Here is a 57,671-nt window from a genome sequence, read left to right on the forward strand (position 1 = left end):
CGCGCTGCTCGGGGCGGCGGTCACGAGCCCCTGGAGGCCGCCATTCCGGCCGTGATCATTCCGAGGACGAGCCAGCCGAACCAGAGCCAGCCGTTGCTGCCGAGGGCCACCGAGTACGCGGCGACGACCACGAGAGTGGCGAAGGTCACCACCGCCATTGCCTTGACGGATCCGGTCATGCCCCATGGTGGCGCGGAACGGGCGCCCGCGCTAGCGGCCACGCGCCTGCAGTGAGGCGAGGTAGGCGTTGTACGCCTCCAGCTCCTTGTCCCCGTCCCGGTCCGCGGCCCGGTCGGCGCGCTTCGCGGCCCGCTGCTCCGAGTGGTACCACTGGTAGACCAGCGCGATCAGCACCAGCACCGAGGGGATCTCGCTGAAGGCCCAGGCGATGCCGCCCGCCCACTGCTGGTCCTCCAGGGCGTCGATGCCCAGCGAGGCCGGCGGGGAGGCGTACGTGCCGATCATCGGCTCGCTCGCCATCATCAGCGCGATGCCGAAGAAGGCGTGGAAGGGCATGCCCGCGAACAGCTCCAGCATCCGCATCACGTAGCCCGGCCGGTGCGGGCCCGGATCCACGCCCATGATCGGCCAGAAGAACACCAGGCCGACGGCGAGGAAGTGCACCATCATCGCGATGTGCCCGGTCTTCGACCCCATCAGGAAGTCGAACAGCGGGGTGAAGTACAGCGCGTAGAGGCTGGCGATGAACATCGGGATGGTGAACACCGGATGGGTGATCACCTTCATGTAGCGGCTGTGCAGCAGCATCAGCAGCAGCTCGCGCGGGCCCTTGCGGCCGCGGCCGGCGGGCGGCAGGGCGCGCAGCGCCAGCGTCATCGGGGCGCCGAGCAGCAGCAGGATCGGCGCCACCATGCTGATCACCATGTGCTGGACCATGTGCACGCTGAACATGACCATGCCGTAGTCGTTCAGCTTGGTGCACATCACCAGGGCCAGGCTCAGCACACCGAGCACGAACGCCGTCGTGCGGCCCGGCGGCCAGGCGTCGCCGCGGCCGCGCAGCCGCAGCACCCCCCACCCGTAGAGGGCGAGGCCGGCCAGGCACCCGAAGAGGAAGAAGGCGTCGAAGGAGAACTCCAGGCCCCGGCCGAGGGTGAAGGGCGGCAGGTCCATGTGCATGTCCATGCCGTGACCGCTGTGATCCATACCTTCACTCCCTTGACCGTGGTGCCCCACCACAGTAATGGGGCCCCCGGACGCCGATGCGTCCGGGGGCCCCATCGGGGTCATCGGGTTACCTTCGGGACATCAGAGGACGTTCTGGGCCTCGGCGAAGCGCTCGTCCGGCACCGTCTTCAGGGTCGAGGTGGCCTCCGCGAGCGGCACCATCACGATGTCGGTGCCGCGCAGCGCGGTCAGCATGCCGAACTCGCCCCGGTGTGCCGCCTCCACCGCGTGCCAGCCGAAGCGGGTGGCGAGCACCCGGTCGTAGGCCGTGGGGGTGCCGCCGCGCTGGACGTGACCGAGGATGACCGGGCGGGCCTCCTTGCCGAGCCGGGCCTCCAGCTCCACGGCCAGCAGGTTGCCGATGCCGGCGAACCGCTCGTGGCCGTAGACGTCCTTGCGGCCCTCCTCGAACTGCATCGTGCCCGGGAGGGGCTTGGCGCCCTCGGCGACGACCACGATCGCGAACCGCTTGCCGGCCGAGAAGCGCTCTCCGACGATGCGGGTCAGCTCCTCGATGTCGAAGGGGCGTTCCGGCACCACGATGGCGTGGGCGCCGGCGGCCGTGCCGGACTCCAGGGCGATCCAGCCGGCGTGCCGGCCCATCACCTCGACGACCATGACGCGCTGGTGCGACTCGGCGGTGGTCTTGAGCCGGTCCAGGGCCTCGGTGGCCACCCCGACGGCGGTGTCGAAGCCGAAGGTCCGGTCGGTGGAGGCGATGTCGTTGTCGATGGTCTTGGGCACGCCCACGATCGGCAGGCCCGCCTCGGACAGCAGGTTGGCGGCCTTGAGGGTGCCCTCGCCGCCGATCGGGATGATGGCGTCCAGACCGAGGTCGGCCACGTGGCCGCGGGCCCGCTCCACGCCGTCCCGCAGGTGGGCCGGCTGGACCCGGGAGGAGCCGAGGATGGTGCCGCCGCGGGCCAGGATGCCCGCCACGTCCTCCAGGTCCAGCTTCCGGTAGTCGCCTTCCAGGAGGCCCTTCCAGCCGTCCTGGAAGCCGATGACCTCGTCGCCGTGGTCCACGACGGCGCGGTGTACGACGGAGCGGATGACGGCGTTCAGGCCGGGGCAGTCGCCACCGGAAGTGAGCACACCTATGCGCATGGCACGAAAAACCTTTGCAACGTGGGCCGGCGACCGGACCACGTCGTCCGGTTGGAACTACCCGTCACCCTACAAGCGGATCGGCAGTGGACTGAACCATCCTCCAAGGCCGCGTTCAATTCTTGGATGAAAAGACCGCAGGGCGGCCGCCGGAGGATCGTCGGAAGCGGGCCGAAAGACGGCGGCCCGGATTCCACGAGGGGAATCCGGGCCGAGCGGCCGGGGTGCCCGGGGCGGGCCGACCGGTCGTTACGCGGGCTGGGTGGCGGCCGCGATGCGCTCCGAGCGCAGTGCCTCGTACCACCGGTCGTCGACCTGCGGCAGCGCGTTCACGTCCAGGGCCAGCTTCAGCAGCAGGTCCGCGATCTGCGGGTTCCGGGCCATCACGGGCCCGTGCATGTACGTACCGAACACGGTGTCGTTGTACGCGCCCTCGGTGCCGTCGCCGGTCCCGTTGCCGCGGCCGATCCGGGTGCGCGCGAACGGCTTCGCCGTCGGACCGAGGTGGGTGACGCCCTGGTGGTTCTCGAAACCGGTCAGCTGGGGCAGGTTCAGCCGCGGGTCGATGTCCGCGAGCACGTCGCCGACGCACCGCTCGCCCTCGCCGCGCACGGTGACCACGTCCAGCAGGCCGAGGCCCGGCTGGCGCTCGCCCATGTCGTTCACGAACTCGTTGCCGAGGATCTGGTACCCGGCGCAGACCGAGAACACGATCGCCCCGTTCGACACGGCGCGCTCCAGGCCGCCGTCGCGCAGCAGCCGCTCGGCGGCCAGCCGCTGCGGCCGGTCCTCGCCGCCGCCGATCAGGTAGATGTCCCCGGAGGTGGGGATCGGCTGGTCGCTGCGGACGTCCAGGCGCTGGACGTCCAGGCCGCGCTGCCGGGCCCGGCGCTCCACCACCAGGGCGTTGCCCTGGTCTCCGTACGTGCTCAGCAGGTCCGGGTAGACCCACACCAGACGCAGGCTGTTGTCGCTCATGCTGTTGTCGTCCCTTTGGCTGGGTACTAGTTGCCGACGCGGCGGCGGACGTCCTGGAAGGCGGTGTAGTTGGCGATCAGCTCGATCTGTCCGGGCGGAGCCAGCTGCACGGCCTCGTCGAGGGTCTCGCAGACCCGGAAGTCCAGGCCGGCGACCTCCAGGCGGACCGCCAGGTCCAGCTTGCGGTCACCGATCACGAAGATCGGGTGTCCGGCCAGCCGCGGATAGTCCACGTCCCACAGCCAGGAGGTGTCGGTGCCGTCGGCGCCCCGTGCGTTCACCGAGAGGATCACCGGCGTCGGCGGCGGATCGATCAGGGAAAACGTTTCGAGCCAGCCCGCGGGGTTCTTCGCGAGCAGCAGCCGCAGCTGGCGGTTCTGGAAGGTCACCACGTCGTACCGGCCGGCCACCGCCTGCACCTGGTACATCCGCTCCAGCGCGACCTGCGGCGGGACGCCGAAGACGGCGGCCACGGCCGCCGAGGTCGCGGCGTTCGCCTTGTTGGCGCGGCCCGGCAGCTGCAGGTGGATCGGCCACGCGCTGCCGTGCGGGTCGAGCACGTGGTCGCCGGAGAGCGCCCAGCTCGGGGTGGGGCGGCGGAACCCGCACTCACCGCAGAACCAGTCGTCGCCGGGGCGCTGCATCACGCCGCCGCAGGAGGGGCACGACCAGGCGTCGTCCTTCCACTCCTGACCGGCCGCGACCCACACCACGTTCTGCGAGGACGAGGCGGCCCACACGATCAGCGGGTCGTCGCAGTTCGCGACGATGACCGCCTTGGAGCCGGAGAGGCCCTCCCGCCACTTCTCGGCGAGCATCCGGGTCTCGGCGGCGCGGTCCAGCTGGTCGCGCGAGAGGTTCAGCAGCGCGATCGCCTTCGGCGTCACGTCGCGGGCCACACCCGCCAGGTACTTCTCGTCGACCTCGATGACGCCGTACTTGGCGTCACTGCCGCCCGCGAGGGCGGAGGTGATGCCCGCCGGCATGTTCGCGCCCAGCGCGTTGGAGACCACCGGACCGCTGGCGCGGAGGGCCTCCGCGATCAGCCGGGTCGTGGTCGTCTTGCCGTTCGTCGCCGAGACGAGGACGACATCGAGGTGCTGCGCCAGCGCGCTGAGCAGATCGGGGTCGAGCTTGAGTGCGACCCTGCCCCCGATCACTGATCCGCTGCCACGCCCCGCGGCCCGCGACACCGCCGCCGCGGCCTTCCCCGCCGTCACGGCCAGCTTGGCGCGCGGCGAAAGCGGCTCTGTGTTGCCTGCCATCGTCCCTTGTCCTCCTTGCGTCGGTCCGGCCCCAGCCTATCCAGAACCGGCAGGGCCCCTGACCTCGGCGCCCTCATGACGCCCCGGATCTCCTCATATGGTCGTCCCGCGTACCCTTACGGCCATGCGACAACGCCCGATTCCCGGCACTTCCGGTCTGGTCCGCACCATGAGCCTGCTCGGCGATCCGGTGCTCCATTCGGCCTGCGCCGAAGTCACCGAGTTCGGTCCGGAGCTCGACCGGCTCATCGAGGACATGTTCGCGACGATGTACGCGGCGGAGGGCGTGGGGCTGGCGGCGAACCAGATCGGAGTCGCGCAGCGGGTGTTCGTCTACGACTGCCCCGACGACGAGGACGAGCGGCACCTCGGGCACATCGTCAACCCCCGGCTGGTCGAGGTCGACGGGGTGGAGGTGCTCGGGCCCGAGGGGTGCCTTTCCCTGCCGGGGCTGGAGGCGGGGACGGCGCGGTCCGACCGGGCGGTCGTGGAGGGCGTGGACTCGGCGGGGGCCCCGGTGAGGGTCGAGGGGACCGGGTTCTTCGCGCGGTGCCTGCAGCACGAGTGTGACCACCTGGACGGGGTGGTGTACCGGGAGCGGGTCGAGGGGGTTCGGCGGCGGCGCCTTGACCGTGCGATCCGCAAGGCGGGCTGGTCGGCTTAGCGTCGCCCTGCGGCCGGGCCCGCCTGCCGTTGCCACGGCCGTGGGGCCACGGCTGCCGGATTCCGCCGGCCGTGTGAGCAGTCGCGCCGGACCCGTCCGGCGGCCGTGTGGGCAGTCGTGCCGCAGGGCGATGGGGGTCCCCCCTGCTCGAGCGAAGTCGAGAGCTTGGGGGAGGGTGGGCACACGGCACCCCGGTCCCGCGAGGGCTCGCGCAGCCTCCCCACGCCCCGGTCCGGCTACCGGACCGGGCCCGTCCGGGCGCAGCTCCGCTCCAGGGGGGCGCCGGGTCCGGCGGAGCCACTGCCCTGGCCGGACAGCGCTGCGGGCGGAGCCGCGCCATGGCTTCGCTGGGGCCGGAGCGTAGCCCGCTGGGCGCCGTTCCGGTGTGCCCACCCTCCCCCAAGCTCTCGACTTCGCTCGAGCAGGGGGACCCCCATCGCCCTGCGGAACGCCTGCCCACACCTCCGCGGGACCGCCACCCCACCGGCGCGGGAGGGCAACGCCCACGGCGTAGCCGCCCGAAGCTCGGCGGAGGCCGCCAAGACCTCGGCGGAGGTGCCGTCCAGGCATTGGCGGGGCGCCTGCCCGTGGCGGCGTCGACCCAGGCGGGGGGTGCGTCAGAAGCCGGGGCCGTCGGCGAGGTTGCCGGCTGTGGCCAGGCGGCCCCAGAGGAGGTCGGTCAGGCCGGTGACGAGGGCGGCGCGGGAGCAGGGGCGCTCGCCGAGCCACCAGTCGCCGGCGGCGTGCATCATGCCGACGATGCCGTGGCCCCAGACGCGGGCCAGTTCGTCGCCGTCCGGGCCGAGGTCCACGCGTTCCGCGATCACCTTGGCCAGTTCCTCGCCGAGCCGGCGCAGCAGCGGGAGCGAGTGCTGGGCGACCTCGAAGCCGCGGTCGCCCGTGTGCGAGTCCTCGGCCGGGTGCATCAGGAAGCGGTAGACCTGTGGCCGGGCCTCGATCGCGGCCAGGTAGGTGTCCAGCGTGGCCTCGACCCGGCGGCGCCGCTCGGCCGGGGCGTCCAGGGCCGCCCGCAGGGAGTCCAGCAGGGCGTCCGTGTGGCGTACCGCGAGTGCCTGGTAGAGCCCCGCCTTGTCGCCGAAGTGGCGGTAGAGGATCGGCTTCGTGATGCCCGCCTCCGCCGCGATCGCGTTCATGGACGCCTTGGGGCCGTCCCGCAGCACGACCCGGTCGGCGGCCTCGAGCAGTTCCCGGCGCCGCCGTTCGGCCGTGCCCGGGTCCCGGCCGGCCTGCTGCGTGGTCTCCATGACGTTCTCTCTCCCCGCCCGTGCGATGTGCGTGACGCACACGCAACGTAACACCCCGCCCCGGCCCGCGATCGAATCGGAGGTGGCGGAACCGGATGCGAGGTGCCTGGACCGGATTTGTTGACATTTGCTACTCGCCGGTAACAGACTGGGCCCCGCTGCGGGTTACCGCAGGTAACGCACGTGGTGCACGAGCATAGCTGGAGGGGACATGGCGGAGTTCACCATGGAACTCAACGAGGACCAGAAGCAGGTCCGGGACTGGATCCACGGCTTCGCCGCCGATGTCATCCGGCCCGCGGCCGCCGAGTGGGACGAGCGTGAGGAGACTCCGTGGCCCGTCATCCAGGAGGCCGCCAAGGTCGGGATCTACTCGCTCGACTTCTACGCGCAGCAGTTCTTCGACCCGACCGGCCTCGGCATCCCGATGGCCATGGAGGAGCTGTTCTGGGGTGACGCGGGCATCGCCCTGTCCATCGTGGGCACCGGCCTCGCCGCGATCGGCGTCGTCGCCAACGGCACCGAGGAGCAGATCGGGACCTGGATCCCGCAGATGTACGGCACCCCCGAGGACGTGAAGGTCGCCGCCTTCTGCTCCTCCGAGCCGGACGCGGGCTCCGACGTCGGCTCGATGCGCACCCGCGCCGTCTACGACGAGGCCAAGGACGAGTGGGTGCTCAACGGCACCAAGACCTGGGCCACCAACGGCGGCATCGCCAACGTGCACATCGTCGTCGCCGTGGTGGACCCGGACCTCGGGACCAAGGGCCACGCCTCCTTCATCATCCCGCCGGCCACCCCCGGGCTGTCCCAGGGCCAGAAGTTCCACAAGCACGGCATCCGCGCCTCGCACACCGCCGAGGTGGTCCTGGAGGACGTGCGGATCCCCGGCTCCTGCCTGCTCGGCGGCAAGGAGAAGCTGGACGAGCGGCTGGCGCGGGCCCGCGAGAAGGCCAGGGCGGGCGGCGGCGAGAGGGTGAAGAACGCGGCCATGGCCACCTTCGAGGCCTCCCGCCCTGCGGTCGGCGCCATGGCGGTCGGCACCGCCCGCGCCGCGTACGAGGTCGCCCTCGACTACGCCAAGACCCGCACCCAGTTCGGCCGGCCGATCATCGACAACCAGGGCGTGGCCTTCCAGCTCGCCGACATGCGCACGCAGATCGACGCGGCGCGGCTGCTGGTGTGGCGGGCGTCCTGGATGGCGGTCGCGGGCAAGCCGTTCACCTCGGCGGAGGGCTCGATGTCCAAGCTCTTCGCGAGCGAGGTGGCCAAGAAGGTCACCGCCCAGGCCATACAGATCCTCGGCGGCAACGGCTACACCCGCGAGTACCCGGTGGAGCGCATGCACCGCGACGCGGCTATTTATACGATTTTTGAGGGGACAAGCGAGATCCAGCGGCTGGTGATCGCGCGGACCCTCTCCGGGATGCCGATCCGGTAGCCGTTCGGTGTGGCCGGCGCCCCGCCGCGTGCGGGGCGCCGCGTCGTCCGTCACGAGTCTGTCGCGGGGCGTCACGGTCCCGTCACGGGCGGCCCGGACCGGAGGGGCGGCGATCAGCATGGGGTGATGCGTACACATCAGAAGCGTGTCGTCGCCCTCGCGTGTGCCGCCGTCGCGGCCTTCGCATTGTCCGCCTGCGGCAGTGACGGCGAGGACTCGAAGCCGGGTGCCGCGGCTCCGAGTGCCTCACCGTCGGCGTCCGGCGGTCCGTCCGGCAGCCCGTCCGGCGGCCCCGGATCGACCGGGCCGAGTGCGCCGCTCTCCCCCCTGCCCGAGAGTGCCGAGCCCTCCGCCCGGTACCGGAAGCCCGTGGGGGACAAGCGGGTCGTCTACCTGGCCGGGCTGAAGACCGTCCACCTGTCCCTCGTCGCCGACGAGGAGAAGGCCATGGAGAACGGCGTCCAGCAGTGCTACGCCTTCACCCTGCCCGGCATCGACGCCAAGGCCGAGACGGAGAAGCGGTTCAGCACCCCGGAGCATCAGGTCACCGATTTCGACGCGATCATGATCGAAGCGAACCTGAAGAGCACCATCTGCCCCTACTGACCCCGTCCGCCGGTCCCGGCCGCCCCGGCTGCCCCGCCGGGGTCCGCGAGGAGCCGGTCGACGGCCCGGCCGAAGAGGGCGCGGCCCGCCGCCGCGACCGCCGGGTCCAGGAACCGTGGCAGGCCGAAAAGGCGCAGGTCCTCGCGCCAGTGGACCTCGCTGCCGCCCGCCGGGGCGGGGTGGATCTCGATCTCCGCCCAGCCGCGGACCAGGCGGCCGCGCTTCTCCAGCCGGACCACTCCCGGGGCCCGTCCGGCAGGTGGACGCCAGACGGTGACCTCCATCACGTCATTCACCACCAATCGGCCCAATCCGGTCATCGCGGCAAAGCGGGTGCCGATCCGGGTCGGGGGTGGGGTGAGGAGCGCCGTACGCGTCAACGGGACCTGGGCGCCGTGCTGTTCCCAGTCCGTGAGGCGCGTCCACGCCTCCCGCGGGGGCAGCGAACTGCCGCGAACAATCCGGATACCGGGCATGAACGCATCGTAATCGGGCATACGCTGAGTGAACTGGGCCTCGAATACGGGTTCCGTCCCACGGTGGTGATCGGTAATACTCCTCGCCACCGTGGATGGCGGAAGCGACCGGGTGACCACCGGACCCCCGCCCCACTCAGCGAGGAGGTGCGCCATGTGCTCCCACCAGCCCCCCTGCCCGCCCGCCGAGAGCGCCGATCGGGAAGCCGCCCGTGTCCTGGTGTCCCATCCGGAACAGGGCTGGAGCCTGCTCTGCAACGGTGCCGTGATCTTCGAGGACACCGGCGAGCTGCTCCCGGACGGCCGTACGGTCGCCCCCCACCGTCCAGTCCCGGTTCCGGCCTGAACGGGGGCCATCATGCGCCAGCAGCTGATCCGCAAGCCCGTGCCGAAGCCGGCCCCGAGGGATCTGGACCTGCGTACCCCGTCGGGCAGACCCCTCCCGTACTGAACGGGAGACCCGGCAGCGGTACCGAGCAGGACCGAGAGCAGGACCGAGAGCAGTACCGGGCGCAGCGCCCACCGGACGGATCTCAGCCGGTGGGCGCCTGTGCACCGCCCTGGAAGGCCCTCTCGTAGGCCTCGTCGCCGATCGACGCGCGCGCCTGGCGCTCGCCCTCGTCCCGGAGGGCGGCCAGTGAGGGGGATCCCATCTGCGGACGGCCGACCGTCCGCCACCACGCGTGGCTGTTGCCCAGCAGCCGGGCCGCCAGCTCTCCGTCGCCCAGCCCGGCCACGGCCGCCGCCAGCAGGTCCAGGCCCAGCGCGATGCCGAACCGGTCGCCCAGCAGCCGCTTCCCCGAGAGCATCGCCCGGACGTGCCGGGCCGCCTCCCCGTGCTGCCCCAGGCCCAGTGCCGCCACCGCCAGGATGTAGTCCGCGTACGCGCGCATCCAGCGCTCACCGAGCCGTACGCAGGACTCCCGCAGGCCCGTGGCCTCCGCGACGGCCTCCTTGAACCGTCCCATGTCGCAGAGCGCGTACGAGGTCACCACCCGGCACAGCAGCCCACCCGCGCCGTCGGACCGTCCGCCGCGGGCGGCGCGGGCCTCCGGCCCGGCGATCTCCAGGGCCCGGACCGCGTCCCCGGGCATCAGCAGCGAGGCGGACAGCAGGTACGCCGCCCGCAGCTCGCGTTCAGGGTCCGCCACCCGGGCCGCGGCCGCCGTGCAGCGCTCGCCGTACTCCCGGGCCCTGGCCATGTCTCCCCGCAGCAGACACACCGCCCCGGCGGCCCAGAGCCCCTGGGCGTACGCCGTCCCGCGCGGCGGGGCCGTGCGCAGGGCCCGCTCCAGGAACCCCTGGCCCTCGTGCACGTGTCCGCAGGAGAACCAGAAGAACCAGAGGGCGCCGGCCATCTCCAGGGCGGCCACCGGGTCGGTGCCGAGCAGGTGCTCCAGGGAGGCCCGCAGCTGCATGTGGTCGGCGGTCATCCGGCGGTACCAGTCCACCTGGCCGGACCCGAGCCAGCCCCGGTCCGCCGCCTGGGCGAGCTGCGCGTACCAGTGGGCGTGCCGGTCCGCGACCGTCCGGGTCTCGCCCAGCTCGGCGAGCCAGTCCTGGCCGTACTCGCGGATGGTGTCGAGCAGCCGGTAGCGGGCCCCCACGCCCGCCACCTCGGTGCGCAGCACCACCGACTTGGCGGTCAGTGCCGTGAGCACAGCCTCCACCCGGGCCGCGGGTAGCGGGCCGCCGGAGCAGACCGCCCGGGCGGCCGCCAGGTCGAAGCCGCCGGCGAACACCGACAGCCGGGCCCACAGCAGGCGTTCGAGCGGTTCGCACAGCTCGTGGCTCCAGCCGATGGCGGTGCGCAGCGTCTGGTGCCGGGGCAGCAGCGGGGAGCCGGTGTCGGCCAGCAGCTCGAACCGGGCGCCCAGGCGCAGCGCGATCTGCTCGACGCTCCACAACCGCAGCCGGGCACCGGCCAGTTCGAGGGCCAGCGGAATGCCGTCCAGGCGGCGGCAGACCTCGGCGGCGATGGCGGTGCGGCCGGGGTCGGCGAAGGCGTCGGCGGCCCGCGGGGTCGCGGCGAGGGCGCGTTCCCGGAACAGGGCCAGGGCGTCGCTGTCCGGTCCGTCGGTGGGCAGCGGGCGGACCTCGACCAGGGTCTCGCTTGGGCAGCGCAGCGGCTCGCGCGTGGTGGTCAGGACGGTCAGTCCGGGCGCGGTCTGCAGGAGTTCGCCGACCAGGTGGCGTGCGGCGGGGACCAAGTGCTCGCAGGTGTCGAGCACGACGAGGAGCTCCTTGTCCGCCATCCAGGCGCAGAGTTCCTCGTCGGGGGAGCGGCTGGAGTGGACCGCGAGCCCGAGCGCGTGGGCGACGGTGGAGGTGAGCAGCTCCGGGTCGCGCAGCGGGGAGAGCTCCACCCACCAGGTGCCGTCGCGGCGGGTGGGTGTCCGGGCGGCGGCCAGGGTACGGACGGCGCGCAGCGCGAGGCGCGATTTGCCCACCCCGCCGACTCCGGTGAGGGTGATGAGCCGTTGCTCGCGCAACAGGGAGTCGAGCAGCCCGAGTTCGTGCTCACGACCGACGAAGGACGCCGTTTCCGGCGGCAGGTTTCCCGGCACGTTGGCAGAGTCTGGCTCAAAGACGCTGCCCTGCGGGCCCTGCTGACCGTTGTTGACCGGGTACTCACCGTGCGCAGACGCATTGTGCGCGATCTTCACCCGAGTGGCGGCCTCTTCCTGTCGCTATCGGCGGACCAGCTCGACCCGCCGCTCCGCGGAGAAGGAGCCCCAGGTGCCGTCGGGGAGCCGGGCGCGGATCTTCAGGCGCCAGACCGTGCCGGCCGGTTCGGCCACGGTGAGCCGGTGCCCGGCCCGCCCCGGGGGCACCGCGCCGGGAGCGAACTGGATCACCGTGGTCGGCCGTCCGTCCACGTACAGCTCGTACTCGCGGACCTCGTGCCCGGTGTCGGGCGGGATCCACCCGAGGTCCACGGCACCCGGCGACGCGGTGGCGGTGAAGTCGCCGGGGACGGTGGGCGGACCCTCGCCGTCGGCGGGAGCGGTGGTGATCTCGACCGGCGGGCCGTCCGGGGAGGAGTTGTCGGCGCCGTCCCGGGCCCGGACGGTGAAGGTGTAGGCGGTGTCCGGCCGCAGCCCGGTCAGCCGGGTGCCGGTCTCCGTCCCGGCCGAGGTGTGGATCCGTACGCCGCCCTGGTAGACGTCGTAGGCCGTGACGCCGGTGTCGTCCGTGCCCTCCGACCAGGACAGCCGGGCGGCACGGGGGCCGTCCGGGCTGCCGGCGGCCCGCGCGGGGGCGGTCGGGGCCCGTTTGTCGTCGGCCCGCGCGGCGGGGGTGGTCACCTCGGCGGTGACGGCGGCCGGGGAGAGGTTCCCGGCCGCGTCCCGGGCCCGGACGGTGAAGGCGTAGCGGGTCTGCGGCGCCAGGCCGGTGATGTCGGTCATGTGCCGGTCACCCGGCAGCTCGCGGACCGGCGCGCCGCCCTGGAGCACCTGGTAGCCGGTGACCCCGTCCTGCTCGTCGGCCGCCTCCCACATCACGTGCACCGACCCGGCGCCGGCCGCCTGCGCCGTCAGTCCGTCGGGGGCCGGCGGGGGCTCGGTGTCGGCCCGGGTGCAGGCCGCGGCCCCGACGGCGGCCGCGGCGAGCAGGACCGCAGTGGCGGCGGGCAGCGCGCAGCGTCCTCGCGCGGGGCGTCCTCGCACGGGGCCTCCTCACCCTTGCACCAACAGGTCTGGACCTTTATGGCACGGGTGGAGGGTGCTCGACAAGCCTCGGGCATCGGGCCCGACCCCTTGTCCTGACCTGCCACGATTCGTCGCCCGCCGAGTTCGCCCCGGCGAGTTCGCCCGGCGAGTTCGCCCGCCGAGTTCGCCCGCCGGGCGCGGCGGACCTCAGGGTCTGAGGCTCCCGACCACCTCGGCGGTCGTGGAGAGCGTGCTGTGCAGGGTCGAGGCCATGCCGCTGCCCGCCAGGCAGAAGCCGAGGAACACGCAGACCAGGGCGTGGGAGAACTTCAGGCCGCCGCTGCGCAGGAAGATCCAGGCGAGGACGAGGAGCAGGACGACCACGGAGAGGGAAATCACCATCGCAACCTCCTAGTGCGGCGCCATCGTGGCGCAGCGGGAGGGCCGGACGGGGGCATGACGTGTCCGCCGTCCGGGTGTTGACCGTCCGTGACGGGGCCCCGGCCCTTGACGATCTCGCGCCGTCCGTCCGGTCGCGCCCCGCGGTGTAGGACCGCGCCCCCGTGAAATGCGGGCCGCACCCCCCGGTTCCTGATCGTCCATTGCGGATTCGTGAATCATGCTCACCCTCCATGGACTCCTCCGGTCCTGAGACCTAGCGTCGGGCGGCGGCGCGATGTCAGACGCAGTGTCAACAAAGAAGCGGAGGAAGACCGGATGTTCCGAAGAGCGCTGAACTGCGCTGCGGTCCCGGCCCTGGCCGCGCTCGCGGTCCTGAACGGGTCCCTGCCGGCGCAGGCCGAGGAGATACCCCTGGCGCCGGGCCACCGCCTGGTCAGCCACTACGACGGGAGTCCCGCGACCGCCGCCCCGCTGCCCGGCGAGGCCCCGCCGCAGCATCCGTACCTCGCGCCCAACGGCCGCAGCGGCATGCACTCCGACGCGGCCGGCAGCGCCACCGCACCGTGGTCCGGTCCGCTCGGCCGGAACCCGGAGGTGACCAGTGAGAGGATCGCCGCCCTCGGCGGCGAGTGCGCCACGGCCACCTTCGACTCGGGCGGCCGCCTGGTCACCGTGTGCGGCACGTTCTCCGGGTTCAAGGTCAAGCTCCTGGATCCGCGCACCCTCGACACGCTCGCGGAACACCAGCTCCCGCAGCGCTCCTCGACGGTCGAGGCGATCACCTCGCTCGACTTCTCGAAGATCTTCAAGGACACCTCGGGGGGCGCCTACTTCTACCTGGACGACCGGGACCGGGCCGTGCTGGCCGACTCCCGCCAGCACATCCTGCGGCTCGCCCACGAGCAGAGGCCGGACGGCAGCTGGCAGTTCACCGTCGAGAACGACTGGGACCTCACCGGCGTCGTCCCACACGACTGCGTCAGCTGGACCAACCTGTGGCCCAGCGGCAGCTGCGATCCCGTCACCTCCGTGATGCCGGACTGGGACGGCCGCATCTGGTGGGTCACCCGCCAGGGCCGGGTCGGCACGGTGGACCCGGCGACCGGGGCGATCCGCCACGTCCGGCTGCAGGGCGAGGAGATCCAGAACTCCTTTTCGGTGGCCGAGGACGGTGTCTCCATCGTCTCCGACCACGCCCTCTACAGCTTCCGCGCCGCTTCCGACGGCACCCCGCAGGTGCAGTGGCGGCAGACCTACGACCGCGGAACGGGAACCAAGCCCGGCTCCGTGAACCAGGGTTCGGGCACCACCCCGGACCTCTTCGGCAACGGCTACGTCGCCATCACCGACAACGCCGACGACCGTATGAACGTGCTCGTGTTCCGGCGCGGCACCGACGTGCCCGAGGACCGGCGGCTGGTCTGCAAGGTGCCGGTCTTCGGCTCCGGCGCCTCCACCACCGACAACTCCCTGATCAGCTGGGGCAACAGCCTCGTCGTCGAGAACAACTACGGCTACGAGAACCCGACCAGCCTGCTGCTCGGCAAGAGCGTCGTCGGCGGGGTGTCCCGCATCGACGTCCGCCCCGACGGCAGCGGTTGCGACACGGTCTGGGAGAGCGCGATCCGCTCGCCCTCGACGGTGCCGAAGCTCTCCACCGGCAACGGACTGCTCTACTTCTACGAGAAGGAGCCCAACCGCTGGGGCTTCGACGCCTGGTACCTCACCGCGGTGGACTTCCGCACCGGTGAGCGCCGCTGGCGGCAGCTGACCGGCACCGGCCCGCTGTACGACAACAACTGGGCGCCGATCACCCTCGGCCCGGACGGCACCGCTTACATCGGCGTGTTCAACGGGATCGTCGCGGTCCGCGACCGCTCCGACGGCTGATCCCCCAAGGCGGGTCCCGGATCCGGCCCCGGACCGTGCGCCCCGCCGTCGGCGGGGCATGGTCCGGCCGGCCCCGGGTAGGCGGAACGGCAGATCCGTCACGGCTGCCGCCGGCACGGCCGGAGCAGGACGGCACGGCCAGGGAGGACGGCATGTCCACCGATGCCATCGTGATGATGAGGGACGACCACAAGCGGATCCGGAAGCTGATCCGCGACTACCGTTCGGTCGACGCGGCCGCCGCCGGAGACCCCGACCAGACCGGTACCAAGGCCGGCATCGTGGACGAGTTCCTGCACGAGCTGACCGTGCACACCTACGTCGAGGACGAGGCGGCGTACCCGCGGATGCGCCATCTGGTGCCCGAGGCGGAGAGCACGGTGCTGGACTGCCGGGAGGAGCACCACCTGGCCGCCGTGGTGGCCGGCGAACTCGCGGGCATGCGGCCCGGCGAGGAGGGGTTCGACGCGAAGACGCGGGTGCTCATGAGCCTCGTCGAGCGGCACATGGACGTCGAGGAACAGGACCTGTTCCCGAAGGTCCGCGCGTCGGCGGGCCGCAAGGAACTGCAGTCGATCGGCGTCTGGATGGGCGAGACGCGGGAACGGGCACCGCAGCGGCCGCACCGGCCGGTGCTGCGGAAGCTCACGGACGCGCTGTCCGCCTGACCGTGTGACGGCCCGGTCGACACCGGGTGCCGGACCCCGTGCGACGGGGTCCGGCACCACGGCGGAAGCTACTTGGCCGTCCGCTTCATCCGCTCGTTCGTCCGCTCGGCGGATTCCTGGACCTTGCCCGTCATGCGCTCGGCGCGGCCCTCCATCTCCATGCGCTGGTCGTCGGTCATGTCACCGACGGTCTCCTTCATCTTGCCCTTGATCTGCTTGCCCTTCGCCTTGGCCTTGCTCATGACGGATCCTTCCGAGAGGTGTGGGGCTTTTGCCCGGATTTACTCTCTGTCCCGTTCCGCCGGGCCGCAACCGGTGGGGCCCGTGCATCCCCGGCCCGGCACGGGGTACCCGCACGGCATGGACGACACGCCGGCGCCGGCCGGGCGCCCCCTCCCGTACTGGCTGGCCACCACCGACCGGCCGCCGCGGCCTCGCCTGGAGGAGGACCTCGACACCGACGTGGTGGTCGTCGGGGGCGGCATCGCCGGCCTCGCCACCGCCTGGGAGCTGGCCCTCGCGGGCCGCGAGACCGTACTCCTCGAAGCCGACCGGATCCTTTCCGGCACCACCGGGCACACCACCGGCAAACTCACCGCGCTGCACGGCCTGTGCTACGGCCGACTGGCCCGCACGGTGGGTACGGAGGCGGCCGGCCTGTACGCGGCCGCCCAGCAGGAATCCCTGGAACGCGCCGTCGCGCTCGCCGCCGAGCTCGGCGTGGACGCCGACTTCGAACGGCTCCCCGCCTACACCTACGTGGCCGACCCGGCCCGGGCCGGGGAGATCCGGGACGAGGTGGCCGCCGCCCGGGCCGCCGGACTCGACGCCCACTTCGTCACCGAGACCGGCCTGCCCTTCCCGGTCGCCGCGGCCGTGCGGCTGCCGGACCAGCTCCAGTTCCACCCCGCCGCGTTCCTGACCGGGCTGGCCGCGGCCTTCACCGCCGCCGGCGGCCGGATCCACGAGCAGACCCGGGTCACCGACCTCCACGAACACGCCCGGATCCGCCTGGAGACCGCGCACGGACCGGCCGTGCACGCCTCCGAGGCGGTCCTCGCCACCCATTTCCCGCCCTTCGGTCCGGTGTCGCTGATGGTCCGGCTCACCCCCCGCCGGGAACTCGTGATCGCCGCACCCGTGCCCGCGGCGGCCGATCCCCAGGGCATGTACCTCACCCCGGAGGACCGGATCCGCTCCGTCCGCACCGCCCCCCACCCCTCGCCCTCGGGCTTCGCGCAGCGCCTGCTGATCGTGGCCGGGGAGGCCTTCCGGCCGGGTGACCCGGGCACCGCCGAGCGCATGGACCGGCTGACGGAATGGGCCCGCGGGCACTTCCCCGACTTCGGCGCCACCGCCCCGGTGCACCGCTGGGCCGCCCAGGACCTGGACTCCGCCGACGGTGTGCCCTTCGTCGGCCACCTCCACCCCGGCACCGCACACGTGTACGTCGCCACCGGCTTCGGCGGGTGGGGCCTCAGCGGCGGCCTGATGGCCGCCCGACTGCTTGCCGCGCACATCCTGGGCGGCCCGCGCCCGGCCTGGACGGAACTGTTCGACCCACGGCGACTCCCCCCACTGCGGGAGGTACCCGGCCTGCTCGGCTCCCAGGGTGAGATCGCCGGACACTACCTCGGCGACCGTCTGCACCTGCCCGGCGCCGAAGCCGCCGATGCCCTCGCGCCGGGCGAGGCGGTCGTCGTACGAGGGCACCGCCACCACCCCTGTGCCGTGCACCGCGACGGCTCCGGCACCCTGCGCACCCTCGACGCCCGGTGCACCCACATGGGCTGCCTGGTCGCGTTCAACGAGGCCGAAGGGGCATGGGAATGCCCCTGCCACGGCTCCCGTTTCGCACCCGACGGCACCGTGCTGCAGGGGCCCGCCACCACCCCACTTCCGTCCCGGGAGCTCCGATGAGACGCCGCCACCACTTCCACACCGACCACCTCGGACACTCGGTCAGCGCCACCGTCCAGACCGGCCACACCGTGGTGGTGGAGGTCCTGGTCGACGGCAAGGAGACCGGGTACGCCACCACCCGCAAGGACGTCCCGGTCACCGTGCCGGTCGAACTGCCGACCGACCCGCCCACCGCGGCCTCGGTGCTCGCCGCGGCGGGCCCCGGCGGCCCGCACGCCACCTTCACGGCCCCGGACGCCGAACCCCGCCCGATGGCCGCGCGCCCCTACTGAGCCGCCGGTCGGGCGGCGGCCGGGCGCACCGCGTCACCGGTGAGGCGGGCGAAGTCGAGGGCGTTGCGGACGGCGGCCCCGCCGGTGTCGTTGTTGAAGTAGGCGAAGACATCGGCCCCGGCCGGCCAGGCCGCCGCGATCCGGGCCGCCCAGGAGGCCAGGGCCGCCCTGCCGTACGACGGCCAGGGCGCGGCCCGCCCCTGGTGGAAGCGGACGTACCCCCAGTCGGCCGTACGCCAGAGCGGCCCGACGGGCCGGGACCCGACGTCGGCCCAGCACAGCGCGGCCTGCCGGGCGGTCAGCACCGACCGGACCTCGGGGGTCCACCAGGACGGGTGGCGGAACTCCACCGCCACCCGGGTGCCCGCCGGGAAGCAGCGCAGGCAGTCGTCCAGGGACTGCGGGGCGGCGCGCAGGGAGGGCGGCAGCTGGAGCAGCACCGGCCCGAGCCGGTCGCCGAGCGCCGAGGCGTGTGCCATGAGCCGTGCCACGGGCTCCTCCGGATCGCGCAGCCGCTTGATGTGCGTGAGGTACCGGCTGGCCTTGACCGCCATCACGAACCCGGCCGGGGTGCGGTCCCGCCAGGAGGCGAATGTCTCCGGGGAGGGCAGCCGGTAGAAGGCGTTGTTGCTCTCCAGCGTGGAGAAGTGCCCGGCGTACTCCTCCAGCCACAGCCGGACCGGCAGTCCGGCCGGATAGAGCACGCCCGACCAGTCCCGGTACTGCCATCCCGAGGTTCCGACCCGTACCGCCACGGTGGTCCCACCGCCGATCCGTGCTCGACGCCCGGGCCCGTCGCCCGGGCCCTTCACTCGTGCTCGTGCCCGCAGGCGTACTCGTACTTTCGGGGGAATACGGTGCCCGGACCCCCAAGCCGGGCCGGTCGGCTGCCGAAGAAGGGGGTGCGGGCCGTTTCCGGTCCGGCGGCGCGTCCGCGCCGTTCGATCAGCAGGAGGACTCTCCGATGTCGCGTGTGTACAGGACCGCCGGGATCGCCCTGGCCGCCGCCGCCCTCGTTCTGGGCGGCTCCGCCACGGCCATGGCAGACAGCACGGCCGAGGGCTGGGCCCTCGGCTCGCCCGGCGTGCTCTCGGGCAACCTGGTCCAGCTTCCGATCCACGCTCCGATCAACGTCTGCGGCAACAGCGTCAACGTGATCGGTGCGCTGAACCCGGCCGGTGCCGCCACCTGCGCCAACGTCTGACGCGGACCACCGGTGCCGTCCCGTACCCGTACCGCGCGCAGGCGCCGACGGTACGGGGCGGCACGTCAGCCGCACCCAGCGGCTAACCACTCAGGACGGCTTCAAACCCGTCCCGGCGGGTCGGCCCGTGGCACCGCCCCGATCGGGGGAGAGCAGCGGGTCGTCGCGCCGGACCAGCCGGTAGCCGTTCGCGGGACGCGCCGGCCGGCCGTTGCGGCGGCCGCCGCGCGCCGGCCGGATTCCGGAGCGGGCGCGCTGGGCCGCCGCCATGAGCGCGCCCACCGCGGGGCTCTCCCGCCGCAGCCGGTCGAAGCCGCGGATGGAGAAGCCGGCGAGGACCGCCGCGGCCGGCCAGGGCGTGCCGTCGCGCATCGCGGCGAGCAGTATCCGGAGCCTGGCCGGGGTGGGACCGGCGCCGGGCCGGAGCCCGTGGGCGTCGGCCAGTGCGTGCGCCGCCCCGACGGCCGCGGCGAAGGCAGAGTCCAGTTCCAGCCATTCGCGTAGCATCCGCTCGGGCACCCCGGCCGACACCGCGCACGCCGCGAGGTCGAGACCCTGGGCGGCGGCCCGGACGGCGTCCGCCATCCGGGTGATCGTCTCCTCCCGCAGGCTGGTGGACCTGCCCAATGCCTCCCGCAGGGCCCGGTCCACCTCGCCCGTGGGCTCGACCCGGGCCACCAGGTCGTCGGCCCAGTCGTCCTGGACGTCCTGGTCGGTGTGCCGCTCGTTACCGTTCAAGGTTCCCCCGTGCTGTTCCCCGGCGCGTGCCGGTGTCTGCCGTGTCCCCGCGTGGTCGGCGGAGAGCCGGGCGGCCGTCACGGCCGGCTGGTCAGGTATCCGCCCATGGAGGTGAAGTACTCGGCGGCCGGCAGCTCCCGGCCGTCCTCGGTACGGACCCGGGTCAGGGCGAGCCCGTGCTTGCGGCCGGTACGGGCGTCCGCGCCGGCGACGATCACGACGCCCTCGCCCTCGCGGTAGAACACGCGGCCGGGCGTGCCGCCGTAGCGGGCCTGGGAGACCACCGCGGCCAGCACCTCCAGGCGCTTGCCCCGGTGGTAGGTGAACGCGGCCGGGTACGGCGCGGACTGGGCCCGGACCAGCCGGGCGAGGTCGGCGGCCGGCCAGTTCCAGTCGATGCGGATGTCCTCCGCGGAGCGCTTGTGGAAGAAGCTGGCCTGGGAGCGGTCCTGCGGGGTGAAGTCGGTCTCGCCGGCCGCGATCCGGTCGAGCGCGCCCACCGTCACCGGGGCGATCAGGTCAACGGTCTTGTGGAAAAGGTCGGTTGCCGTGTCGGTGTCGCCGACCGGCACGGAGTGCTGCGCCACGATGTCGCCGGCGTCGAGCTCGTCGTTCATCATGTGCGCGGTCACGCCCACCTCCTTCTCGTCGTTGATCAGTGCCCAGATCAGCGGGGAGAAGCCGGCGTACTTCGGCAGCAGCGAGTCGTGCACGTTGAGCGTGCCGTGCCGGGGGAGGCCGAAAATGCGCGGTGGGATCCACGTGCGCCAGTTGTTGGCGACGATGATGTCCGGGTCGGACGCCTTGAGCGCCTCGAACAGCTCCTCGTCGTCGGGGCGGTTGCGGATCATCACGGGGACCCCGCGCTCCGCGGCGAGGTCGGCGACCGAGTCGCTCCAGATCTTCTCGTAGGCGTGCTCGCTCCTGGGGTGTGTCACGACCATCACGACGTCGTGCTTGGAGTCCAGCAGTGCCTGCAGCGTGCGGTGACCCCACGTCTGATAACCGAACATGACAACCCGCATGGGGGCTCCTCCTCAGGACTGTAGCTGACCAAGCGTGAGTAAAGCAAGGCTTACCTAAGTTATCAACCGGGCCTGTTTTCAAGGGAGTTCGGCCACCTGATGGAGTGACATCTTCCGATCCGGTGTGTCGACGGGGCTTGCTTGATCAGGTTAGCCTTGCCTAAATTGTTTGCTCGGTCGCCGTTCCTCCGGCGTGCCCAAAGCGGCTACACCGCATGATTGGGAGTCCCATGTCTCAGGCTCTTGCTGACGACGCACCACTGGTCCATGACCTCATCGGAATCGGCTTCGGGCCGTCCAACGTGGCCATGGCGATCGCGCTCAGCGAGCACAACGCCGGCGTCGCACGGGAGGAGGCGGTCACCGCCCACTTCTTCGAGCGGCAGCCGCAGTTCGGCTGGCACCGGGGAATGCTGATCGACGACGCCACCATGCAGGTGTCCTTCCTCAAGGACCTGGTGACGCTGCGGAACCCGGCGAGCGAGTACAGCTTCCTCTGCTACCTGCAGAGCAAGGGCCGGCTGCTCGACTTCGTCAACCACAAGAACCTCTTCCCGCTGCGGGTCGAGTTCCACGACTACTTCGACTGGGCGGCCGCCAAGGTCGACGACATGGTGTCCTACGGCTGCGAGGTCGTCGCCGTCCGGCCGGTCGTCGAGGACGGGGTCGTGCAGTACCTGGACGTCACCGCCCGCTCCGGCGGGGAACTGGTCACCCACCGGGCCCGCAACCTGGTCGTCGGCACCGGCCTGCGGCCCCGTATGCCCGAGGGCGTCGAACGCACCGAACGGGTCTGGCACAACTCCGACCTGCTCGCCCGCGTCGCCGGACTCGAAGGCACCGACCCGCGGCGCTTCATCGTGGTCGGCGCCGGCCAGAGCGCCGCCGAGAACGTGGCCTTCCTGCACCGCACCTTCCCCGGCGCCGAGGTCTGCGCCGTCTTCTCGCGGTACGGCTACAGCCCCGCCGACGACAGCGGCTTCGCCAACCGGATCTTCGACCCGGGGGCGGTCGACGAGTACTTCACCGCCCCCGAGGAGATCAAGCGCAAGCTGATCGACTACCACGGGAACACCAACTACTCCGTCGTCGACATCGACCTGATCGACGACCTGTACCGCCAGGAGTACCAGGAGAAGGTGCTCGGCACCGAACGCCTCCGGTTCCTGCGGGTCTCCCGCCTCACCGACGTGGTGGAGACCCCGGACAAGGTCCGCACCACCGTCGAGTCCCTGGTCACCGGCGAACGCACCCCGCTCGACGCCGACGTCCTGGTCTACGCGACCGGCTACCGCTCCGCCGACGGACTCGAACTGCTCGGCGGGATCGAGGAGTTCTGCCACCGCGACGACCAGGGCCGGGTCCGGGTCGAGCGCGACTACCGCGTCACCACCGATCCCGAACTGCGCTGCGGGATCTACCTGCAGGGCGGGACCGAGCACACGCACGGCATCACCTCCTCCCTGCTGTCGAACACCGCCGTCCGGGTCGGCGAGATCCTCGACTCGATCATCGGCCGGGCCCGCGTACCGGCCGGGGCCGGATCCGCGCCCGAACCCGCCGCGGACGAGATCGGCTCCGCCCTCTAGGGCGAACGACACGGCCTGGCCGCCCCCCGCTCCACCAGCCCCGCCCGGTGCCGCCCGGTACCGGGCCGGTGGCCTGCGCGCCCTGCACCACCCCCGTGAAAGGAAGTCCCCGTGACCGTTCGACCACGCCCCGTGCTGACGAAGTTCGCCGGAGCCGTTCCCCGCGTGGCCGTCGCCGCTGCCGCCGCGCTCGCCCTGACCGCCTGTGGCGGCGGTGACGGCGACTCCGGCGGCGACAGCACCGGCAGCACCGCGTCCGGCGACACGTCGGCGAAGTCCGGGGCCTTCCCGGTCACCGTCGAGCACAAGTACGGCAGCACCACCCTCTCCGCCGCCCCCAAGAAGGTCGTCACCCTCGGCCTGTCCGACCAGGACGCCGTCCTGGCCCTCGGCGTCACCCCGGTCGGCGCCGTGGACTGGTTCAAGGAGCAGCCGTACGGCAAGTGGCCCTGGGCCAAGGGCAAGTGGGGCTCCACGCCGCCGCAGATCGTCGGCGAGCGCGACGAGTACAACATGGAGAAGATCGCGGCCCTCAAGCCGGACCTGATCATCGCCCAGTACTCGGGCATGAAGAAGGAGCAGTACGAGACCCTGTCGAAGATCGCCAAGGTGGTCGCGCAGCCCAAGGGCGCCGAGGACTACCAGGCCGACTGGCAGGTGATGACCAAGCAGATCGGCAAGTCGCTCGGCAAGGAGGCCGAGGCCGACAAGCTCATCGCCGGCATCGACGAGCGCCTCAAGGCCGTCCGCGACAAGCACCCGGAGTGGAAGGGCAAGACCGTCGCCGTCGGCGAACCCTACGAGCCGGGCAAGTTCTCCGCCTTCTCCCCGAACGACCCCAAGCTGAAGTTCTTCGCCGGCATGGGCTTCGGCACCTCCGACGGCTACCGCGCCGCGCTGGGCAAGGAGAACATCGCCGACCTCAGCTCCGAGCGCCTCGACGTCATGGAGGCCGACCGGACCGTCTGGCTCGGCACCGCCGAGACCGAGAAGGCCATGAAGGCGGACCCGCTGTACGCCAAGACCAAGGTCAGCCAGGAGAAGCGGGACCTGTTCCTGCCCTACAACGACCCCGACATCGGCGCCGCGCTGTCCTTCAACACCGTGCTGAGCATCCCGTACGCCATCGACCAGGTGGTGCCGAAGCTCGAAGCCGTCAAGTAGTCCACCGAGTCCACCGAGTCCACCCAGTCCAGCCAGTCCACCTCCAACCGACGCACGACCAGGGAAAGGCCCTCGAACGATGCTTGACGCCGTGCCGGACCGGAACTCCGCCGCCGGGCTCCCGCTCACCGGCGGGCAGACCGGAGTCTGGCTCGCCCAGCGGATCGAGCCGGACAGCTCGGCCTTCAACGTCACGTTCACCCTGGAACTGCGCGGTGACGTCGACCTCGACCGCCTCGCCGCCGCGGTGCGGCAGGTGGCCGAGGAGGCCGACTGCCTCCACGTGCGGATCACCGAGGAGGACGGGCGGCCCGTGCAGCGGGTCCACCGCCTCCCGGTGACCGTGCCCGTCGTCGACCTCCGGGCCGAAGCCGACCCGGAGGACGCCGCCTGGGAGTGGATCGAGGAGGACCGGCTCCGGCCCGTCGACCTCGGCGAGGGCCCCCTGTTCGCCCACACCCTCCTCCGCCTCGCCGACGACCGGGTCCTGTGGTGCCAGCGTTACCACCACATGGTCGTCGACGGGGTCGGCATCGGGCTGCTCTCCCGCCGGGCCGGCGAGATCTACACCGGCACCCACCCGGTGCCCCCGGCCGACTGGGACCTCGGCCGGCTCACCGCCGCCGAGGACGCCTACCGCGGCTCCGGGCAGCACGCCGCCGACCGCGCGTACTGGCTGGAGCGCTTCGCCGACCGGCCCCGCCCGGTCCGCCTGGTCGAACCCGGCCAGAAGATGATCTCCCGCCGGTGGCGGCGCACCACCGAACTCTCCGCCGCGGACACCGACCGGCTCAAGGCGTCGGCCGAGGCCTCCGGAGTCCGGCTGTCCGCACTGCTCATCGCCGCCGCGGCCGCCCACGTCCACCGCACCACCGGCGAGCGGGACATCGTCCTCGGCCTGCCGGTCACCACCCGCCGCGACCCGGCCGCCGCCGGGGTGCCCGGAATGGTGTCCAACATCATGCCGCTGCGCCTCGACGTCAGCCCCGGCACCACCGTGGCCGAGCTGCTGTCCCAGGCCGCCCGGCGGATCGCGGAGACCGTCGCGCACGGCCGCTACCGCGCCGAGGACCTCGCCAAGGACCTCGGTCTCGTCGAGGGCGTCGCCGAGCTCGTCGGCCCCACGGTCAACGTCCTGCCCGGCACCGGCTGGATGACCTTCCGCGACCACGAGTCCGACCTGCGCCCGCAGTGGCTCGGCCCGGTCAGCGACCTCGCCCTCACCGTCGGCGAATCCGTCCGCGGCGCGGTCCGGATCCTCTTCGACGCCGACAGCGACCAGTGCACGGAGGAGGCCCTCGTCGGCCACCAGGAGCGCCTGGGCATCCTGCTCGACGCCTTCACCGGCGACCCCGGCCGCCCCCTCGGCCGGATCGACCTCACCACCCCCGCCGAACGCGCCCTGCTGCTGGACGAGTTCGGCGTGGCACCGGCCGATTCCCCCGAACTGTCCTGGCCGGACGCCTTCGAGGAGCAGGTCCGCCGCGCCCCGCAGGCCGTGGCCCTGGTCTGCGAGGACCGGGAACTGACCTACGCGGAGCTGGACGCCGACGCCAACCGGCTCGCCCGGCTGCTCGCCGCCCGCGGCGTCGGCGCCGAGGACGTGGTCGGTGTCGCCCTGCCCCGCTCGCCCGAACTCGTCACCGCCCTGCTGGCCGTGATGAAGACCGGCGCCGCCTACCTGCCGCTGGACGCCGACCACCCGCAGGACCGCCTCGCCTACATGCTGGACGACGCCGGCGCCCGTACCGTCCTCACCACCGCCGGGCAGGCCGCCGGCCTGCCCGGGCTTCCCGGCCTGGGCCTGCTGCGGCTCGACGAGCCGGAGACGGTGGCCGCCCTCGCCGCTCAGGACCCCGCCGCCCTGGGCCGGCGGATCCCGCTCGACCAGGCCGCGTACGTCATCTACACCTCGGGCTCCACCGGCCGCCCCAAGGGCGTGGTGGTCACCCACGACGGAGTCGGCAGCCTGATCGCCACCGCCACGGAACGGATCGGCATCCGCCCGGACAGCCGGGTCGTCCAGTTCGCCTCGGTCGGATTCGACGTGACGGTGTGGGACCTGGTCATGTCGCTGTGCGTGGGCGGCCGGATCATCCTCGTCCCCACCGAGCGCCGGGTCGCCGGACCCGCCCTCACCGACTACATCGCGGCCCACCGGGCCACCCACATGATCCTGCCCCCGTCCCTGGTCTCGGCGCTGCCGCAGGACTGCGCGCTCCCCGAGGGATCCGTCCTCGTCGTCGGCACCGAGGCGGTGCCCGGCGAGCTGATCGCACGCTGGGCCGGCCGCGTCCGGATCGTCGTCGCCTACGGACTGACCGAGGCCACCGTGAACTCCACGCTGTGGCTCGCCGACCCCGAGCGGCCCGGCCCCGCGCCGATCGGCGAACCCGATCCCAACACCCGCGCCTACGTCCTGGACGCGGCGCTGCGCCCGGTCCCCGTGGGCGCCGAGGGCGAGCTCTACGTCGGCGGGCGCGGCCTGGCCCGCGGCTACCTGGGCCGCCACCCGCTCACCTCCGAGAGGTTCGTCGCCGACCCGTACGGCGAGCCCGGCAGCCGCATGTACCGCACCGGTGACCGGGTCCGCTGGACCGAGGACGGCAACCTGCTCTTCCTGGGCCGCGCCGACGGCCAGATCAAGATCCGCGGCCACCGCATCGAACCCGGCGAGACCGAGAGCGCCCTCATGGCCTGTGCGGGCATCGCGCAGGCCGCCGTACTGGTCCGCGAGGACCACCGCGGGGTCAAGCGGCTCGTCGCCTACCTGGTCGCCGAGGAGGGCACCGACGCCGAGAGCGCGGTCACCGCCGCGCGCGCCGCGGTCGCGCAGACCCTGCCGGACTACATGGTGCCCTCGGCCGTGGTCCGCCTCGACGGGCCGCTGCCGCTCACCCCCAACGGCAAGCTCGACGCCCGCGCCCTGCCCGAGCCCCGGTGGACCGCGACGACCGGCGGTGCCGCCCCCGCGACCCCCGCCGAGACGGTCCTCGCCGGGCTGTTCGCCGAGGTGCTCGGCCTGCCCGCGGTCGGCGTCCACGACAGCTTCTTCGAGCTCGGCGGTGACAGCATCGTCGCGATCCAGCTGGTCACCCGCGCCCGGACGGCCGGTCTGGCCGTCACCCCGCGCGATGTGTTCAGGCTGCGGACCGTGGCCGCCCTCGCCCGTGCCGCCGAGGCCGCCGCGGAGAGCGGCGCGGGGCGGGCCCCCGGCGCGGCCGCCGTGCCCGAGCCCTTCGCCCTGGTTCCGCTGACCGGCGAGGAGCGGGAGGGGTACGCCGACGGCATCGGCGCACTGTACGACGTGGTGCCCGCCACCCCCCTCCAGGAGGGCTTCCACTTCCACGCCGCCATGGACCGGGACGGCGCCGACGGCTACGCCGTCCAGGACACCCTGGAACTGGCCGGGGACGCCGACCCGGAGGCCCTGCGCGCCGCCGCACAGCGGCTGCTGGACCGCCACCCGGCCCTGCGGGCCGCGTTCCGCACGCACTCCGGCGGCGTCCTCCAGGTCATCGGCGAGCGCGTGGAACTCCCCTGGACGTTCACCGACCTGACCGGTGCCACCCCGTCCGAGCAGGCGGTCCGCACCGAGGCGATCGCCGCCGCCGAACGAGCCGAGGGCTTCGACCTGGGCCGGCCGCCGCTGATGCGGGCCGCCCTGGTCCGGCTGGGCGCCGACCGCTCCCTGCTGGTCCTGACCCTGCACCACATCGTCGTCGACGGCTGGTCCGTGGGCCTGATCGTCCGGGAGCTCCTCGACGGCTACCGGCCCGGCCTGCCCGCCGCCCGCCCCGCCGAACCCTCACCGGCCTACCGCGCCTACGCCGGCTGGCTGGCCGGACGCGACCGCGACGGCGCCCGTGCCGCCTGGCGCGCCGCCCTCGACGGGCACGCGGAGCCCGCCGGACTGCCGTACCGGGCCGCCGGAGCGGACCCCGCCGCTTCCGGAGCCGTCACGGTGGAGCTCTCCGCCGCGGACACCGCGGCCCTCACCGCGCGGGCCCGCCGGCTCGGCCTCACCCTGGCGGGCGTGGTCCAGGGCGGCTTCGGCCTCGTCCTCGGGGACGTACTCGGCAGCCAGGACGTGGTGTTCGGCACCACCGTCTCCGGCCGGCAGGCGCCCGTGGCCGGCATCGAGACCCTGGTCGGGCTGCTCATCAACACCGTGCCGGCCCGGCTGGCCTGGATGCCGGAGCAGCCGCTCGCCTCGGTCCTGGCCCGCTTCCAGCAGGAGCAGGCCGAACTGCTGGACCACCAGCACCTGGGACTCGCCGAGATCCAGCGGGCGGCCGGCCGCACCGGTCTGTTCGACGCCCTCGTCGTGGTGGAGAACCTTCCCGGCACCGGCGACCTGACCGACCCCACCCGCAGCATCCGCATCACCGACTCCAGGATCACCGACGGCGTGCACTACCCGCTCGCGCTGACCGTGCTGCCCGGCGAGCGGCTCACCCTCCGCCTGGAGCACGACCCGGCCCGGCTGGACGACCGCGCCGCCCGCGGCTTCGCCGCCCGGCTGCGCGCCGTGCTCGACCAGCTGGTCGCCGACCCGCAGCTGCCGGTGGGCCGGCTGCCGCTGGCCCCCGCCGGCCGGCTCCCCGCCCTCCCGGCCGGGCTCACCGGCGACGCCGAGGACGCCACCGGGCCCGCCGTCCACGAGCTGATCGCCGGGCGGGCCGCCCGTACCCCCGGAGCGACCGCCCTGGTGGAGGAAGAGGGCACCACCGACTACGCCACCCTCGACGCCCGTGCCGAGGCCCTCGCCCGGCGGCTGACCGCGCTCGGTGCCGGACCGGAGGCCGTCGTCGCGGTCGCCGTGCCCCGCTCGGCGGAGACCCTGATCGCCCTGCTCGGCGTGTGGAAGGCCGGGGCCGCGTACCTGCCGGTGGATGTGGACTACCCCGCCGAGCGGGTCCGGCACATGCTGGCCGATTCGCGCGCCCGCCTGGTCGTCACCACCGAGGACTCCCGGCACCGGCTGCCCGCCGGCACCGCCGCCGAGCCCGTACTCATCGGCCCCGGCCACGAGGAGCCCACGCCGGCCGGTGCGCCCGCGCTGCCCGAAGCCCGCCCGGACTCCGCCGCGTACGTCATGTACACCTCGGGATCCACCGGTCTGCCGAAGGGCGTCGTCGTCCCGCACGGGGCCCTGGCCGCCCAGCTGACCTGGACCGCGCGGCACTTCGGCTTCGGCCCGCAGGACCGGGTGCTGCACCAGTACTCCACCAGCTTCGACCCCTCCCTCCAGGAGATGTTCGTCCCGCTGCTCGTCGGCGGCGCCGTGGTCCTCGCGCGGCCGGACGGCCACCGCGACCCGGCGTACCTCACCGGGCTGATCCGCGCCGAGCGGGTCACCACCGTCGACCTGGTGCCGTCCGTCTACGGCGCCCTCCTCGCGGAGGAGACCGACGAGCCGGGCGCCGGCGGGCCCTGGTGGCGCAGCCTGCGCCGCGCCTTCAGCGGCGGCGAGGCCCTGCCCGTCCGGCTCGCCCGGCGCTGGCACGAGGCCACCGGGGTCCCGCTGTACAACGTGTACGGCCCCACCGAGGCGGTCATCCAGGTCACCAGCCACGAGGCGGCCCCGGCCGGCGGCGCCGAGGGCACCGTGCCCATCGGCCGCGCCGCCGGCGGCACCCGGCTGTACGTCCTCGACCGGTACCTCCGCCAGGTCGCGGCGGGGGAGCCCGGCGAGCTCTACATCGCGGGCGGACAGCTCGCCCGCGGCTACCACGGCCGTCCCGCGCTCACCGCGGAGCGGTTCACCGCCGACCCGTTCGGCGGCCCCGGCGAGCGGATGTACCGCACCGGGGACATGGTCCAGTTCAGTGGCGACGGAGCCCTCACCTACCTCGGGCGCACCGACCACCAGGTCAAGATCAGGGGAAACCGGGTGGAACTCGGGGAAATCGAAGCCCGGCTGCGGGACGAACCGTCCGTCGGGGACGCCGTGGTGACCGCCCGGGAGGACGATCGCGGCATCAAGCAGCTGGTCGCCTATCTGGTCCCGGCCCGCGGGGCCCGCCTCGACACCGAAGCCGTCCGGGCCGCCGCCACCGCCGCGCTGCCCGCCCCGATGGTCCCCGCCCACTTCGTCGCCCTCGACGCCCTGCCGCTGACCCCCGGCGGCAAGACCGACCTCAAGGCGCTGCCCGCACCGGAGGTCCGCCGCACGCCGGTGCCCGGCCGGACCGCGCCCGCCGTCACCACCCGCGAGGACCGCGCCGAGCGGCTCCGCCGCATCTTCGCCGAGGTCCTCGGCCTCGACGGGGTCGGCGCCGACGAGGACTTCTTCGTGCTCGGCGGCGACAGCATCCTGTCCATGTCCGTCGTGAGCCGGGCGCGCAAGGCCGGGATCACCATAGGCCCCCGCGACGTGTTCGAGCAGCGCACGCCCGCCGCCCTGGCGGCCGCCGCTGGCGGCCCCGCGGACACCTCCGCCGCCCCGGCCGCCGACCCCGACGGCATCGGCGACATCACCCTCCTGCCCATCGTCCACCAGCTCCGCGAGGACGGCGGACCCATCGGCCGGTTCAACCTGTCGATGCTGCTCCAGGCCCCCGCGGACGCCGGCACCGAGCGCCTCGCCCGGGTCCTCCAGTCCGTCCTCGACCACCACGACGGGCTGCGCCTCACCCTGACCCGGATGGACCTCGGCCCGGCCATCCCCGCCCTCTGGTCCGCCAGGACCTCCGCGCCGGGCAGCACCGACGCCGCCGGCCTGCTCCGCCGCGCCGACGCCGCCGGGCTCGACGACCCCGCGCTGCGCGCGCTGATCGCCGCCGAGTCCGACGCCGCCGCCTCCCGCCTCGACCCCGACGCGGGCGTCATGGCCCAGGCCGTCTGGTTCGACGCCGGCCCCGCAACCCCCGGCCGGCTGCTGCTGGTCCTCCACCACCTGGTCGTCGACGGAGTGTCCTGGCGGGTGCTGCTCGGCGATCTCGCCGCCGCCTGGGAGGCCGTGTCCGACGGCCGCGCCCCGGCCCTGGAACCCGTACCCGTCTCGCTGCGCCGGTTCGCCCGTACCGTCGCCGAGCAGGCCACCTCCCCCGAGCGGCAGGCCGAACTGCCGTACTGGGCGAAGGTCCTGGCGCCCGGAGCCGAACTCCTCCCGGGCGCCGGCCGCACCGGCACCGCGGGCGCCGCCCGCGACCTCACCGTCACCCTGCCCACCGACCTCACCCGCGCCCTGCTCACCACCGTCCCCGCGGCCGCCGGCGCCGACGTCACCGAGGTGCTGCTGGCCGCCCTGCGCACCGCCGTGTCCGCCTGGCGCGGCGAAGCCCCCGGCGGTACCGCTGACGGCACCGGCCCCGGCACCGACGCCGACCTGCTGGTCGACATCGAGCGGCACGGCCGCGAGGGCACCGGCCTGGACCTGTCCCGCACGGTCGGCTGGTTCACCTCCCTGCACCCCGTACGACTGCCCGCCGCCGGCACCGCCTTCGAGGCGCTGCGCGCCGCCAAGGAGGCCCTCCGGTCCGCGCCCGACGCGGGCGCCGGCTACGGCATGCTGCGCTACCTCAACCCGCAGCTCGCCCCGGTCTTCGGACAACTGTCCACCGCCCAGGTGCTGTTCAACTACTTCGGCCGGCTGCCCGCCGACCAGGCCCGCGACTGGGCGCCGGCCGCCGAGTCCGACGCCCTCGCCGTGGAGCCGGACGCCGGCCTCGCCATGCCGTACCCGCTCCAGCTCAACGCGGTCTGCGCCGACACCCCCGGCGGCCCCGAGCTCCGCGCCACCTGGACCTGGGCCGACGGCGGCCCGCTGACCGCGCAGGACGTGGCCGCCCTCGGCCGCGCCTTCGACCGCGCCCTGCGCGAACTCGCCGAACAGGCCGCCGACGGCCCCGCGCGCGCCGCGCTCACCCCCTCCGACCTGCCGCTCGTCGCCCTCACCCAGGACGCCATCGACCTGGTCCAGGAAGTCTGCCCGCTCCCGGTCGCCGACATCTGGCCGCTGTCCCCGCTGCAGGAAGGCATCCACTTCCACGCCAGCTACGACACCGAGGGCCTGGACGTCTACACCGCCCAGGACTGCTTCGACTTCGACCGCCGGCTCGACGCGGACCGGCTGCGCACCGCCGTCGCCGTCCTCCTCGCCCGCCACCCGGCCCTGTGCACCGGCGTCACCGCGGACGGCCTGCCCGCCCCCGTGCAGTTCCTCGTCCCGGCCGAACGGATCCCGGTCCCGCTCACCGAGACCGACCTCACCGGCCTGGACGAGACCGCCCGGCAGGCCCGCCTCGCGGAGATCGCCGAAGCCGACCGCGTCCGCCGCTTCGACCTGGCCGCCCCGCCGCTGTTCCGGCTCCACCTGATCCGGCTCACCGACACCACCGACCGGCTGATGCTCAGCCACCACCTGATCGCCTGGGACGGCTGGTCCCAGTCCCTGTTCCTCGACGAACTCCTCGCCCTCTACGCCTCCGCCGGAGACACCACCGGTCTGCGCGCCCCCGGCAACTACCGCGACTACCTGGCCTGGCTCGCCCGGCGGGACTTCGACACGGCCCGCGCCGCCTGGCGGCACGCCCTCGCCGGGCTCGACGGGCCCACGCTGGTCGCCCGCACCCGTGGCGGCGACCCGGTCATCCCGCGCCGCCACGCCCTCGCCTTCGACGGCGGTCTCAGCGACCGGCTGCGCACCGCCGCCCGCGAGCACGGCCTCACCGTCAACGCCGTGCTGTCCGCCGCCTGGGCGCTGGTGCTGTCCGCCACCGTCGGCCGCGACGACGTGGTCTTCGGCGCCACCGTGGCCGGCCGTCCCGCCGACGTGCCCGGCGCCGACACCGCCATCGGCATGTTCCTCAACACCGTCCCGCAGCGGATCACCCTCCGCCCGGACGAGCCGGTCGCCGACCTGCTGCGCCGCATCCAGGCCGAGCGGGTCGCCCTGATGGACCACGAATACCTCGGCCTCGCCGAACTCCAGCAGGCCGGCGGCCACGGCGTCCTCTTCGACACCCTGTACGTGCTGCAGAACTTCGCCGACGAGAACGGCTTCCGCGAGCTCACCCAGCGCCACGGCATCACCGGCGTGGACAGCGTGGACGCCACCCACTACCCGCTCACCCTGATCGTGAACCCGGCAGAGACCGTCCACACCAAGCTGGAGTACCGGCCGGACCTGATCACCGACGAGCAGGCGGAGGCGATCCTGGAGCGCTTCCGCACCCTGGTCGCCCGCCTCGTCGGCGACCTCGGCGCCGCCACCGGCACCGTGGACCCGCTGCTGCCCGGCGAGCGCGCCGCCCTGGAGGACGCCTGGGCCGGCAGCGACCGGCCGGTGCCCGACGAGACCGTCGCCGACATGCTCGCTGCGCAAGCCGCCCGCACCCCCGACGCCACCGCCCTGGTCTTCGGCGAGGAGGTCCTCAGCTACGCCGAACTCGACGCCCGGATCAACCGGGCGGCCCGGCTGTTGCTGGCCCGCGGCGCCGGCCCCGAACGCACCGTGGCCCTCGCCCTGCCCCGCTCCACCGACATGGTCGTCGCCCTGTTCGCCGTCCTGCGCACCGGAGCCGCGTACCTGCCGCTCGACCTGGACCACCCCGCCGACCGGCTGCGCCTGATGGTCGAGGACACCGGCCCGCTGTGCCTGCTCACCACGACCGCCGTCGCGCCCGCGCTGCGCGGCCCGGACGGGCCGCTCGCCCCCGAGGTGGCCCTGGACGACCCGGCGGTCGCCGAGGCCCTCGCCGCGCTGCCCGGCACCCCGGTCACCGACGCCGAGCGGCCCGCCTTCGCGCACGGGACCCCCGGCCGGCTGGAGCACCCCGCGTACGTCATCTACACCTCCGGCTCCACCGGCAGGCCCAAGGGCGTCGTCACCCCCTACCGGGGCCTGACGAACATGCAGCTCAACCACCAGACCGAGGTGTTCGACCCGGCCATCGCCGCGGCCGGCGGACGGCGGCTGCGCATCGCGCACACCGTCTCCTTCGCCTTCGACATGTCCTGGGAGGAGCTGCTCTGGCTGGTCGAGGGCCACGAGGTGCACGTCTGCGACGAGCAGCTGCGCCGCGACGCCGAAGCCCTGGTCGCCTACTGCGACCGCAACCGCATCGACGTCGTCAACGTGACCCCCACCTACGCCCAGCTGCTCATCGAGGAGGGCCTCCTCGACCGCGACGAGCCCACCGGACGGCACCGGCCCGCACTGGTCCTGCTCGGCGGCGAGGCCGTCTCCGACACCGTGTGGACCCGCCTCGCCGAGACCGAGGACACCTACGGCTACAACCTGTACGGGCCCACCGAATACACCATCAACACCCTCGGCGGCTCCACCGCCGACAGCGCCACCCCGACCGTCGGCCGGCCCATCCGCAACACCCGCGGCTACGTGCTGGACGCGATGCTCCGTCCGGTCCCGCCCGGCTGCCCCGGTGAGCTGTACATCGCCGGCACCGGCCTGGCCCGTGGCTACCACGACCGGCCCGGCCTCACGGCGGAACGGTTCCTCGCCGACCCGTTCGGCGCCCCCGGCGGCCGCATGTACCGCACCGGAGACCTGGTCCGGCAGCGCCCCGACGGACTGATCGACTTCCTCGGCCGCACCGACGACCAGGTCAAGATCCGCGGCTACCGGATCGAGCTCGGCGAGATCTCCGCCGCCCTCGCCGACCACCCCGCCGTCGCCCATGCCGCCGTGCTCGTCCACGAGAGCGCGGGGACGAAGCGGCTCGTCGGCTACGCCGTCCCGGCCACCGGCGCCGGCGTACCAGGCTCTGAAGGTTCGGAGTCCGGCGCTGAGTCCGGCGCTGAGTTCGGTGCCGAGCCCGGTGAGGAGTTCGCCCGGGAACTGCGCGAGCACCTGAGGACCCGCCTGCCCGACTACATGGTCCCGGCCGCGCTGATGCCGGTCGCCACCCTGCCGCTCACCGTCAACGGCAAGCTCGACGTACGGGCCCTGCCCGCCCCCGAGTTCGCCGCCCCCGGCACCGGCCGCGCCCCCCGCACCCCGCAGGAGGAGACCCTCACCGCCCTCTACGCCGAGGTGCTCGGCCTGCCCGCCGGCAGCGTCGGCATCGACAGCGACTTCTTCGAGCTCGGCGGCCACTCGCTGCTCGCCACCCGGCTCATCGGCCGGGCCCGGGCCGCCCTCGACGCCGAACTCGCCATCCGCGACCTCTTCGAGGCCCCCACCGTCGCCGCCCTCGTGGAACGCGCCGGCCGCTCCGCCGGACCGGCCCGGCCCGCGCTCACCCCGGGGGAGCGGCCCGCGGAACTGCCGCTCTCCCACGCCCAGCAGCGGCTGTGGATGATCCAGCAGATCGAGTGCACCTCCGCCGCCTACAACTTCCCGCTGGTCATGCGGCTGCGCGGCAGCCTCGACCGGGACGCCTGGGCGGCCGCCCTCGGCGACGTCACCGACCGGCACGAGGCCCTCCGTACCGTGTTCGCCGACCGGGACGGCCAGGCCGTCCAGCGGGTCCTCCCCGCCGGCACGGCCCGCCCCGAGGTGGAACTGCTGCACGCCACCGAGGACGAGGTCCCGGCCCTGGTCGACGCCGCCGTCGCCCGTCCCTTCGACCTGGCCCGCGAACTCCCGCTCCGCGCCACCCTGATCGAGACCGCCCCGGACACCCACGTCGTCGTCCTGCTGCTGCACCACATCACCACCGACGAGTGGTCCGACCGGCCGTTCCTGCGGGACCTCGCCCAGGCGTACGCGGCCCGCCGCACCGGCGGCGCGCCCGCCTGGGAGCCGCTGCCCGTCCAGTACGCCGACTACGCGCTCTGGCAGCAGAAGCTCCTCGGCGACCCCGCCGACCCGGCCTCCCCGGCCGCCCGCCAGCTGGAGTACTGGAACACCGTGCTCGCCGGGGCGCCCGAGGAACTGGAACTCCCCGTGGACCGGCCCCGCCCGGCCCGCCCGGCCTTCACCGGCGCCGAACTCGACGTCGACTTCGACGCCACCGCCTACCGGAGCCTGAAGAAGCTGTCCCGGGAGACCGGCGCCAGCATGTTCATGGTGGTCCACGCCGCCGTCGCCGCGCTGCTGCACCGCATGGGCGCCGGCACCGACATCCCGCTCGGCGCACCCATCGCCGGCCGCGGCGAGGAGTCCCTGGAGGATCTGGTCGGCTTCTTCGTCAACACCCTCGTGCTGCGCACCGACCTGTCCGGCGACCCCAGCTTCACCGAACTGCTGGCCCGGGTCCGGGACACCGACCTGGCCGCGTTCTCGCACGCCGACGTGCCCTTCGAGGCCGTCGTGGAAAAGCTCAACCCCACCCGCTCGCTGGCCCGCAACCCGCTGTTCCAGGTGATGGTCGGCTACCACCAGCGCACCGACGGCGCCCTGGACCTGGCCGGACTGGAGGTCGAGGACGTCCCGTTCCGGATCGGGTCCGCCAAGTTCGACCTGGTGTTCAGCTTCACCGAGCACACCGGCGCCGAGGAGGAAGCCGGCTCCCTGGTGTGCCGGCTGGAATACGCCACCGAGCTCTTCGACCCCGAGACCGCCGACCGCCTCGCCGCCTGCCTGCGCCGCCTGATCGGCGCGGTCGCCGAAACCCCCGGCGCCCCGCTGTCCGCCGCCCGCGTCCTGGGCGAGGACGAGCGACGGCTGGTCCTGGAAGGGTTCAACGGCAGCCCGCGCGAGGTCGACGAACTGTCGATCCCCGCCCTGTTCGCCCGGCACGTGGCCGACCGCCCCGACGCGACCGCCCTGGTCGACCGGTCCGACCGGCTGACCTACGCCCGGCTGGACGCCCGCGCCAACCGGATCGCCCGCCTGCTCGCCGGGCACGGCGTCGGCCCCGAGAGCGTGGTCGGCGTCGCCGTACCGCGCTCCGCCGACATGATCGCCACCGTGCTCGCCGCCCTGAAGCTGGGCGCCGCCTTCCTCCCGCTCGACCTGGTCCACCCCGGGGACCGGCTCGCCTACATGACCGGTGACTCCGGGGCCGCGCTGGTCGTCGGCACCGAACCGGTCGCCGGGAAGATCCCCGCCGTGGACGGCGTCCCGGTACTGCTGCTCGACGACCCGGACACCGCGGCCCGCCTCGCCGCCCTCACCGACGCCCCGCTCGACCTGCCCGCGGTGCCGCTCGACCAGGCCGCGTACGTCATCTACACCTCGGGTTCCACCGGCCGCCCCAAGGGAGTGGTCGTCCCGCACGAGGGCATCTCCAGCCTGGTCGCCACCGCCGTGGACCGGATGGGACTGCGGCCCGACAGCACCGTGCTGCAGTTCGCCTCGATCGGCTTCGACGTCTTCGCGTTCGAACTGGTCATGGCCCTCTGCCACGGCGGCACCCTGGTCCTGATCACCGAGGAGGCGAGGGTCGCCGGACCGGTGCTCACCGACTTCCTCGCCGAGCACGCGATCACCCACATGATCCTGCCGCCCTCCCTGGTCTCCGCGCTGCCCCCGGGCTGCGCCCTGCCCGAGGGCTCCACCGTCCTCGTCGGCACCGAGACCGTGCCGCCGGACCTGTTCGAGCGGTTCGGCGCCACCGCCGACCTGATCTGCGCCTACGGACTGACCGAGGCCACCGTCAACTCCACCCTGTGGGACTCCCGGCGGGCGGTCACCCGCCCCGCCGGCCGGGTACCGATCGGACTCCCCGACCCCAACACCCTCTGCTACGTGCTGGACGAACGGCTCCAGCCGGTCCCGCCCGGCGTGGTCGGCGAACTGTACGTCTCCGGACGGGGTCTGGCCCGCGGCTACCTCGGCCGCCCCGCCCTGACCGCCGAGCGGTTCACCGCCGACCCCTTCGGCGCCCCCGGCACCCGCATGTACCGCACCGGCGACCGGGCCCGCTGGCGGGCCGACGGCAACCTGGACTTCCTCGGCCGGGCCGACACCCAGGTCAAGATCCGCGGCTTCCGCATCGAACTCGGCGAGATCGAGGCCGCGCTCGCCGCCCACCCCGGCGTCGCCCAGGCCGCCGTGCTGCCCGACCGGGACGGGGACATCGTCCGCCTCGTCGGCTACGTCGTGCCCGAGCGGGGCGCCGGCCTCGACCCGCGCGAGCTCCGCGCCCACGCCGCCGGCGCCCTCCCCGAGTACATGGTCCCGGCGCTGCTGGTGCCGCTCGACGGCCCGCTGCCGCTCACTCCCAACGGCAAACTGGACCACAAGGCGCTGCCCGCGCCGGACTGGACCGGCATGACCGGCGACGCCCGCCCGTCCGGACCGACCCAGACCCGGCTCGCCGCCCTCTTCGGGGAGATCCTCAAGCTGGACGCGGTCGGCGCGCACGACAGCTTCTTCGCCCTCGGCGGGCACTCCATGGCCGCCATGCGCCTGCTCGGGCGGATCCGCACCGAGTTCGGCGCCGAACTGACCATCCGCGACGTCTTCGACGCCCAGACCGTCGCCGGTATGGCCGACCGCCTCGACGGCGCGGCCGCCGCCCCGGCCGTGACGCGCCCCGCGCTCCGCGCGGCGGAGCCCGGCGAGGCCGGCGGGACGCCCGCCCCGGCGCCCGTACAGCGGTGGCAGTGGTCCGCCTACCGGCGGCACGCGGCCGAGGACCATGCCCTGGTGCTGCGCTCCCCGGGGCTGCTGGACCCGGCAGCCCTGGCCGCCGCGCTCGACGACGTCACGGCCCGGCACGAGCCGCTGCGCACCCGTTTCGCCGAACGGGACGGGGAGCTCCTCGCCCTGCCGACCGACCCGCCGGCCCTGGAGCGGGAGACCTGCGCCGACCTGGACGCCAGGCTCGCCGAACTCGCCCTGCGGGCACCGGACCTGACCTCCTCCGCACTGCTGCGGGCCACCCTGCTCAGCGCCCCGGACGGCACCCAGGCACTGCTGCTCAGGGCGCACTACCTCGCCGTGGACGAATGGTCCGTGGTGCCGCTGTTCCGCGACCTCACCGGCGCCTACGCGGCCCGGGAGCGCGGGAAGGCCCCCGACTGGCAGCCGCTGCCGGTCGGTTACGGCGACTACGCCCGCTGGGCCCGGGACGTACTCGGCGACCTCGCCGACGCCGGCTCGGCCGGTGGCCGCCAGCTCGCCTACTGGCGGCAGGCGCTGCACGGCGTACCGGCCGAACTGGCCCTGCCCGCGGACCGGCCGCGCTCCGAGGCCGGCTGCGGGGCCCCGCACACCGATCACGTCTCCTTCGTGCTCGACGAGCGGCTCCACGCGGACCTGGACCGCCTCGCCGCATCCACCGGCACCAGCCTGTTCATGGTGCTGCACGCCGCCCTGTCGGCGCTGCTCACCGCACACGGAGCCGGCACCGACCTGCCGATCGGCACCATGGTCGCCGGACGCACCGACGACAGGCTCGCCGACCTGGTCGGCTGCTTCTTCAACACGGTCGTCCTGCGCACCGACACGGCGGGCGACCCGGCCTTCACGGGGCTGCTGGAGCGGGTGAGGGAGACGACGCTGGCCGCGCTCGACCAGCAGGAGGTCCCCTTCGACGAGGTGGTCCGCGCCACCGGACTGCCCGAGGCGGGCCCGCAGGTCATGGTCGTCCACCACGAGCAGGCCGACTTCGCCGAACTCCAGGGCGGCATGGGCTCGTTCCACGCCGTCCCGACCGGCGCGGCACGGGGCGAGCTCACCCTGAGCTTCTACGAGCCGCGCGGCGACGGCCCGGTGCCCTGCGAACTGATCTTCGCGACGTCCCTGCTGGGCCGGGCCAAGGCGGCCCGTCTCGCCGACGAACTGCACGTGCTGCTGGGCACGGTGGCAGCAGATCCCGGACAGCCGCTTTCCGAGCTGTTCACCATCATGTCCACGAGGAGTGACAACGCATGAGCACCAACCCCTTCGAAGACCCGCAGGGCCGCTTCCTGGTCCTGGTCAACGAGGAGAACCAGCACTCGATCTGGCCCTCCTTCGCCGAGGTCCCGGCGGGCTGGCGGACCGTCTTCGGGGAGGACAGCCGTGACGCCTGCCTCACCTACGTGGAGCACAACTGGACCGACCTCCGGCCGGCGAGCCTGATCGCCGCCCAGGAGGGCTGACCGGTCCCGCCCGGGATGCGCCGAGCCCCCGTGCCCCGCCCGACGGCGGCGCACGGGGGCTCTCCTCGTTGCCGAGGGGGAGGGCCGGGATCAGCGGCCCGGGGAGGCGTCGATCTCACCCGCCGGCACGGCCGTCCGGTGCAGGTGCGTGAAGTACGCGGACAGGCCGTCGTCGTCGGCCAGGGAGGGCAGGACCCGCGCGAGGTGTGTTCTCCCGGTCGGTCTTCTCCTGGCCCATGCCGGCGATCCTGCCGCGTGGACGAGCGGCCCGCGAACGGATTTCCGCAGGGCCCGGGAACGCCGACGGCCCGGTCGCTCGGGGGAGAGGCCGGGCCGTCGGGTGCGAGCGGTGGGGTCAGGGGGAGGGGGCGCGGGTGGTGGACCAGGCGGACCAGAGCGCCGCGTAGCGGCCGTTCGCGGCGACCAGGGCGTCGTGGGTGCCCGTTTCGGCGATGCGGCCGTCGTCCAGGACCACGATCCGGTCGGCGGCGGCCGCCTGGGGGAGGCGATGGGCCACCAGCAGGGCGGTGCGGCCCCGGAGGGCGCGTTCGGCGGCCGCCTCCAGTTCGCGGGCGCCCGCGCTGCCCGCGTCGGCGGTGGCCTCGTCCAGGATGGCCACCGGCGGGTCGGCCAGGACGAGGCGGGCCAGGGCCAGTTGCTGGGCCTGGGCCACCGTCAGCGCGTGCCCGCCGTCGCCGACCACCGTGGCGAGCCCGTCGGGCAGGGCCGCCACCCAGTCGCCGGCGCCCACCACGGCGAGTGCGGCGTCGAGTTCACCGTCCTCGGCGCCGGGGCGGGCCAGGCGGAGGTCTTCCGCCAGGGGGCCCGCGAACACGTGCACCTCCTGGCTGATCAGCACCACCGCCCGGCGCAGCCCGTCCGGGCCCAGGTCCTCCGCGTCGACCCCGCCGAGGGCCACCGTGCCGGCGGCCGGGCGGTGCACCCCGGCCACCAGCTTGGCCAGGGTGGTCTTGCCGGCCCCGCTGGCGCCGACCAGGGCCACCCGTTCCCCGGAGTCCACCGTCAGGGAGACCTCCCGGAGCACCGGGTGCCCGTCCCGGTAGGAGTGGTGCAGGCCGGACACCCGCACGGAGCCGTCCGCCGGACGGGCCGGCCGCTCCGGGCCGGTCTCCGCCGGCAGGTCGGCCACGCCCACCAGGCGGGTCAGGCCGGCCCCGGCCGACTGCACGTCGTCGAGCAGGAACAGGGCGGCGTTGACCGGGTTGAAGAGGCTGTGGAAGTAGAGCGCGGCCGCGGTGGCCGTGCCGATGCTCACCTGCCCTTCGTCCACCAGTACGAAGCCGGTGACCAGGATCCCGCCGAGTCCGATGAACTCGGCCAGGTTGAGGCGCGAGAAGAAGCCCGTCACCACGTGGATGCCGCGTAGTGCCAGGTCCACCGCGGCCCGGGACCGGCGCTCGATGAGCGCCGAGTGCTCCTCGCCCAGCCGGAAGGCGCGTACGGTGCGGGCCCCGCCGACGCTGTCCAGGAGCTGGTGCTGGAGGGCGCCGTTGGCCACCCGGTGCGCCGTGTACACGGGGGCGGCGCCGCGCAGGTACCACCGTACGGAAAGGATCTGCACCGGCACGGCCGGCAGTACGGCGAGCGGGAACCGCCAGTCCAGGACGGCGAGTCCGGCCAGGGTGAGGACGATGGTCAGGACGGACCGGCTGAACTCGGGCAGGGCCTGCCGCACCGAGCGGGCGACCAGGGTGACGTCGCCGGTGACCCGGGAGACGAGGTCGCCCGAGCCGGCCAGCTCGACCCGCTCCAGCGGCAGCCGCAGGGCCCGTTCGACGAACCGTTCGCGCAGCGCGGCGAGGACCGTCTCGCCGAGCCGGGCGACCAGGGCGCTGCCGGCGGCGGTGGCGGCGCCGCGGGCCAGTGCGACCACTATCAGGAGGACCATCGGCACCGTGAGGGAGTCCGCGCCGCGGCGCTCCACCACGAGGTCGACGACGTGGCCGAGCAGCGGGGCGGTCAGCAGGCCGATGCCGGTGCCCAGGAGCAGGACGATCAGCGCGGACACGGCGAGCAGGCGGTGGCCGGCCAGCAGGCCGCGGAGCGCGGCCAGGGTGCGGGCGCCGGTCGCGACCGGCAGCAGGGCGGGATCGGGCTGCCCGGTGCCTCCGAGGTCCGCCGGACCGACGGGGTCCGCAGTGCTCGGGGCTGCGGGGTTCCGGTCCGCGGTGTTCCTGTCCGCCGGGCTCTGCTCCACTGGGGTCTCCTCCGGTTCGCGGGTCATGCCAGCACCGCCGCGCGGTACGCCGGGTCGGCACCGGCCAGTTCGTGGTGCGGGCCCTCGGCGGTGACGGTGCCGCCGTCGAGCACCACCACACGGTCGGTGACCGCCAGCAGCGCCGGGCTGGTGGTGACCAGGACGGTGGTCCGGCCCTTCCGCAGCTCGCGCAGCCGGCCGGCGATCAGCGCCTCGGTGAGTGCGTCCACGGCGGTGGTCGGGTCGTGCAGCACCAGCACCGGCGGGTCGCCGGCCAGGGCCCGGGCGAGCGCGACCCGCTGCCGCTGGCCGCCGGACAGGGACCGGCCGCGTTCGGCGAGCGGGGTGTCCACCCCGTCGGGCAGGGTCCGCGCCACCTCGTCGGCCGCCGCGGCGTGCAGCGCGGCCTCGATGCCGTCCGCGGTGAGCCGCGTCCCGGCGGGCCCGGCGCCGGCCCTTACGTTGTCGAGCAGGCTGGTCTCGAACAGGTCGGCCTCGTGGTGGGCGACCCGGATCGCCGTACGGACGTCCGCGGGATCCAGCCCGGTCAGCGGTACGCCGTCCAGCTCGACCGAGCCCTCCGCCGGATCGGCCTCGCGGGCCAGGCAGAGCAGCAGGTCGCGGGCGGCGGCCGGGTCCCGGGCGACCACGCCGACCGTCGACCCCGGGGCGATGTCCAGGTCCACGCCGAGCAGCGTGCCCAGGCGGACGCCGCGCAGCCGGAGTCCGCCGGCGAGGTGCTCGGGCAAGGCGGTGGGAGCTGCGGTGGCCACGGCGCCGGGCGCGTCCAGTACCTCGGCGATCCGCCGGGCCGAGGCACGGCCCTGGGCGAGTTCGGCGTTCACCCAGCCGAGGGTCTGGAACGGGCCGAGCAGGAACTGCGCCAGACCCACCGCGGCCACCAGCTCGCCGACGCTGATGGACCCGCGCATCGCCAGGTGGGCCCCGGCCATGCCGATGCCCGCGACGAGAAACCGACGGGTTCGTGGAATCCCGAAGGGGTTGCACCACGAACCCGAGGGGCAACGCGGCTCCTTAAGAGATAGTGGCCCTCGGGTTCGCTGGGGGGCACCAGTGCTCTGGGCTGCGACGACAAGGCTCCCACCTGTACATTCGCTGGCGCGACAACGGCAACGGAGCGTGGTCGAAGTCCCGAGCGTCCTGCGATTCAGCCCGTGGACTCCCTCGTCGTGCAGGCTTTCGACCAGTACATCGACGAGCGGTTCGAGCTCTTGGGCGCGGGTGGCAGCGACTTCCTGCTGGTGCTCTTCCGCGGAGTGCTGGGGCGCCGATGAGGCCGGAGGCGGTCTACGAGCTGTTCGAGCGGTTGACGCAGCGTGCGTGACTGTCCCGCCGGGGGGGTCCTCACATGGCCCGCCGGGCGTTCGGCAGCAACGTGGCCGATGCCGGCGGCCAGCTCGACGAGGTGCAGGCCCTGCTGGGGCAGGAGCACTCGGAGTCGGCGCGCCCGTACCTCATCCCGGACAGGCGCGTCTTCGCAAGGCGATCGAGCGGGTCCCCTCGCCCCGGGGAGCTCCACGCGCGGGGTGAGCGCTGATGGCGGCGATCGCTCTTCCTGTCCGGCCGACGGCGGGGGCGGCTCGCACCCGCCAGCTGGTGGAGACACTGCGGGTTCCGCTGCCCCAGCCTAGTCTGATCGTGTGGCCCGCTCCCCGTCGGAGGTGAGGCGATGTCCGGGTTCGCAGAGGTGGCGGTGGGCCTCGCGGTCCCGCAGGGGAACGGCACGAGGACGAGACGGGCGAGGCGTCGCGGACAAGGGCGGGGAGCGCTGTACGAAGACCGCTCCGGCCGCGTGCTGGCGCGGGTCGAGGACCCTGCGGGCAATTGGACTTCGGCTTCCACGTGGACGGCAACTGCGCGGGCGGCGTCGCGCTACCTCGCAACGCTGGCCGGGCGGACATCGTGAAGCGAGGTCGGGAAGTGTGTTGAAGCCGGACGCCGCATTCCTGAATGCCAGGCCCCCGGAACGGCCGCGGAGGACGCGATGGCCCTGATCAACGGCCGCTGGCTACACGGCAAGGCCGAGAACGCCATCCTGTGGGAGTTCAGCGACATCTGCGACCTGACCGGCTTCCAGCGCGGGTACGCGTCGGAGCCGGTCACCGAGAGCATGACGAAGGGCGGGAAAGCCGAGGTCGACGGCACCCCGACAATCACGGCTACCAGCCCTTCCGGGGCCGACCGGAGCGCGTACTACGTCGCCAAGGAAGGCGAGCCACGTCTGCTGCGCATAGAGGGCAGCCAGGGCGGCGATCGGGGCAGCGCCGACTTCTCCGACTACGACGTACCCGCGCCCGCGAAGACTCCATCGCCGTCGGAGTCCGTGGCCCGTCCAGCCTCCAGTAAGCGTCGGGGCACGACACCGTTCCAGCTCGCCGGTCCCGGGAGGCGTGATGGCACCGCTGGCTCGGATCCCATTGGAGGGCGGGGGCTGCATCCTGATCGAAGGCTCGGCCGCACTCGCTGGCCCCGTACAGGCCGGGCGCCTGGGCAACGCCGTGCACGACCTGCCGGTGAGCCTCCAAGGAGCCCTGGAACCGGTCACCCTGGCGGCCCGCGCCACCCTCGACCAGCACCGCAAGGCCGGCCCGGACGAGATCGCCGTCGAGTTCGGCGTCGACCTGGCGGTCGAGGCCGGCGCGGTGATCACCAAGACACAGGCCAACTGCCACCTGAAGGTGACCATGACGTGGACGCGCCCGGGCTGAGCCGATGAACGGCGCCGACAACAGCTTGCCCTCGGCCGTCGCCCAGGTCCTCGACCCCGACGGCACGGTGGCCGGAGCAGGCTTTCTGGTGGCCGAGGGGCTCCTGGCAACCTGTGCGCATGTCGTCCAGGCAGCGGGAGGCGGCCCCGGGACAAGCCTGCACCTGGCCTTCCCCCACCTCGCGGGCGCGCCCCGGGTTGAAGGGCAGGTCCTAGGCAGGGACGCGTGGCGTGCGCAAGAAGGAGAGGACGCGGCCTTCGTCCGCCTGGCCACCCTCCCGGCAGGCGTGCCGGTGCTTCCGTTGGGCTCGGCGGCCGGCTGCCGAGGCCACCCCGTCCGCTCGTTCGGGTTTCCCGCCCAGGCCCCGCCGGACGGCCACTACGGCCATGGCGAGGCCGGCGGGCTACTGCCGGCCACCGAGAACAGGAGCTCACACCTCCAGCTGACCAACGCCAACGACCTCACCACCGGCTTCAGCGGCGCACCCGTCCTGGACGAGGTGACGGGCCTGGTCATCGGCATGATCACCGAGATCACGGCCCCCGACAGGCACCAGCGGGGCCACGGCATCGCGTACGCCACTCCGACGCAGGTCCTGCGGGAGATCTTGCCGGCGCTCGCCGAGCAGGAGGTGTGCCCATACCAGGGGCTGGAGTCGTTCACCGCGGACCACGCCCGTTGGTTCGAGGGCCGCAAGGACGCGGTACGCCAGGTCGTGACCGGCCTGTCCGGGCATCGCAGACTGACGCTGCTGCTCGGCCCGTCCGGCTCGGGCAAGTCGTCCCTGATCCAGGCGGGTGTGCTCCGGGCACTGGCGGCGGGCGAGCTGCCCGGCAGCGACCGGTGGCTGCCGGTGATCGCGCGGCCGAGACATGACCTGCTGGCCGAGATCGAGCGCGCGGGCCTGCCCGGAGCTGCCGCCGACGGAATAGCGGCCGCGGTCACCCGCAGGCTCCGGGCGGAGGACTCCTACGAGCGGGTCCTGCTGGTCGTCGACCAGTTCGAGGAGCTCCTCACCGAGCCGGCCGAGGGGGACGGAGGGGACCGTTCGGCCGTCGTCGGCCAGCTCCAGGCGGCGGCCGAATCCGCAGCCAATCTCTCCGTGATCCTGATCATGCGCGACGACTTCTATCCGCAACTGGCCGCGCAAGCGCCCGGCCTGCTCGAAGCCGCCATGCCGGGACTCCTCAACATGCCGGGCACGCTGAGCCCGGAGGACCTGCGCGACATCATCACCCTGCCGGCCCGGGACGTGGGACTTCACTTCCAGCCCGGGCTGCCCGAGCAGATGCTCGCGGATGTCCTGGCCACCAGCCCCGAGGGCACCACGACCCGCCAGGCACCGGCCACGGTGCTGTCGATGCTGGAGCTGGCGCTCAGCCAGTTGTGGCAGCGGCGCCAGGACGGCTACCTCACGCACGAGGCCTACCAGCACATCGGGGCGGTGGGCGGAAGCCTGACCACGTGGTGCGAAACCGCGCTCAACCAGCTGCCCGACGGGCACCGGCCCATCGCCCGGCGCATCCTGACCTCCCTGGTCCGGCCAGCCGACCCCGTCCACCGCATTCCCCCCACGCGTGCGCAGGTCCCACTGGACGAACTCCGCGACCTAGCGGCCGGTCCCAAGGACGACCAAGCCGTCGACGAGGTCATCGCCGCCCTCACGCGCCACCGCATCATCACCACACAGCGCCCAGCCGAGCCTCCTGGGCGGCCAGTGGCCGAGCTGATCCACGACGCGCTCATCCGGGACTGGGGCACCCTGCGGGATTGGGTGAGCCAGGACCACCGCTTCCACGAATGGCTCGACCGCGCACGGGCACGACGAGCCAGCTGGGCCGCGAAGAACGACCCGGGAGACCTACTGGCGGGAACAGCACTGGCAGAGGGACTCGACTGGTCCCGCCAACGCGGCCTCCCCGGCGACATCCGGGCGTTCCTCACGGCAAGCAAGGAACGGCAGCAGGCCTTGATCCGGCGGAGCAAACGCCACACCAGGGTGCTTGCCGGGCTGCTGGTCCTGGCACTCATCGCGGTGGGCGGGGCTGTATGGGAATGGAGGGCAGCTGTGGAGGAACGTGAGGCGGCCCAGTCGCGGGCACTCGCCGCCGCGTCCAGCAACCTGATCTACACGAACCCCGAACTCGCTTCCCTGCTGGCCGTCCAGGCATACCGCACCAGCCCCACTCCCGAAGCCACCGAAAGCATCCGAAGCGCCGCAACCCTCCCGCTGCATCGACGCATGTCCGGTCATGCCCAAGGGGTGAGCTCCGTGGCGATCAGCCGCGACGGCCTCACCCTCGCCACCAGCAGTTTCGACCGGACCGTGCGGCTGTGGGACGCAACCACCGGCAAGACCCGCACCACCCTCACCGGACACACCAGCCAGGTGAATACAGTGACGTTCAGCCGCGACGGCAAATTCGTCGCCACCGCCAGCGCCGACGGAACCGCACGGCTGTGGGACGCAACCACCGGCAAGACCCGCGCCACCCTGACCGGACACACCAACGCGGTGTACTCGGTGGCATTCAGCCCCAACGGCAAAACCGTCGCCACCGCCAGCGCCGACGGAACCGCACGGCTGTGGGACACAACCACCGGCAAGACCCGCACCACCCTCACCGGACACACCAGCCAGGTGCTTTCGGTCGCATTCAGCCCCGACGGCAAAACCCTCGCCACCGCCGGCTTCGACCACACAGTGCGGCTGTGGGACGCGACCACCGGCAAGGCCCGCACCACCCTGACCGGACACACCAACGCGGTGTACTCGGTGGCATTCAGCCGTGACGGCAAAGCCCTAGCCACCGCGGGCGCCGACGGAACCGCACGGCTGTGGGACGCAGCCAACGGCAAGACCCGCACCACCCTCACCGGACACACCGGTCAGGTGACTTCGGCGAGGTTCAGCCCCGACGGCAAAACCCTCGCCACCGCCGGCTTCGACCACACGGTACGGCTGTGGGACGTGGCCACCGGTGCGACCCGCACCACCCTGCCAGGACACACCGACGCGGTACTTTCGGTGGCTTTCAGCCCCGACGGCAAGACTTTGGCTTCCGGCAGCAATGACCACATGGTGAGGCTGTGGGACCTGGCCGCCGGCAGCACCCGCACCACCCTGACCGGGCACACCAACTCGGTGGTCTCGGTGGACTTCAGCCCTGACGGTCGGACCCTCGCCACCGCCAGCACCGACAGGACTGCACGGCTGTGGGACCTGACCACCGGCAAGACCTTGACCACCCTGACCGGGCACACGGAGTGGGTGACTTCGGTGAGGTTTAGCCCCGACGGCAAGACCCTCGCCACCGCCAGCGCCGACGGAACTGCACGGCTGTGGGACCTGACCACCGGCAAGATCCGCAACACCCTGACCTGGCACGCCCAAGGGGTCGCTTCGGTGGCCTTCAGCCCCGACGGCAAAACCCTCGCCACCACCAGCAGCGGAAGCACCGCGCAACTGTGGGACGTGGCCACGGGCAAGGCTCGCAGCACCCTGACCGGGCACACGGAGGCGGTGCTCTCCGTGGCATTCAGCCCCGACGGCCACACCGTCGCCACTGCTGGCCTCGACGGGACGGCGCGGCTGTGGGACGTGGCCACGGGCAAGATCCGCACTACCCTGACCGGACACACCAACCAGGTGCTTTCGGTGGCATTCAGCCCCGACAGTAAAATCCTCGCCACCGCCAGCACCGACTTCACCGTGCGGCTGTGGGACCTGCAGACCGGCAGGACCCGCACCACCCTGACCGGGCACAAGGACCTGGTGAGTGCGGTGGCCTTCAGCCCCGACGGCAAAACCCTCGCCACCGCCAGCCACGACTTGGACGCGCGGCTATGGGACATGACCACCGGCAGAACCCGCACCATCCTGACCAGGCACAGCGATGCGGTGAGTGCGGTGGCTTTCAGCCTCAACGGCAAGACCCTTGCCACCGCCGGCATGGACAAGACAGTGCAGCTGTACGACGTCGCCCTCCCAGAACCCGCCGCGGCGATCGAGAAGATCTGTCGCACCGTCGACCGCGACCTCACTCCGGAAGAACGGACGGTGTACCTCCCAGGCGGGTCCGCCGGGCCCGTCTGCGGCTAATAGTAGGGTCGGGAACTGGCGCGGTGGCTTCCGCTCCGATTCCAGCCCCCGCCACTTCAAACCGTGCGTGCGGGGGTGTGGATCCCTTGAAGGGAAAAACTGTGGGGGACGACGGCACACGCCAAGTCGAGTCACCGCCGCTCACCCGATCCAGCGATAGCACCACACCTGTAGTGCACGCTATGGGCGTTCCCGTAGCTGCTGAGCTGCACCGTTCCTCACCGAACCGTGCTGTGCCACAGTCCTCCAAGCGACGATGCCGCCGTGGTCCGCGGTGTCGGCCTTCCTGACGGTGACGATGTCGCCGTCGCAGATGGCGGCCTCGATCATGCTGTCGCCGACGACCGACAGCCCGGTCAGGGCGAGAACGGCGCCCTCGTGCCCGGCCCGGCTGCGGGCGGCGCGCAGTGCGGCCGAGAGGGAGTCCTGGCTGGTGCGCCGGTAGCGGGCCACGGCCGCCGACTCGGCGCCGATGCCCTTGAGCACACGGAGGCCGGTGACCAGGTCGGCGGCGACGCCGGAGGCGTGCGCGGCGCGCTCCTGTTCGGTCTCGCTGCGCTGTTCCAGCGGCCCGCTGATGCGGTGGCCGAGCCAGAGCAGCGGGGGTATGCCGAGCAGGACGAGGAGGCCGAGCGGGACGGAGACGCGCAGCAGCGCCACCGCGCTGACGGCCAGTCCGGCCAGGGCGGCGATGCCGAAGGGCATCATGACGGCGACGGCCCCGACGCGTTTGGCGTCCTCGGTGGCGATGCTGGTGAGCTCGCCGGGGAGCCGGCCCGCCTCCGCGCCGCCCCGCGGTTCCAGGACCCGCGCGCCGAGTTCCAGCCGGAGGCCGTGGGCGGCCTCCTCGCCGGCCCGCTCGGCGAGCCGGGCCCCGATCCGGTAGCAGGTGGAGAGGACCAGGAACAGCACGGCGAGCAGCAGCAACCGGTTCAGCAGGGCGCCCGACGAACCGGTGGCCACGGCTTGGTCGATGACCACGCCGATGACCACGGGAACGAGTGCCTCGCAGCCCTGGTGGGCCGTTCCGAGCAGGGAAGCCCCGGCGATCAGGCGGCGCCTGCCGCCGATCGCACGCCGGAGGACATCGCCTCCGGCCGGACTCCGTTCACGCATGGGTGACCTCCGGAGGTCGTCCAATGGTTAGGTAAGGCTAGTCTAAGTGGTGAGGGTGTGGCGGATGGGGGATCCGTCGTCTACTCCCTTGCTGCGCAGTCGCGTTGACCCTGCGGGCGCAGCTCGGTTAGCCTCACCTAAGTTGCGAGGTCTTGGCGGGAACATCGCGTTTGTCGGGAAATGAGCGATGTGCGGGTTCGTGTCTTTGTTCGCACCCGCACCCGCACCCGTGCCTGTGTCTGTGCCTGTGCCTGTGCCTGTGTCCGTGTCCGTGTCCGTGTACGTGTCCGCGCCGTGTGGTGTGTGGCTGGGGGGAGTCTTCCGTTGGCGGTCGAGACGAAGGCGGCGGTCGCGGCCACCGCCGACGGTCCCGTACGGCCACCCGGGCGGCGGAGGACCGCGTCCGCCCTGCGCGGCGCCGGTCTGCCGGCCGCCCTGGCCGTCCTGGTGTTGGTCTGCCTCCTCAGCATCTGGTGGGGCACCAGGGACATCCCGTTCACCGACACCTGGCGCCTGCTCTGGGAGCCCGACGGATCACAGGCCTCCGTGATCATCCACGAGTACCGCATCCCCAGAACCCTCATCGGCGTGCTCGTCGGTGCGGCGCTGGGCCTGTCCGGCGCCCTCCAGCAGGCCCTCACCCGCAATCCGCTCGCCGATCCCGGCCTGCTCGGCGTCGGGCTCGGCGCCGCCACCGGAGTCGTCTTCGCCATCGGTTTCTTCGGGGTCGCCACCGCCCTCGGCTACGTGTGGTTCGCCTTCGCCGGCGCGGCCGCCGCCTCCGTCGTGGTCTACCTGCTCGGCTCCGCCGGGCGGAGCCTGGTCACCCCCGACCGCCTGGTCGTCGCCGGAGCGGCCGTCACCGCCGTGCTGTTCGCGTTCAACTCCGCCGTACTCCTGCTCAAGCCGCGTGCCTTCAACCAGTTCCGGTTCTGGACGGTCGGCTCCCTGGCGGGCCGTCAGATGGACGTGTTCTGGACCGTGCTGCCCTTCATCGCGGTCGGCCTGCTGCTCGCGCTCGCCCTGGCACCCTCCCTCAACGCCCTGGCCATGGGCGAGCAGATGGGCCGCGCCCTCGGCGTCAACGTGGGCCGCACCCGGGCCGCCGGCATGGTCGCCGTGATGCTGCTCTGCGGCGCGGCCACCGCCGCCGCCGGCCCCATCGCCTTCATCGGGCTCGTCGTCCCGCACATGGCCCGCTTCCTCGTCGGCCCCGACCAGCGCTGGCTGATGGCCTATTCCGCCGTACTCGCACCGATCCTGCTGATCGCCTCCGACGTCCTGGGCCGGGTGCTCGGCGCGCCCGGCGAGGTCCAGGTCGGCATCGTCACCGCGTTCGTCGGAGCGCCGCTGTTCCTCGCCCTGTGCCGCCGCCGAAAGCTGGTCATGCTGTGAACGACCCCGCCGCGACACCCGCCGTGACCCCCGCGCCGCAGCCGGGCACCGGCCCTCGTGTGGTCACCGGCACCGTCTGGGGCACCCCCGGCGGCCGTGCCTCGCTGCTCGTCCACGTCCGCACCGCCGCCGTGACCCTCACCCTGGCCGCACTCCTGCTCCTCGTCACGGTGATCACCCTCACCACCGGCGACTTCCAGCTGTCGGTGGGCGAGGTGGCGCAGGCGCTGGCCGGCACCGGATCAGGTGCCGCCGACTTCATCGTCAACACCCTGCGGATGCCCCGCCTGGTGACCGCCCTGTGCGTCGGCGCGGCCCTCGCGGTCAGCGGCGCCGTCCTGCAGAGCCTCACCCGCAACGCCCTGGGCAGCCCCGACATCATCGGCTTCACCAACGGCTCCGCCACCGGCGCCCTCGTGGTCATCGTCGTCTTCAACGGCAGCATGAACCAGATCGCGCTGGGCGCCCTGATCGGCGGCCTCGCCACCGCCCTCGTCGTCTACCTGCTGGTCTTCGGCGGCGGATCGCCCGGCTTCCGCCTCGTCGTCATGGGCATCGGGGTCAGCGCCCTGCTGCTCGCCGTCAACAGCTACCTGATCACCAAGGCCACCTGGCAGGAGGCCCTGGAGGCCCAGTCCTGGCTGCTCGGCACCCTGGGCAACCGCACCTGGGACCACGCCGCCGCGATCGGACTCGCCACCGCAGTGCTGCTGCCCGTCGCCTTCGGCCTCGGCCGGCGGCTCACCGTGATCGAGATGGGTGACGCCACGGCCACCGGGCTCGGCGTGAACGTGGCCGTCACCCGCGTCGTCCTGCTGTTCACCAGTGTGGCGCTCGCCGCCTTCGCCACCGCGGTGACCGGCCCGATCATGTTCGTCGCGCTCGCCGCCCCCCAGCTCGCCCGCACCCTGATCCGCTCCTCCGGCCCCGGACTCGTCCCCGCCGCACTGATGGGCGCCCTCCTGCTGGCCGTCAGTGACCTCGCCGTGCAACGGCTGTTCTCACCCGCCCTGCTGCCCGTGGGCGCCGGCACCGGCACCATCGGCGGCCTGTACCTCATCTGGCTGCTGGTCACCGAATCCCGAAAGAGCCGAGCATGACCGCGACACCCGCGTCCACCACCCCCTCGGCCCGGCTGCGCGCCGAAGGACTCACCCTCTCCTACGACCAGCGCACCGTGGCCACCGGCCTCGGCGTGGTCATCCCCGACCACTCCTTCACGGTCATCATCGGCCCGAACGCCTGCGGCAAGTCCACCCTGCTCAAGGCCCTGGCCCGGATGCTGAAACCGAAGGCCGGCGAGGTGTACCTGGACGGCGCGGCCATCTCCTCGTACCGCACCCGCGAGGTCGCCCGCCGGCTCGGCCTGCTTCCGCAGTCCTCCACCGCCCCCGGCGGCATCACCGTCGGCGACCTGGTGGCCCGCGGCCGCTACCCGCACCAGCGGATGCTCAGGCAGTGGTCCGCGGAGGACGAGGCCGCCGTGGCCGAGGCCATGCGGCAGACCGGCGTGCTCGACCTCGCCGGCCGGCCCGTCGACGACCTGTCCGGCGGCCAGCGCCAGCGCGTCTGGCTGTCCATGGTGCTCGCCCAGCAGACCGACATCCTGCTCCTGGACGAGCCCACCACCTACCTGGACATCGCCCACCAGGTCGAGGTCCTGAACCTCTGCGCCGACCTGCACGAACGCAAGGGTCAGACGATCGTCGCCGTCCTCCACGACCTCAACCAGGCCTGCCGCTACGCCAGTCACCTCGTGGTGCTCAAACCCGGCGGCACCGTCGCCGCCGAGGGCGACCCGTCCACCGTGATGACCGCCGAACTGGTCGAGGACGTGTTCGGCCTGCCCTGCCGGATCATCGACGACCCGGAGACCGGCACCCCGCTGATGGTGCCCACGGCCCGCACCCGGCACCACGCCGCCCCGGCCGCCCCCGCCCCGGCCTCTGCGACCCCCTGAAGCGCCGCCCCCTTCAAGCCCCGCCCCCTTCAAGCCCCGCCGCCCGAAGCGCCGCCATCCGACGGGCCTGCGCCGGGCCGCCCCCCGACGGCTCGCCCCCGCCCTCCGACGACCTGCGAGGACCGACACTCCATGCTCAGTACGAGGCTGACCAACGCCACCATCGTCACCATGGACCCGCGCCACCCCGTCGCCCGTGACCTGGGCATCTGGAACGGCCGGATCGTGGGGCTGGACGAGTCCGTCACCTCCCTCCCCGCGCGGGAGGTGATCGACCTCCAGGGCGCGACCGTCCTCCCCGGGTTCATCGACGCGCACGTCCACCTCGCCTGGACCGGCCTGAAGGCGGCCACCCCCACCGTGGCCCCGTGCACCCGCGCCGACGACGTGCTCGCCGTCGTCGCCGAGGCCGCCGCCCGCGCACCGCACGGCAGCTGGGTCGACGTCGCCGGATACGACCAGCGGGCCCTGGGCCGCCACCTCACCGCCGCCGAACTGGACAAGGTCACCGACGGCCGCAAGCTGTTCATGCTGCACGACTCCGGCCACGCCTGCGTGGTCAACAGCGCCGTCCTGGACCTGCTCCCCGCGGAGATCGCCGGACAGGGAGCCTTCCTCGCCGAGAGCGCCATGACCGCGGCCCGCCGACTGCGGCTGCCCTACGCCCAGACCGAGCTCGCCGACGCCATCGAGCGGGCCGGCCGCGCCTGCCTCGCCGAAGGCGTCACCGCCTGCGCCGAAGCCGGCATCGGAGGCGGCCTGCTCGGCCACAGCCCCGTCGAGCTCGGCGCGTACCAGCTGCTCCGCGACCAGGGCCGGCTGCCGCTGCGGGTCCAGCTCATGGCCGCCGCCGACACCCTGAACCCGGTCGCCGCCCACGCGGCCGACGGCATCCCGCGCGCCCTCGGCCTCGGCCTGCGCACCGGCTTCGGCGACGACTGGCTCTCCGTGGGCGCGCTGAAGGTCTACACCGACGGCGGCATGATGGCCCGGACCGCCGCCCTGACCCGCCCGTACGAGGGCATCGGGGCGAACGGCCACACCGGGGAGTTCCAGGACGACCCGGAACGGATCAAGGACACCGTGGTGGCCGGACACCTGGCCGGCTGGCAGCTCGCCGTACACGCCATCGGCGACCGGGCCGTCGACCTCGCCCTGGACGCCCTGGAAGCCGCCCAGCGGGCCCGGCCGAGGCCCGCCGCCCGGCACCGCATCGAGCACGCCGGACTGGTCCGCCCCGACCAGCTCGAACGCTTCGCCGCACTGGGCGTGGCCGCCGTGGTCCAGCCGAACTTCCTGCGCTACCTCGGCGACGACTACGCCACGATCATGGGGGAGGAACGCGCCCCCTGGCTGTACCGGGGCCGCGGCTTCCTCGACCACGGGGTCACCCTGGTCGGCAGCTCGGACCGGCCCGTCACCGACGGGGCACCCCTGCGCGCCGTCCAGTTCATGGTGGAGCGCGCCACGGTCTCGGGCCGGGTGGTCGGCCCCGACGAGGGCATCACCGTGGACCAGGCGCTCCGCGCGTACACCGTGGACGCCGCCCGCGCCTGCCACTGGGAGGACAGTGCGGGCAGCCTGGTCCCGGGCCACCGGGCCGACCTGGTGGTCCTCGGTGACGACCCGCGCCGGGTCGACCCCGGACGGATCGGTGCGATCGACGTGGTGCAGACATTTGTGGACGGCCGCGCTACCGTGAGGACGGCCGCATGAGCGCGCTCGCCGGACAGCACGGACAGCACGGACAGCACGACACCGATGTCGACGCCCTCGGCCCCTACACCCACCTCTGGCAGGAGTCCAGCCTGCCCGCCCGCTGGGTGCTGTGGCACACCCCCGACGACACGCTCGTCTTCGACACGGAGGTCAACTGCCCCGTGTTCATAGACGACGAGCCCACCCTCGGCCGGGTCCTGCACCGGATGCGCCGGGCGGGAGTGCCGGAGGGCCGGGAGTACCCCGGCCGGCCCTGCTCGTAGGACCCCGTGCCGGGCACGGGCCCCGGCCCGTCAGCCCGCCCCAGGAAGGAAGGTCAGCTCCTTGACCACGGTCACCACCCGGCGCCGCCCCGGCGTACTGCTGCGCTCCCCCCACGGACCGCGCCTTGTCCCGTCGCCGGTACGGCGCGGGCGCCGGGAGGACGCCACCGCCCTCCAGGGCCTGTCCCGGCCGTTCGTCCGCACGGGCGCGCTCCGCGACCGGCCGCTGTCCCTGTACGCCGCGGAGGCGTCCGACTTCCTGGTGTATCAGGCCCCGGACGGCACCCTGGGCGGGTGTCTGGGCCTGCGGCGGCACCCCGGGGAGGGCGGCCGGGGGCCCACCGGGGTGCTGTTCAACTTCTGTGTCGCGAGTCACATGCAGGGGCAGGGCGTGGGCGGCATGCTGCTGCGCGACGCGCTGTCCCGGGCCCACGCGGGCGAACTGTTCGCGCTGCTCGCTGCCACCACCGGCGGCGGGGCCCTGTTCCGGACGTACGGTTTCGCCCCCGAGGGCGCCGAGGCCCTGGCCCCGGCGGCCTGGCTGGCCTCCCTGGACCCGGGGCGCGGCGCACAGGTCCTGGCCAGGCGGCTGGCGCCGTAGCGGCTGCCGCCGGTCGCGCACGGCCGTCGGTCGCCTGCCGCCCGGCCGGGCGTGCCCGCCGTCGGCGGCCCGGGAGCGGGCCTGCCGCCCGTAGCCGCGGGGCGGGGTCCCGTCCCTGCTGCAGGGCCCGGCCGCCAGGCCCGTCAGCGGGAGGCGCCGGGGGCCGCGGCCGGGAGCGCGCCGGCGCCGGCGAGCGGCCGGTCCGGGAGGGCGGTGCCGTCGGCGAGGGTCTCGTCCGGGAGCACGGTGGTGCCGCCGGGTGCCCCGTCGAGCAGGGTCCGCAGGAGGGCGCCCGGCACCCGGCCGTCCAGGACCCGTGCCGAGCGCACCCCGGCCCGCACCGCCCGCAGACAGCCCTCCATCTTCGGGATCATGCCGCTGGTCAGCCCGGGCATCAGCCGCTCCAGCTCGGTGGCGGTGAGGCGGTCGATCACCTCGGTGTCGTACGGCCAGTTCGCGTACAGCCCGGCCACGTCGGTGAGCACCACCAGCTGCTCGGCGCCGAGGGCGGCCGCCAGGGCGGAGGCGGCGAGATCGGCGTTGATGTTGTAGACGTTCCCGTCGGCCCCGCGGGCGACGGGGGAGACCACCGGGATGCGGCCCTGCGCGAGCAGTTCGCGCAGGGTCTCCGCGTTGACCTCGGTGACGTCGCCGACCAGGCCGATGTCCACCGGTTCGCCGTCGACCCAGGCGCTCCGCCGGACCGCGGTCATGGTGTGCGCGTCCTCACCGGTCAGGCCCACGGCAAGGGGCCCGTGACGGTTGATCAGGCCGACCAGCTCCCGCTGGACCCCGCCCGCGAGGACCATCCGGACCACGTCCATGACCTCCGGTGTGGTCACCCGCAGTCCGGCCTCGAAGCGGACCTCCAGGTCGAGCCGGTCGAGCAGCGCGCTGATCTGGGGTCCGCCGCCGTGCACCACCACCGGGTGCAGTCCGGCCTCGCGGAGCGCCACCACATCACGGGCGAAACAGCGTTTCAACTCCTCGTCCACCATGGCGTTCCCGCCGAACTTGATCACGACGGTCCGGCTGCTGCGCCGCTGGTCGGCGGTCACGGGGCACTCCATTCACGGGGCGTTGATGACGGAACCTCAAACTCAGCGCCCATGGCGGTCATTGGGATTCCGGAGCGTGCACCCACCAGGATTTAGCTTAGGCTAACCTAAGTCAAGTCGGGTGGCGGCTCAGGCCCAGTCGTCCGGACCGGGATCGCCGCCCTCCGCCCAGGTCACCAGCCGGCGGACGTAGTGCGTCCAGACCTCCGCATGGGCCGAGCAGGCCTCGGGGGAGGGCAGGCCGTGGTGGGCCAGCCGGAACAGGGTGCCCTCCGCGGCCGGTTCGAAGGTGATCTCCACGGTGGTGGAACCCGGCGGCACGCCCGACCCGGCCCCGGCCCAGCCCCAGGTGAAGGCCAGCCGCCCGGGCGGGTCGATCTCGGTGAACCGTCCCTCGGCCATGTGCTCGCGGGTCACGGCGATCCGGTAGGCGCCTCCGGGTTCGAAGGCGAACTCGCCGGCCCGGCCCATCCAGGCGAGCCACTTGTCGTCCTCCGCGAAGAAGGAGAACACCGTCCGGGGGCGGGCGGCGATGCGCCGTTCCAGGGTCACCGGCTCCAGGGTCACCGGCTCCACCGCTTCAGGGGCCATCGCACCGTCCTTCCGAGCCGACCGCACCGCACCGACCGCACCGCACGACCGCACCGCGCAGACCACACCGCGCCGACCGCACCGCTGTCGCTGCCGCCGGCCGCGGCCCGCCGGCCTCATCGGGGAGCCTGCCCCGGCCGCCGGTCCCTGATGCCTCTGCCTCCCGGCCCCGATGGCAGGCTGTCCGTATGAAGATCGCCGCAGCCCAGCTCACCTGTGTGCCCGGAGACGTCCCGGCCAACGTACGCATCCTCGCGGCTCTCGCCGCACAGGCCCGCGAGCAAGACGCGGAACTGGTGGTCTTCCCCGAGTTCGCGCTCACCGGCTACGAGCTCGGGGCCCTGGCCGGCGACCCTGGCCTGTGGGTGCGCGACCCCGAGGCGGACGCCCGCCTCGACCCGGTCCGCGCGTCCGGCATCGCCACCGTGGTGAACTGCGCCGTGGCCACCGACGGCG

Annotated in this window: 41 protein-coding genes (1 of these 41 running past the window's edge); 22 read left to right on the top strand and 19 right to left on the bottom strand. The window is 73.3% G+C overall.

What is annotated here, in order from left to right:
* Positions 1-20: 20 nt before the first annotated feature.
* The 5 genes from AC067U_RS18145 to AC067U_RS18165 all read right to left on the bottom strand — a co-directional run bounded on the left by AC067U_RS18145 (position 21) and on the right by AC067U_RS18165 (position 4,538).
* Positions 21-179: a hypothetical protein gene (locus AC067U_RS18145; protein ID WP_478830713.1), complete on the bottom strand. Its 159-nt coding sequence runs from the start codon at positions 177-179 to the stop codon at positions 21-23.
* A gap of 31 nt (positions 180-210) precedes the next feature.
* Positions 211-1,167, bottom strand: coding sequence for a cytochrome c oxidase assembly protein (locus AC067U_RS18150; protein ID WP_478830714.1), 957 nt, complete (start codon positions 1,165-1,167; stop codon positions 211-213).
* A gap of 102 nt (positions 1,168-1,269) precedes the next feature.
* Positions 1,270-2,295, bottom strand: a complete 1,026-nt coding sequence (locus tag AC067U_RS18155) for a 6-phosphofructokinase (protein WP_478830715.1) — start codon at positions 2,293-2,295, stop codon at positions 1,270-1,272.
* 249 nt (positions 2,296-2,544) lie between these two features.
* Positions 2,545-3,273, bottom strand: a complete 729-nt coding sequence (locus tag AC067U_RS18160) for a type 1 glutamine amidotransferase (RefSeq protein WP_478830716.1) — start codon at positions 3,271-3,273, stop codon at positions 2,545-2,547.
* Positions 3,274-3,299: 26 nt separating this feature from the next.
* Entirely contained in the window at positions 3,300-4,538 is a 1,239-nt protein-coding gene (locus tag AC067U_RS18165) for a MurT ligase domain-containing protein (RefSeq protein WP_478830717.1), read from the bottom strand.
* 124 nt (positions 4,539-4,662) lie between these two features.
* On the opposite strand from AC067U_RS18165, the gene def reads away from it, so the two are divergent.
* Positions 4,663-5,202, top strand: coding sequence for a peptide deformylase (def, locus tag AC067U_RS18170; protein WP_478830718.1), 540 nt, complete (start codon positions 4,663-4,665; stop codon positions 5,200-5,202).
* Positions 5,203-5,819: 617 nt separating this feature from the next.
* On the opposite strand, the gene AC067U_RS18175 is transcribed toward def, so the two are convergent.
* The gene (locus tag AC067U_RS18175; protein ID WP_478830719.1) at positions 5,820-6,467 is read right to left on the bottom strand and encodes a TetR/AcrR family transcriptional regulator; all 648 of its coding nucleotides are present in this window, start codon (positions 6,465-6,467) and stop codon (positions 5,820-5,822) included.
* 211 nt (positions 6,468-6,678) lie between these two features.
* Between AC067U_RS18175 and AC067U_RS18180 the strand changes: the two genes are divergently transcribed.
* Both AC067U_RS18180 and AC067U_RS18185 read left to right on the top strand, forming a co-directional pair.
* The gene (locus AC067U_RS18180) at positions 6,679-7,908 is read left to right on the top strand and encodes an acyl-CoA dehydrogenase family protein (protein WP_478830720.1); all 1,230 of its coding nucleotides are present in this window, start codon (positions 6,679-6,681) and stop codon (positions 7,906-7,908) included.
* A 126-nt stretch (positions 7,909-8,034) separates the two neighbouring features.
* Positions 8,035-8,514, top strand: coding sequence for a hypothetical protein (locus AC067U_RS18185; RefSeq protein WP_478830721.1), 480 nt, complete (start codon positions 8,035-8,037; stop codon positions 8,512-8,514).
* On the opposite strand, the gene AC067U_RS18190 is transcribed toward AC067U_RS18185, so the two are convergent.
* Positions 8,508-9,011 carry an SRPBCC family protein gene (locus AC067U_RS18190; RefSeq protein ID WP_478830722.1) on the bottom strand — a complete coding sequence of 168 codons (504 nt, stop codon included), beginning with the start codon at positions 9,009-9,011 and terminating at the stop codon, positions 8,508-8,510. The genes AC067U_RS18185 and AC067U_RS18190 overlap by 7 nt on opposite strands.
* A gap of 133 nt (positions 9,012-9,144) precedes the next feature.
* Between AC067U_RS18190 and AC067U_RS18195 the strand changes: the two genes are divergently transcribed.
* Entirely contained in the window at positions 9,145-9,336 is a 192-nt protein-coding gene (locus tag AC067U_RS18195; protein WP_365111503.1) for a DUF5999 family protein, read from the top strand.
* 187 nt (positions 9,337-9,523) lie between these two features.
* Here AC067U_RS18195 and AC067U_RS18200 read toward each other — a convergent pair whose 3' ends face one another.
* The 3 genes from AC067U_RS18200 to AC067U_RS18210 form a co-directional block, all read right to left on the bottom strand.
* Positions 9,524-11,557 (bottom strand): ATP-binding protein, encoded by a 2,034-nt coding sequence (locus AC067U_RS18200; protein ID WP_478830723.1) that lies wholly within the window; start codon positions 11,555-11,557, stop codon positions 9,524-9,526.
* 123 nt (positions 11,558-11,680) lie between these two features.
* A complete protein-coding gene (locus AC067U_RS18205) occupies positions 11,681-12,661 on the bottom strand; it encodes a fibronectin type III domain-containing protein (RefSeq protein WP_478830724.1) in 981 nt (326 codons plus the stop codon).
* 189 nt (positions 12,662-12,850) lie between these two features.
* Entirely contained in the window at positions 12,851-13,045 is a 195-nt protein-coding gene (locus tag AC067U_RS18210; RefSeq protein ID WP_478830725.1) for a hypothetical protein, read from the bottom strand.
* Between the two features lie 315 nt (positions 13,046-13,360).
* On the opposite strand from AC067U_RS18210, the gene AC067U_RS18215 reads away from it, so the two are divergent.
* Positions 13,361-14,935 carry a hypothetical protein gene (locus AC067U_RS18215; RefSeq protein ID WP_478830726.1) on the top strand — a complete coding sequence of 525 codons (1,575 nt, stop codon included), beginning with the start codon at positions 13,361-13,363 and terminating at the stop codon, positions 14,933-14,935.
* A 152-nt stretch (positions 14,936-15,087) separates the two neighbouring features.
* A complete protein-coding gene (locus AC067U_RS18220; protein ID WP_478830727.1) occupies positions 15,088-15,603 on the top strand; it encodes a hemerythrin domain-containing protein in 516 nt (171 codons plus the stop codon).
* A gap of 68 nt (positions 15,604-15,671) precedes the next feature.
* Here the strand turns inward: AC067U_RS18220 and AC067U_RS18225 are convergent, their stop codons facing one another.
* The gene (locus AC067U_RS18225; protein ID WP_478830728.1) at positions 15,672-15,845 is read right to left on the bottom strand and encodes a CsbD family protein; all 174 of its coding nucleotides are present in this window, start codon (positions 15,843-15,845) and stop codon (positions 15,672-15,674) included.
* Positions 15,846-15,963: 118 nt separating this feature from the next.
* On the opposite strand from AC067U_RS18225, the gene AC067U_RS18230 reads away from it, so the two are divergent.
* Both AC067U_RS18230 and AC067U_RS18235 read left to right on the top strand, forming a co-directional pair.
* Positions 15,964-17,523 (top strand): FAD-dependent oxidoreductase, encoded by a 1,560-nt coding sequence (locus AC067U_RS18230; protein ID WP_478830729.1) that lies wholly within the window; start codon positions 15,964-15,966, stop codon positions 17,521-17,523.
* Positions 17,520-17,798, top strand: coding sequence for a hypothetical protein (locus AC067U_RS18235; RefSeq protein WP_478830730.1), 279 nt, complete (start codon positions 17,520-17,522; stop codon positions 17,796-17,798). Before AC067U_RS18230 ends, AC067U_RS18235 begins: the two co-directional genes overlap by 4 nt.
* Here the strand turns inward: AC067U_RS18235 and AC067U_RS18240 are convergent.
* Positions 17,792-18,553 (bottom strand): DUF72 domain-containing protein, encoded by a 762-nt coding sequence (locus tag AC067U_RS18240; protein ID WP_478830731.1) that lies wholly within the window; start codon positions 18,551-18,553, stop codon positions 17,792-17,794. The two genes, AC067U_RS18235 and AC067U_RS18240, sit on opposite strands and share 7 nt — an antisense overlap.
* A gap of 209 nt (positions 18,554-18,762) precedes the next feature.
* On the opposite strand from AC067U_RS18240, the gene AC067U_RS18245 reads away from it, so the two are divergent.
* Positions 18,763-19,002, top strand: coding sequence for a chaplin (locus tag AC067U_RS18245; protein ID WP_478830732.1), 240 nt, complete (start codon positions 18,763-18,765; stop codon positions 19,000-19,002).
* Positions 19,003-19,092: 90 nt separating this feature from the next.
* On the opposite strand, the gene AC067U_RS18250 is transcribed toward AC067U_RS18245, so the two are convergent.
* Together AC067U_RS18250 and AC067U_RS18255 are read right to left on the bottom strand one after the other, a co-directional pair.
* Positions 19,093-19,740 carry a hypothetical protein gene (locus AC067U_RS18250; protein ID WP_478830733.1) on the bottom strand — a complete coding sequence of 216 codons (648 nt, stop codon included), beginning with the start codon at positions 19,738-19,740 and terminating at the stop codon, positions 19,093-19,095.
* Positions 19,741-19,817: 77 nt separating this feature from the next.
* On the bottom strand, positions 19,818-20,765 hold the full coding sequence (locus AC067U_RS18255; RefSeq protein WP_478830734.1) for a methionyl-tRNA formyltransferase: 948 nt from the start codon (positions 20,763-20,765) through the stop codon (positions 19,818-19,820).
* Between the two features lie 230 nt (positions 20,766-20,995).
* On the opposite strand from AC067U_RS18255, the gene AC067U_RS18260 reads away from it, so the two are divergent.
* From AC067U_RS18260 to AC067U_RS18275, 4 genes are all read left to right on the top strand, one after another.
* Complete coding sequence (locus tag AC067U_RS18260; RefSeq protein ID WP_478830735.1) at positions 20,996-22,354, top strand: lysine N(6)-hydroxylase/L-ornithine N(5)-oxygenase family protein; 1,359 nt, start codon at positions 20,996-20,998, stop codon at positions 22,352-22,354.
* Between the two features lie 111 nt (positions 22,355-22,465).
* Entirely contained in the window at positions 22,466-23,518 is a 1,053-nt protein-coding gene (locus AC067U_RS18265) for an iron-siderophore ABC transporter substrate-binding protein (RefSeq protein WP_478830736.1), read from the top strand.
* A gap of 79 nt (positions 23,519-23,597) precedes the next feature.
* Positions 23,598-39,254 carry an amino acid adenylation domain-containing protein gene (locus AC067U_RS18270; protein WP_478830737.1) on the top strand — a complete coding sequence of 5,219 codons (15,657 nt, stop codon included), beginning with the start codon at positions 23,598-23,600 and terminating at the stop codon, positions 39,252-39,254.
* Complete coding sequence (locus tag AC067U_RS18275; RefSeq protein WP_478830738.1) at positions 39,251-39,463, top strand: MbtH family protein; 213 nt, start codon at positions 39,251-39,253, stop codon at positions 39,461-39,463. Before AC067U_RS18270 ends, AC067U_RS18275 begins: the two co-directional genes overlap by 4 nt.
* 355 nt (positions 39,464-39,818) lie before the next feature.
* On the opposite strand, the gene AC067U_RS18280 is transcribed toward AC067U_RS18275, so the two are convergent.
* Positions 39,819-41,708 carry an ABC transporter ATP-binding protein gene (locus AC067U_RS18280; protein WP_478830739.1) on the bottom strand — a complete coding sequence of 630 codons (1,890 nt, stop codon included), beginning with the start codon at positions 41,706-41,708 and terminating at the stop codon, positions 39,819-39,821.
* Positions 41,705-42,634, bottom strand: a complete 930-nt coding sequence (locus tag AC067U_RS18285; RefSeq protein WP_478830740.1) for an ATP-binding cassette domain-containing protein — start codon at positions 42,632-42,634, stop codon at positions 41,705-41,707. Before AC067U_RS18285 ends, AC067U_RS18280 begins: the two co-directional genes overlap by 4 nt.
* Positions 42,635-44,095: 1,461 nt before the next feature.
* Here AC067U_RS18285 and AC067U_RS18290 point away from each other — a divergent pair.
* Together AC067U_RS18290 and AC067U_RS18295 are read left to right on the top strand one after the other, a co-directional pair.
* The gene (locus tag AC067U_RS18290) at positions 44,096-44,410 is read left to right on the top strand and encodes a CU044_2847 family protein (RefSeq protein WP_478830741.1); all 315 of its coding nucleotides are present in this window, start codon (positions 44,096-44,098) and stop codon (positions 44,408-44,410) included.
* A gap of 4 nt (positions 44,411-44,414) precedes the next feature.
* Complete coding sequence (locus AC067U_RS18295; protein ID WP_478830742.1) at positions 44,415-48,512, top strand: nSTAND1 domain-containing NTPase; 4,098 nt, start codon at positions 44,415-44,417, stop codon at positions 48,510-48,512.
* Positions 48,513-48,692: 180 nt separating this feature from the next.
* On the opposite strand, the gene AC067U_RS18300 is transcribed toward AC067U_RS18295, so the two are convergent.
* Positions 48,693-49,628, bottom strand: a complete 936-nt coding sequence (locus AC067U_RS18300; protein ID WP_478830743.1) for an ABC transporter transmembrane domain-containing protein — start codon at positions 49,626-49,628, stop codon at positions 48,693-48,695.
* A 324-nt stretch (positions 49,629-49,952) separates the two neighbouring features.
* On the opposite strand from AC067U_RS18300, the gene AC067U_RS18305 reads away from it, so the two are divergent.
* From AC067U_RS18305 to AC067U_RS18330, 6 genes are all read left to right on the top strand, one after another.
* Positions 49,953-51,023: a FecCD family ABC transporter permease gene (locus AC067U_RS18305; RefSeq protein WP_478830744.1), complete on the top strand. Its 1,071-nt coding sequence runs from the start codon at positions 49,953-49,955 to the stop codon at positions 51,021-51,023.
* Positions 51,020-52,123, top strand: a complete 1,104-nt coding sequence (locus tag AC067U_RS18310; RefSeq protein ID WP_478830745.1) for a FecCD family ABC transporter permease — start codon at positions 51,020-51,022, stop codon at positions 52,121-52,123. Before AC067U_RS18305 ends, AC067U_RS18310 begins: the two co-directional genes overlap by 4 nt.
* A complete protein-coding gene (locus AC067U_RS18315; RefSeq protein ID WP_478830746.1) occupies positions 52,120-52,983 on the top strand; it encodes an ABC transporter ATP-binding protein in 864 nt (287 codons plus the stop codon). The genes AC067U_RS18310 and AC067U_RS18315 overlap by 4 nt, the downstream gene beginning before the upstream one ends.
* Before the next feature lie 132 nt (positions 52,984-53,115).
* Entirely contained in the window at positions 53,116-54,699 is a 1,584-nt protein-coding gene (locus tag AC067U_RS18320) for an amidohydrolase (protein ID WP_478830747.1), read from the top strand.
* Positions 54,696-54,965: a hypothetical protein gene (locus AC067U_RS18325; RefSeq protein ID WP_478830748.1), complete on the top strand. Its 270-nt coding sequence runs from the start codon at positions 54,696-54,698 to the stop codon at positions 54,963-54,965. The genes AC067U_RS18320 and AC067U_RS18325 overlap by 4 nt, the downstream gene beginning before the upstream one ends.
* A gap of 61 nt (positions 54,966-55,026) precedes the next feature.
* Entirely contained in the window at positions 55,027-55,566 is a 540-nt protein-coding gene (locus AC067U_RS18330) for a GNAT family N-acetyltransferase (protein WP_478830749.1), read from the top strand.
* A 143-nt stretch (positions 55,567-55,709) separates the two neighbouring features.
* Here the strand turns inward: AC067U_RS18330 and argB are convergent, their stop codons facing one another.
* Entirely contained in the window at positions 55,710-56,636 is a 927-nt protein-coding gene (argB, locus tag AC067U_RS18335) for an acetylglutamate kinase (protein WP_478830750.1), read from the bottom strand.
* 117 nt (positions 56,637-56,753) lie between these two features.
* Positions 56,754-57,215, bottom strand: coding sequence for an SRPBCC family protein (locus AC067U_RS18340; protein WP_478830751.1), 462 nt, complete (start codon positions 57,213-57,215; stop codon positions 56,754-56,756).
* A gap of 188 nt (positions 57,216-57,403) precedes the next feature.
* Between AC067U_RS18340 and AC067U_RS18345 the strand changes: the two genes are divergently transcribed.
* Positions 57,404-57,671: the beginning of a carbon-nitrogen hydrolase family protein gene (locus AC067U_RS18345; protein ID WP_478830752.1), read on the top strand. It continues 461 nt past the right edge of the window; 268 of the gene's 729 nt are visible here — the first part of the coding sequence; the start codon lies at positions 57,404-57,406; its stop codon lies off the right edge, out of view.

It is taken from the genome of Streptomyces sp. NPDC043853 (assembly GCF_056436025.1).

Coding starts and splice junctions, on each gene's coding strand:
- AC067U_RS18320 (WP_478830747.1), top strand. CDS start 53,116: ATGCTCAGTACGAGGCTGACCAACGCCACCATCGTCACCATGGACCCG.
- AC067U_RS18245 (WP_478830732.1), top strand. CDS start 18,763: ATGTCGCGTGTGTACAGGACCGCCGGGATCGCCCTGGCCGCCGCCGCC.
- AC067U_RS18180 (WP_478830720.1), top strand. CDS start 6,679: ATGGCGGAGTTCACCATGGAACTCAACGAGGACCAGAAGCAGGTCCGG.
- AC067U_RS18215 (WP_478830726.1), top strand. CDS start 13,361: ATGTTCCGAAGAGCGCTGAACTGCGCTGCGGTCCCGGCCCTGGCCGCG.
- AC067U_RS18160 (WP_478830716.1), bottom strand. CDS start 3,273: ATGAGCGACAACAGCCTGCGTCTGGTGTGGGTCTACCCGGACCTGCTG.
- AC067U_RS18270 (WP_478830737.1), top strand. CDS start 23,598: ATGCTTGACGCCGTGCCGGACCGGAACTCCGCCGCCGGGCTCCCGCTC.
- AC067U_RS18325 (WP_478830748.1), top strand. CDS start 54,696: ATGAGCGCGCTCGCCGGACAGCACGGACAGCACGGACAGCACGACACC.
- argB (WP_478830750.1), bottom strand. CDS start 56,636: ATGGAGTGCCCCGTGACCGCCGACCAGCGGCGCAGCAGCCGGACCGTC.
- AC067U_RS18285 (WP_478830740.1), bottom strand. CDS start 42,634: ATGGCCGGGGCCCACCTGGCGATGCGCGGGTCCATCAGCGTCGGCGAG.
- AC067U_RS18260 (WP_478830735.1), top strand. CDS start 20,996: ATGTCTCAGGCTCTTGCTGACGACGCACCACTGGTCCATGACCTCATC.
- def (WP_478830718.1), top strand. CDS start 4,663: ATGCGACAACGCCCGATTCCCGGCACTTCCGGTCTGGTCCGCACCATG.
- AC067U_RS18280 (WP_478830739.1), bottom strand. CDS start 41,708: ATGACCCGCGAACCGGAGGAGACCCCAGTGGAGCAGAGCCCGGCGGAC.
- AC067U_RS18150 (WP_478830714.1), bottom strand. CDS start 1,167: ATGGATCACAGCGGTCACGGCATGGACATGCACATGGACCTGCCGCCC.
- AC067U_RS18290 (WP_478830741.1), top strand. CDS start 44,096: ATGGCACCGCTGGCTCGGATCCCATTGGAGGGCGGGGGCTGCATCCTG.
- AC067U_RS18300 (WP_478830743.1), bottom strand. CDS start 49,628: ATGCGTGAACGGAGTCCGGCCGGAGGCGATGTCCTCCGGCGTGCGATC.
- AC067U_RS18175 (WP_478830719.1), bottom strand. CDS start 6,467: ATGGAGACCACGCAGCAGGCCGGCCGGGACCCGGGCACGGCCGAACGG.
- AC067U_RS18165 (WP_478830717.1), bottom strand. CDS start 4,538: ATGGCAGGCAACACAGAGCCGCTTTCGCCGCGCGCCAAGCTGGCCGTG.
- AC067U_RS18275 (WP_478830738.1), top strand. CDS start 39,251: ATGAGCACCAACCCCTTCGAAGACCCGCAGGGCCGCTTCCTGGTCCTG.
- AC067U_RS18145 (WP_478830713.1), bottom strand. CDS start 179: ATGACCGGATCCGTCAAGGCAATGGCGGTGGTGACCTTCGCCACTCTC.
- AC067U_RS18315 (WP_478830746.1), top strand. CDS start 52,120: ATGACCGCGACACCCGCGTCCACCACCCCCTCGGCCCGGCTGCGCGCC.
- AC067U_RS18185 (WP_478830721.1), top strand. CDS start 8,035: ATGCGTACACATCAGAAGCGTGTCGTCGCCCTCGCGTGTGCCGCCGTC.
- AC067U_RS18220 (WP_478830727.1), top strand. CDS start 15,088: ATGTCCACCGATGCCATCGTGATGATGAGGGACGACCACAAGCGGATC.
- AC067U_RS18225 (WP_478830728.1), bottom strand. CDS start 15,845: ATGAGCAAGGCCAAGGCGAAGGGCAAGCAGATCAAGGGCAAGATGAAG.
- AC067U_RS18155 (WP_478830715.1), bottom strand. CDS start 2,295: ATGCGCATAGGTGTGCTCACTTCCGGTGGCGACTGCCCCGGCCTGAAC.
- AC067U_RS18340 (WP_478830751.1), bottom strand. CDS start 57,215: ATGGCCCCTGAAGCGGTGGAGCCGGTGACCCTGGAGCCGGTGACCCTG.
- AC067U_RS18210 (WP_478830725.1), bottom strand. CDS start 13,045: ATGGTGATTTCCCTCTCCGTGGTCGTCCTGCTCCTCGTCCTCGCCTGG.
- AC067U_RS18295 (WP_478830742.1), top strand. CDS start 44,415: ATGAACGGCGCCGACAACAGCTTGCCCTCGGCCGTCGCCCAGGTCCTC.
- AC067U_RS18230 (WP_478830729.1), top strand. CDS start 15,964: ATGGACGACACGCCGGCGCCGGCCGGGCGCCCCCTCCCGTACTGGCTG.
- AC067U_RS18255 (WP_478830734.1), bottom strand. CDS start 20,765: ATGCGGGTTGTCATGTTCGGTTATCAGACGTGGGGTCACCGCACGCTG.
- AC067U_RS18235 (WP_478830730.1), top strand. CDS start 17,520: ATGAGACGCCGCCACCACTTCCACACCGACCACCTCGGACACTCGGTC.
- AC067U_RS18195 (WP_365111503.1), top strand. CDS start 9,145: ATGTGCTCCCACCAGCCCCCCTGCCCGCCCGCCGAGAGCGCCGATCGG.
- AC067U_RS18190 (WP_478830722.1), bottom strand. CDS start 9,011: ATGCCCGATTACGATGCGTTCATGCCCGGTATCCGGATTGTTCGCGGC.